Source organism: Myxococcus sp. CA039A, assembly GCF_013336645.1.
Classification (GTDB): domain Bacteria; phylum Myxococcota; class Myxococcia; order Myxococcales; family Myxococcaceae; genus Myxococcus; species Myxococcus llanfairpwllgwyngyllgogerychwyrndrobwllllantysiliogogogochensis.
This window is the reverse complement of the sequence record NZ_JABUMQ010000009.1, coordinates 1-57,671: the sequence shown is the minus strand read 5'-3', so window position 1 is coordinate 57,671 and position 57,671 is coordinate 1. Positions and strand designations below refer to the sequence as shown.

Sequence of the window (57,671 nt, the reverse complement as noted above, 5' to 3'; positions counted from 1 at the left end):
CCGGATGCGGTACTCCGTGCGCGGCAGCCGCTGCAGGTCCGCGAGTGACAGCATCCCAGGCCGCTCGACGAGCCCACCCACCTTGAGCGCCCAACCTTGAGGCACGAGCGGCATGGACTCGGAGACGAAGTACTGGGGGAAGTCACCGGGCGGCGTGGCCTCTTCGGGCGGCAGCTCCGGCGCGAGCCTGTCCTCGTCGAAGAGGGCTGCCTGGAGCCGCTGATTGACGCGCTCCATGGCCCCGAGGAAACCCTCGCGAGGACGCGCGCTGTCACAGGCGGACGTCGTGAGCGCCGCCGCCCCGAGCAGGACGGAGCGACGCGTGAGGAGCAGAGGACGTCGCGACGGAACGAGGAGCCTAGGCATCCGGCTTCCTCCCGCCCGTCACCATCTCCCCGAACGAGCGCGGATGCAGCAACACCATGACCACGTGCCCCACCGTGAAGAGCACGAACGAAGCGAGCACGAGCAGATGGATGGCGCGCGCGGAGTCATAGCCGCCGAGCAGCGTGGCCAGCGCACCGAGCTGCACGGGCTTGTAGAGCGCGAGCCCCGAGAGCACGGCGAGGATGCCCAGTATCAGCGCGCCGGTGTACGCCAGCCGTTGCAGGCCGTTGTACAGCCCCTGGTCGGGAGGCTGTTTGCGCAGACGCAGATAGAACGCGAGCGTGCTCACGGCGTTGCGCGTGTCGCGACGCGGAAAGAAGAGTCGCCGCCGCCACTCGCCGCTGAGGGCCAGATAGAGCAGGTACACGAAGCCGTTGAGCGCGAGGAACCCGCCGAAGGCGAAGTGCCAGCCTCGTGCACCCGCGAGCCAGTCACCGATTCGGGCCCACTCGGGAGGTGGCGTGCCCTGGACGGGATACCAGCCATAGGGCCGCCCCTGCGTGCCGAGCATGGGATAGGCCGCGAGAATCTGCAGCCCGCTGCCCGCCATGATGACGAGCAGTGGCACGTTGACCCAGTGGGCCACGCGGATGGGCCAGGGCTGTGGGCGACGTGATTCAGGGGCTCGCACGACGCGGCAGGAGAACACCGTGCGTCAACGCCGCGCCGACGCTCCTGACGCACTGCCCGCTTCCGAACCGCGCTGCTCACCCGATGTCGTCCGCTCGACGCGGCGCTGCCTTGCGGGGCGGCGCGAGCAGGCGGGCCTCCGGGTTGGCTCGGCCGGTTGCTTGGGCGCATGGCCGCTTGCCGGTATCGTGAGACACCGGACATCGCCGAGAGGACGTCACCATGAACCGAGCGAACGCGATGCGACTGGCCCTGCTTGCCAGCGCGCTGGTGCTGGCCACGGGGTGTCATCAGGAGGAGCCGCTGGGCGTGCAGGTGGAGCCCGCGGGCTCGCTGCGGGTGGTCACCGTGCTGCCGCGCTCACTGCCGCTCGACAGCGTGTCTCGCGTGGAGGTGTCCGCGACGCCGGCTCGGGGTGCTGTCGTGACCGCGGCCCTGAGCAGCTCCGAGGCACCGCTGTGGCAGGGACTGCTGCGGAGCCTGCCATCGGGTGCGGGAACCTCGGTGGGGGCGCGGGTGCTCGATGCGACGGGCGCTGTGCTGGGACAGGTGGACGTCCCGGGCGTGGAGTTGTTGAAACACCACGACGCGCTCGTCGTGCTGGTGCCTCGCGCGACGGACTCGGAGGCGCCCCTCACGGCGCCCGTCATCGATGCGGTGGTGGGCTCGCGGGCATCGGTGTCTCCAGGAGCCGTGCTGAAGCTCCGTGCGCTGGCGCATGCCGTCGATGCGTCGGAGGTGCTGACGTATGCGTGGAGCGCGACCTCCGGCACCTTCGATGATGCGACGGCTGTCGACGCGGAGTGGACGGCGCCGCTGCGGCGTGGCGCGGTGAACCTCACGCTCGCGGTGACGAGCGCGCGAGGCGCGGTGAGCACGCTGCGCTTCTCGGTGGACGTGGAGCTGGCGGGCGGCGGGGACCTGGTGCACACGGCCTCGCTCAATCACGCGCCTGTCCTGACGGAGCTGGGGGCCCAGCCCGTGTCCCAGGCGCGCGTGGGGCTTCCGGTGACGCTCCAGGCGGTGGGCGTGGATGACGACGGAGATGCCCTGACCTTCGCCTGGACCGCGACGTGTGAAGGGACTTTTGAGAACGCGGCGGCGGCAGCGACTCGCTTCACGCCGAGCGCCGCGCCTCAGGCCGCGTGTGACAACTGTCGGCTGACGTTGCGAGCGAGTGATGGCTTCGGGGCGCATCGTGAGCGCTCGTTGGACTTGTGTGTGACGAACCCGCTGCCGCCGAGCATCATCGACGCCTCGCAGTCGGAGACGGACGTGTCGGCGGGGAGGCCGGTGCGACTGACGGCGATGGCAGCGGATCCCCAGGGGGAGCCGCTGACCTTCGCGTGGACGACGAACACGGGCCTGCTGGGGAACGCGGTGCGCGAGAGGGACTCGGGTTCGGTGGACTGGGTGGTGCTGTCCTGCATTCCCGTGGACACGCCTCCGACCATCACGCTGACCGTCACGAACCTTTCGGGCCTGAGCGCGACGCGGGAGTTCGCGGTGGAGTGGGGGGACTTGCTGTGCGGCGAGTTCCCGCCGTGCGCCGCGACGCTGGAGGACTCGAGGGTGACGCTGGCGGCGGACTGCACCACGGAGCAGTCGGTGTGGATTCCCGATGGATACACGTTCGACGGAGCGGGGCATGTGCTCACGGCGGTGGACCCACGGGGACGGCGCTTCCGAGGTGCGGTGCTGAGCAGCCTGGGGACGACGGCGCACGTGCGAGCCGTGACGGTGGCGGCGCGGGGCCTGTCGGAGCTGGCGTGTGACGGTGGCGCCGCGCGGCTGCGGGGCATCCTGTTCGAAGGGGCGAGTGGCTCCATCGTCGACAGCGAGGTGCTCGACGTGAACCAGAAGGAGGGCGAGGGCGGCTGCCAGGAGGGCGTGGCCATCGAGGTGCGGAACGCGCGTGACGCCGAGACGGTGACGAGGGTGGAGGTGCTGCGCAACCGGGTGGCGCGCTACCAGAAGGCGGGCATCTCCGGCACGGGGCGAGTGGAGCTGAACGTGGAGGACAACCAGGTGGAGGGCGGGGGACCGGTGCCCTTCATCGCGAGAAATGGAATCCAGTTCAGCGATGGTGCGACGGGGCGGGCGACGGGGAACCGGGTGACGGGGAATGCGTACTCGGGAGGAGAGACGACGGGCTCGGGCATCCTCGTCGCGGGCGGGGCCTACTACGACATGGCGCTGTGTGAGGACGTCGTCATCTTCGAGAACACGCTGGTGGACAACGACGTCGGCATCAACCTGTCCCAGGCGGAGGAGGACGGTGGACCCTTGTCTGTGTCGACGCGGCTCCGGGTGACGCGGAACACGGTGACGCATGATGGGCCGGTGGTGACGAACGGCTATCCCTATCAGGCGGGCATCTCCGACCTGGGAGGTGCCAACCTCATCAGCCAGAACCACGTCAGCGGGCCGGGGTACGCGCGCGAGACCGAGCCCGATGTGACGTTCGACGTGGACGTGGTGGCAGGGACGGCGTCTCGCCTGGATTTCCTCACACCTGACCGGGAGACAGGAGTGGGGCAGTGCTCGGAGGAGTTGGTGGTTCAGAGTCAGGACACGCTGGGGAACCTGTCCGCGCTGACGGCGCCGTCACTGGTGCTGGAGGTGGCGGGCACGGCGGCGCCGGGAGCGGTGCTCTACTCCGACGCGACTTGCACCCAGGCACTGGCCACTTCGGGAACGGGCTGGGCACTGGCGCTGGAAGGGCCGCAGCAGGAGGCGACGTTCTACTTCCGAGCGACACAGGCAGGAGCGCTGACGCTCACGGCCACGGGCGCCGGCGCGAGCGGGACGCAGGCCCACACCGTCCGGTGAAGCCATGTCGTGAACGCGGCATCTGCGCGCGGCTCACTCCGTGCGACGCCGCCCCGTGGCCGTCACCTGCCGCATGCCCCACCGCATGGGGATGGTGCCGTCGGTGCGACGCAAGGGCTCCACGGCCTGGACAAAGGCCTGCTTGAGCGAGGCGCGCGCCGCCGTGGAGAGCCGGTCCGCGTCATAGGTCGTGCTGAGCGACTCCCACGCGTGCTCTGGCGTCGCATCTCCCTGGACCTCGAGCCGGCGGATGTCCACGTGCGTGAAGCCGCCGAACAGCCCCGTCAGTCCTTCCACGGAGCGCACTCGCGCATCCCCCAGCGGAACGGGGACCCGCGCCTCCGCGGCCAGCAGGGGCTTGAGCAACCCCAGATACACCTCGAACGCCTCGCCTCGCACCAGGTCGCCACCCACGACGACGGACACCCGCCCCGTTGGCTTCAGCACCCGCTGTATCTCCGAGAGCACCGTCTCCACGTCGTCCATCAACATCAGCGCCAGATGGCTCAGCACCACGTCGACGCTCGCCTCCGCGAGCGGCAGTGACTGCGCTCGCCCCAGATGCAGCGTCGCCGCGCCGTTCAGCCGCGCCCGCGCCACCGCGAGCTCGTGCTCACTCATGTCGAGCCCCACCAGCGCGAGCCCGGGCTGGTTCCTCCGCGCGAGCAGCTCCAGCAGATACCCATCACCACACGCCAGGTCGAGCACCACCCGGGGCCCGTCCTCCTTCGGCACCGCCGCCTCCAGGAGCGCATAGGTGGATGGGAACACCTCACCGTCGCGCAGCACCGGAGCACCTCCGAACTCACGCGAAGTCACCCCGGCGAGGCGACGATGGAAGTCCAGCAGGTAGGACTCGGCGGGGGAGGGCGAGGACATGCCGAAATAAACCCACGTTCGCCGCATCCCCGCCACCTTCCGCAACTTCCGGAGCTGACGCGTGTTGCTACTCCCATGCCCCTGCGCGCCCTGTTTCTCTCTCTCGTCTGTGTCGTCCTCGCCTGTGCTCCTCCTGCTCCAGAAGAAGGGGCCACCGAGACGCCCACCTCTCAACCTGAAGCCACCGTGGCGTCCCCCCGGGACGTCCCGCACGGTCTGATCGCCCCCCTCGTCTTCCCCACGGATGACGCGAGCTGGCCCACGGTGAGTCCAGCCAGCGCGGGCTGGGACGTGGCGAAGCTCAACGCCGCGCTCGACTTCGCGGGCTCCCGCGACACCCGGGCCATCGTCATCCTCCAGGACGGGAAGCTGCTCGCCGAGCGCTACTGGCTGGCGAACTCGAACTTCATGCGCGACATCGCCTCCGCGCAGAAGAGCGTCGTCTCCGTGCTCGTCGGCATCGCGGTGGACAAGCAAGTGCTCTCGCTCGACGAGCGCGTCACTCCCATTCTCGGCGCCAGCTGGTCCAACACGGGCGCGCTGGCCGAGGCCCGCATCACCGTGCGCCACCTGCTGACGATGACCAGCGGCCTGAACACGTCACTCGGACTTCAGGCGGCCCCCGGAACGACGTGGCTGTACAACAACGACGCCTATCACCGGCTGCGCATGATTCTGGAGCGGCGCACGGGCCTGGGCATCGACGCGCTCTCCCACGCCTGGTTGTTCAACACGCTGGGCGCGACGCGCAGCCAGTGGGAGCAGCGCTCCGATACCGACAGCAAGGGCCTGCCCCTGTGGGGCCTGACGATGAGCGCGCGAGACCTGGCGCGCTTCGGCCTGCTGCTGCTCGCGGACGGCGCGTGGGCGGGAACCCGGGTCGTCTCCTCGGCGTACCTCAACACCGCGACCAATTCCTCGCAGACGCTCAACCCCGCCTATGGCCACCTGTTCTGGCTCAATGGCAAGGCCTTCACCCTGATACCGCCGCTGAGCGCGCGCATCGACGGCCCGCTCATTCCCAGCGCACCGCAGGACGTCTTCGCCGGACTGGGCAAGGACGACCAGAAGGTCTACGTCAGCCGCTCACTGGGCCTCGTGGTGACGCGGCTGGGTGCTCAGGCGGGGACTCGCTCGGCGGAGACGCTGTCCGACTTCGACGAGGAGCTGTGGGCTCGAATCATGGCCGCGCGGCTCTGACCCGCGAGGCGAGGTGGGCCGCGAGCCGGTCGAAGTTCTGCTCGTTCGCGGCCTCCACGAACCCGCGCACCTTCTCGACCTCGTCCTTCGACTCGAACCGCATGCGCCACGTGAGCCGCGTCCGCGCCCCTTCGTCCGCGAAGTCCATCCGCATCTCGAAGTGATGCGTCTGCTGGTGGTGCTGGATGACGATGCGCTCGGCCGGCACCACCTCGATGAACTCCTTGTCCATCGCGTAGCGCGCTCCCTCCGCGCTCTGCATCGTGAAGCGCCACTTGCCGCCGGGGCGCAGCTCGAATTGCTCGAACGTGTTCGTCGAGCCTTGCGGCCCCCACCACAGCGTCAGCTGCTCCGGGTCGCTGAACGCCGCATAGACCTGCTCACGGGGCGCATCGATGAGCCGGGACGAGATGATGTCGCGCGAGGACTCCAGGATGAGCGCCAGCCGGTCGAAGTGCGCCGCCGTGCCCTCCTCGCGAGAGCGGGTGCCGTCTTCCCCGTCGAGGAACGCGGCCTGCTCGGTGAAGACCATCCGCGTCCCACCGGTCTTCGTGGCGTGGAGCTCCACCGTGGCCAGGGACACGGAGAGGTGCTTGTCGCCCACGCTCATGTCGTAGGCGTAGACCATCCGCTCGTTCGGGATGATGTCGTGATAGCGCGCGGTGAAGACGGTGGAGTGCTTGCCGCCGAACTGCCCATGCAGCAGCTCCTGGCCGCCCACGCGGAAATCCAGCTCGCGCTTCACGAGCGTCCAGCGGTCCGGCGGACCGATGAACCACTGCGCCTTCGTCTCCACGTCCGACCATGCGGCGAAGACGCGAGCGGGTGAAGCCTTGTAGGTGCGCTCGATGGTGAACGAGCCATGCACGACGGGAGGGGTCTTCATGTCTTGGTCTTCTTTCGAGGGGTGGGGTTCGGGCGCTCGGGCCCATCGAGCAGCTCGCCGAGTCGGTCGAAGCGGCGCTCCCAGAGTCCGCGCCGGTTCGACAGCCAGTCCTCGGCCACGCGCAGTCCACCAGGCTCGAGCTGACACGAGCGGACGCGTCCGATTTTCTCGGTGCGCACCAGCCCGCTCTCCTCGAGCACCTGGAGGTGCTGCACGACGGCGGCGAGCGTGATGTCGAGCGGCTTCGCCAGGTCGCTGACCGACATGGTTCCCCGACTCAGCCGCTCGACGATGGCGCGCCGATTGGAATCGCCCAGGGCATGGAAGATACGGTCGACGGCGCCATGGTTAAGCATGGACTTGAGTATTGGTGAGGGTCGCTGGATGGTCAAGCAGATACTTAAGTATGGATTGAGCCCGAATCGACGCTGGGTTGCGGTGGCCTCGGCTATTCTGTCCGGGTGAGCCACCTGCTGACGGAGTTGCTGGGACGCACGGAGGAGGCGCTCGCTCGGCGGGAGGACGATGCGGCCCTCACGCTCCTGTTGGAGGCGTGGAAGGAGTGCCGAGCCGAGCCCGTCATCGCGCTCATCCAGCGGCTCTCGGACCACCTCGCCACGGGGCTCCCTTTCTTCGAGGTGCCCGTCCGTTGGGTCCTCGAGGAGGTCCGCCGGCATCCCACGGACCTTCCCCGGGCGCTGGGATGGCTGCGGGAACGCGCGGCGAGTCTTTCGCGCTGTGCGTTCTCCACGGACCTCGACCGGCTGCGACGATGGTGGCCCGCGGACCCGCGCATCATTCCGCTCCTGCTCACCCTCGTCCGTCTTCCGGGTGCGGAGACTCCAGGCGAGCTGAAGATGCTTTGCAGCCTCTTCATGTACGTGGGGGCGCCCTATGACGTGGAGCCCCTGCGCGAGCTGAAGGCCCGACTCCCTTCAACGCAAGGGGAGGAGGTCGAGCGGTTCGACCTCGTCATCCGGCTGGGGGCTCGTTGGGTTCCTCCCGTGCTCGATGCGGAGACCCTGGCGCGGTGTGACGCGCTGAAAGGGGTCATCGAGGCCCGGGTGGAGAGTGCGCGCCTCGACGCGGCGACTCGGGAGGCGCTGTTCGCCCGCGTCTATGAGGCGCCGGAGGATGACTCCGCCCGGCAGGTGTTGGCCGACCAGTTGCTCGAGCAGGGCGACCCACTGGGGGAGTTCATCATGCTCCAGTATGCGAAGGCGCCGGATGAGGAGCGCATCGCTCGACTGCTCGTGGCGAACCGGGAGCGGTGGCAGGCGCCGTTGGGACCTTACGTCGAGCGAGGCTACACCCGCTTCGAGCGGGGCTTTCCCGTCGCGGTCCGCCCGATAAAGGGGGACCACTTCCCCAAGTCCTTTCCCAAGCCGGAGCCCGGCTGGAACACGGTGGAGGAACTCCACTGGAATCCGGAGCACCACAGCGACGGCAATGACGTCGCACAGTGGGGGCGCATGCTCCGGCACCCCGCGTTGCGCCGTGTAACGAGGCTGCTGAATGTTCCAGGCGAGCTGGTGAGCTTGCTGTCCGCGAACAGCTCCGTGAGGCGGCTGGAGTTGAAGAGCTCATTTGAGAGCGGCCTGGCCAATGCGCTGACGGCCCTGCCCCACCTGACGTGGCTGACCATCCCCTATGCCTCGACGGACCTCTTCATCCGGTGTGCCCACTCCCGTCTGGCTTCCCAGTTGGAGTACTTCAAGGCCTCTGGGGAAGATGGATTCTGGAGGCTCGAGGTGACCCGAGGCGCGGAGGTTCCCATCCGGGCCACCGTCACGGGACCGCGCACGCGGGAGTTCGCGCCCGTCCTCCTTGCCGCCGCGAGGTTCAGCTCCCAGGGGCTCCGGATTGAATTGCGAGACGGAGCCGAGGGGGCGCCGCTGCGTGAGGCGCTTGCCGCCTACGCACGGGTCATCCGGGAGTGAGCGGAGGACTCCCGCGCATGCTCAGCGCCTGAAGTTCGCGACGATGAGCAGCAGGGGCTGCTCACGGCGTGAGTCCACGGTGAAGCCCTCGTGCCGCCTCCACGAAAGGCACGACTCCCAGTAAGCGCGACCCCTTGGAACAATCCGCGCCGTCATCGTCGCGCCGTACATCAGGCGGGATGCGAGAAGTCTTCCCCGGCTTCGTGCGAAACGCGCGGTGCTTCCAGGTGTCAGTGCGCCCGGCCTTGTCCCCACCCGCGCGGCCTCAACCTGCACGATGCCTGGAGACCTGTCGTGCAGGTTGCAATCCTGCCCCACGGGGCATGTCCGCAACCCCTCGGAACACCTAGGGTCCTCGGGGGACGGGGTTGGTACGGGCGGTGCTCAATGGGGGCACACCTATGTGGCCTCTCACCACGCCTCCATTGCTGCTCTCCCTGCTGCTCCAGCAGGCCGACGCCTCCTCGCCACCTCTTCAAGGACCCACGGATACCCAGGCCGAAGCGGAGGCCCCGGGCTTGCTCTCCCGCCTGAAGCCCGAGGGAGGCGTCGACGTGTACTTCGGTCACAACTTCAACCGGCCCGCGAACGCGGCGAACTTCATCCCAGGCACCGGCACGTCCGCGAAGCGCGACAGCGAAGTGGCCATCAACCTGGCCTCCATCGGCGTGAGCCTGGCCCCGGAGCCAGTGGGCTTCAAGGTGCTCCTCGGCTTCGGCACGGGCGCGGAGGTGGTCCACGCGGCCGAGCCCGAGGGCGTCGCCTCCGGGCCGGACTTGTGGCGCTACGTGCAGCAGGCCTCGCTGTCCTTCGCCACCGGCCCGCTGACGTTGGAGGCCGGGCTCTATCCGAGCCACATCGGGCTGGAGTCCTTCCAGTCACAGCTCAACTGGACGTACACGCGCTCGTGGATGGGCGAGCTGTCGCCCTACTACCAGACGGGCCTCAAGGGCACGTACGCGCTGGATGACGCGTGGAGCGTGCAGCTCCAGCTCCTCAATGGCTGGCAGACCATTGGCGACAACAACCGGGGCCTCGCGCTGGGCACCCAGGTGGCCTACGCGGGCAAGCGCCTGTCCGCGTCCTTCAACACCTTCATTGGAAACGAAGGCACCGAGGGCAGCGACGGCCTGCGGCTCTTCGCGGACGCGGTGGCGACGTACGCGGTGACGGAGTCGTTCAAGCTCGCGGCCACCGCGGATGTGGGCACCCAGCGGCTTCCAGGCGCGGACCGCGCGGTCTGGTACGCGGCGGGACTCAATGCCCGCGTCCAGCTCTCCGAGCCCGTGGCGTTGGCCGCGCGCGTGGAAGCGTATCGCGACGCCGACGGGCTCATGACGGGCGTGGAGCAGACGCTGACGGGGGGCACGCTCACCCTGGAGGTGAAGCCCGCCGAGCAGCTCACGCTCAAGCTGGAGGCGCGGCATGACCGGTCAACGGCGGACGTCTTCGCCAGCCGCGCCACCACCGACGAAGGCACCCCCATTCCCAAGGACTCCGAGACGCTCGTCGTCCTCGGAGCCACCGCCTACTTCTGAACCTGGAGTCCGTCCATGGACGTCGTCCTCATCCTCGCCACCCTTGGTTTCTTCGCGCTCGCGTGGGGCTACTCCCACGGCTGCGAGCGCCTGTGAGGTCCTCCCGATGACTTTCGAATACGCCGCTGGCGCCGTGCTCGCCGTGCTGCTCACCGCCTACCTCGTCTACGCCCTGCTCCGTCCCGAGCGCTTCTAGGGACTCCGCCATGACCCTCATTGGTTGGTTGCAGATTGTGTTGTTCTTCGCCCTCCTGCTCGCGCTGACGAAGCCGCTGGGCACCTATCTCTTCCGCGTCTTCGAAGGGGAGACGCAGCCGTTGCCGCGCGTGCTCGGCCCCGTGGAGCGCGTCCTCTTGCGCCTGACGGGCGCCAGCGCGCGTCGCGAGCAGACGTGGGTGGAGTACTGCGGCGCGCTCCTGGCCTTCAGCGTGGTCGGCATGCTCATCCTCTACGGGCTCCAGCGCGCGCAGCACGTGCTGCCGCTCAACCCCCAGGGACTGGGCGCGGTGGGACCGGAGCTGTCGTTCAACACGGCGGCCAGCTTCGTCGCCAACACCAACTGGCAGTCGTACGCCGGTGAGTCCACCATGAGCTACCTCACGCAGATGGTGGGGCTGGCGTGGCAGAACTTCGTCTCCGCGGCGGCGGGGCTCGGCGTGGCGCTGGCGCTGGCGCGTGGCTTCACGCGCCGCCCGGGGCCCGAGGGCGCGAAGACGCTGGGCAACTTCTGGGTGGATGTGGTGCGCGGCACGCTCTACGTGCTGCTGCCGCTGTGCTTCATCGTGGCCCTGTTCTTCGTCTCGCAGGGCATGCTGCAGAACTTCGCGCCGTACCACGAGCTGACCACGCTGGAGGGCGCGAAGCAGACGCTCGCCATGGGTCCGGTGGCCTCGCAGGAGGTCATCAAGATGCTGGGCACCAACGGCGGTGGCTTCTTCAACGCCAACAGCGCGCATCCGTTCGAGAACCCGACGCCGCTCACCAACCTGGTGCAGATGCTGCTCATCTTCGCCATCCCCTCGGCCCTCACGTACACGTACGGGAAGATGACGGGAGACACGAAGCAGGGCTGGGCCCTCTTCGCGGCCATGTCCGTCCTCTTCCTCGCGGGTGTCACCGCCGCGTACGCCGCCGAGTCCCAGCCCAACGCCGCCGTGGCCTCCGCGCAGGTGGCGCAGGTGGGCAACCTGGAGGGCAAGGAAGTGCGCTACGGCATCACCGCGTCCGCCCTCTTCGCCACCGTCACCACGGATGCGTCGTGCGGCGCCGTCAACTCCATGCACGACAGCTTCAACCCGCTGGGCGGGCTGGTGCCGCTGGTCAACATGCAGCTGGGCGAGGTCATCTTCGGCGGAGTGGGGGCGGGCCTCTACGGCATCCTCATCATGGTGGTGCTGTCCGTCTTCATCGCCGGCCTGATGGTGGGCCGCACGCCCGAGTACCTGGGCAAGAAGATTGAAGCGAAGGAGATGAAGCTCGCGATGCTCTACGTGCTCATCTTCCCGGTGTTCATCCTGGGGATGTCCGCGGTGGCCGCAGTGCTTCCGCAGGGCGTGTCCTCGCTGAACAACGCGGGGCCGCACGGCCTGACAGAAATCCTCTACGCGTTCACCAGCGGCACGGCGAACAACGGCAGCGCGTTCGCGGGCCTCAACGCGAACACGCCCTTCTGGAACATCTCGCTGGGGATGGCCATGCTCGGCGGGCGCTTCCTGATGATTGTCCCCGCGCTGGCCATCGCCGGCTCCATGGTGGGCAAGAAGGTGGTGCCAGCGGGTCCGGGCACCTTCCCGACGAATGGCGCCCTGTTCACCGGCCTGCTGGTGAGCATCGTGGTCATTGTCGGTGCGCTCACCTTCTTCCCCGCGCTCTCCCTGAGCCCCATCGTCGAGCACTTCCTCGCCGGGGCCGGAAAGGTCTACTGAGCCATGAGCTCCGCATCCTCGAAACCGGCGTCGCTGTTCGACGTGTCTCTCCTCAAACCCGCGCTGCTGGACAGCCTGAAGAAGCTCCACCCGCGCGACGTGGCGCGCAACCCCGTCATGTTCGTGGTGTGGGCGGGCAGCCTGCTCACCACGGTGCTGGTGGTGAAGGACCTCGTTTCGTCACGCACCGACGGCGCGCCCTTGTGGTTCACCGTCTGGGTGGCGGTGTGGCTGTGGTTCACCGTGTTGTTCGCGAACTTCGCGGAGGCCGTGGCGGAAGGGCGCGGCAAGGCCCAGGCCGGCGCGCTGCGAAAGATGCGCAAGGACACCACCGCGCGGCGACTGGTGGATGGGCGCGAGGAGCGTGTGCCCGCGCCGAACCTGCGCAAGGGCGACCTCGTCGTCTGCGAGGCGGGTGACCTCATCCCAGGTGACGGCGAGGTGGTGGAGGGCATCGCCAGCGTGGACGAGTCCGCGATTACCGGCGAGTCCGCGCCGGTGATTCGCGAGTCCGGTGGAGACCGCTCGGCGGTGACGGGTGGCACCAAGGTGTTGTCGGACCGGATTGTCGTGCGCATCGCCGTCAACCCGGGTGAGTCCTTCCTGGACCGGATGATTGGACTGGTGGAGGGCGCGGCCCGGCAGAAGACGCCGAACGAGATAGCGCTGCACATCCTGCTGGTGGGCCTGACGGTGGTGTTCCTGCTGGCGTGTGTGTCGCTGGTGCCGCTGGCGCTCTACTCCGGTGTGCCGCTGTCGGGCACCGCCGTCGTCGCGCTGCTGGTGTGCCTCATCCCCACGACGATTGGCGGCCTGTTGAGCGCCATCGGCATCGCGGGCATGGACCGGCTCTTGCGCAAGAACGTGCTGGCCATGAGCGGACGCGCCGTCGAGGCGGCGGGAGACGTGGACACACTGCTGCTCGACAAGACGGGCACGATTACGCTGGGCAACCGCATGGCCACGGAACTGCTGCCCATGCCGGGTGTCCGCATGGAGGACCTGGCGGAGGCGGCGCAGCTGGCGAGCCTGGCGGACGAGACGCCCGAGGGGCGCTCCATCGTCACGCTGGTGAAGGACACGTACAAGATGCGTCCGCGCGAGCTGCTGGCGCACCACGCGACGTTCGTCCCGTTCACCGCGCAGACGCGCATGAGCGGGTGTGACCTGGTGGACCCGCACCCGCGCAGCATCCGCAAGGGCGCGGTGGATGCCATCGTCAAGCACGTGCAGGCCCAGGGCGGCGCGGTGCCGGCGGAGCTGACGGCGGCGGCGGGCCGCATCGGTGACGCGGGCGGTACGCCGCTGGCGGTGGCGGATGGCTCGCGGCTGCTCGGCATCATCCACCTGAAGGACGTGGTGAAGGGCGGCATCAAGGAGCGCTTCGACCGCTTCCGGGCCATGGGCATCCGCACGGTGATGATTACCGGCGACAACCCGCGCACCGCCGCGGCGATTGCTCGTGAGGCGGGCGTGGATGACTTCCTCGCGGAGGCGACGCCCGAGGCGAAGCTGGCGCTCATCCGCACCGAGCAGGGCAAGGGCAAGCTGGTGGCGATGACGGGTGATGGCACCAACGACGCGCCCGCGCTCGCCCAGGCCGACGTCGGCGTGGCGATGAACACCGGCACGCAGGCGGCGAAGGAGGCGGGGAACATGGTGGACCTCGACTCGAACCCCACCAAGCTGTTGGAGGTGGTGGAGGTGGGCAAGCAGCTCCTGATGACGCGCGGGACGCTGACGACGTTCTCCATCGCCAACGACGTGGCGAAGTACTTCGCCATCCTCCCGGCGCTGTTCATGGGGGTGTTTCCCCAGATTGCTCCGCTCAACGTGATGGGCTTGTCGTCGCCGTACAGCGCGATTCTGGCGGCGGTCATCTTCAACGCGCTCATCATCATCGCGCTGATTCCCCTGGCGCTGCGCGGTGTGCGTTACCGCCCGCTGGGCGCGGCGGCCCTGCTGCGGCGCAGCCTGCTCGTCTACGGAGTCGGCGGCGTCATCGTTCCCTTTGTCGGCATCAAGGCCCTGGACGTGTTGCTCACGGCCGTGGGCCTGTCCTGAAAGTGAAAGGGCTCCTCATCATGGTCTCCACTCTTGTCACCGCCCTGCGCGCCTGTGTCGTCACCCTGGTGCTCACGGGTGTGCTGTATCCGCTCGCCGTCACCGGCGTGGCGCAGCTGTTGTTCCCCTCCCAGGCCCAGGGCTCGCTCGTGAAGGACGAGCAGGGCCGCGTGGTGGGCAGCGCGTTGATTGGTCAGGGCTTCACCCGAGGTGGCTACTTCCAGCCGCGTCCGTCGGCGGCGGGGGCTGGCTACGACGCGGCGGCGTCCTCGGGCAGCAACCTGGGGCCGACGTCCCAGAAGCTCAGGGACCGGGTGACGGCGGAGGTCGAGCGCCTGCGCCAGGAGAACCCGGACACGCCAGGGCTGGTGCCCGGTGAGCTGGTCACCACATCGGCGTCCGGCCTGGACCCGCACCTGTCGCCGGAGGCGGTGCGCTGGCAGGCGCCGCGCGTGGCGAAGGCGCGAGGCGTGGCGCCGGAGCGCGTGCTCGCGGTGGTGAACTCGCACGTCGAGGGACGGACGCTCGGCGTGCTGGGCGAGCCGCGCGTCAACGTGCTGCTGCTGAACCTGGCGCTGGACCGGCAGTTCGGTCGGCTCGCCTCGGAGCCTTCACAGCCGATGGGCGCGGTGACTCCCGAGTGACGGAGTCCATTCTCCCCATGCATTCGTGCGGAGGCGCGGGCATTGTCGCTCGCGCCTCCGCTGTGGAGGTCCGAGGGTGACGATGACGCGACGTTCGCGTGCGGAGGACTTCCTGGAGCTGGTGGAGCGGGGCCGGCGCGGTCGGCTCAAGCTCTACATCGGCTTCGCGGCTGGCGTGGGGAAGACGTACCGCATGCTGGAGGAGGCGCACGCGCTCAAGCGCCGGGGCGTGGACGTGGTGCTCGGCTTCGTGGAGACCCACGGTCGCAAGGAGACGGAGGCCCTGGTGGAGGGGCTGGAGGTGGTGCCACGCAAGGAGCACACCTACCGCGACGTCACGGTGGAGGAGATGGACCTGGACGCGGTGCTGGCGCGCAGGCCCCAGGTCGCGGTGGTGGATGAGCTGGCCCACACCAACCTGCCGGTGTGTCGACACCGCAAGCGCTACCAGGACGTGCAGGAGCTGCTCGACGCGGGCATCAACGTCATCGGCGCCTTCAACGTGCAGCACCTGGAGAGCCTCAATGACCTGGTGGAGCGCACCACCGGCGTCATCGTGCGCGAGACGCTCCCCGACAGCTTCCTCAAGGGCGCCGACCAGGTGGTGAACCTGGACCTGGCGGTGGAGGACCTCCACGAGCGGCTGAAGGCGGGGAAGATCTACGCGGAGGACAAGGTGCCACGTGCCCTGGAGAGCTTCTTCAAGGGAGAGAACCTGTCCACGCTGCGCGAGCTGGCGCTGCGAGAGGTGGCGGAGAGCCTGGACCGCGCCACCGCCGGGCTGCCGTCGCGCGCGGGAGACGAGGGACAGCAGAAGGGCGCGTCCTGGGGCCGGGTGCTGGTGGCGCTGTCGAGCTACCCTCCGCGCGCGGCCACCCTGCTGCGGCGAGGCTCGCGCATGGCGGGGCGGCTGAACACGGACTGGTTCGTGGTGTACGTGGAGACGCCGCGCGAGGCCCCGCACCTCATCGACGCGGAGGCGCAGCGGCACCTGCTGGCCAACATCGAGAAGGCGAAGGAGCTGGGCGCGGAGGTGGTGCGGCTGCGCTCGAAGGACCCGGTGGAGGCGATTCTCGACTTCGCGCGCTCGCACGGTGTGGGCCACATCATGGTGGGCCGCTCGCATCAGCCCTGGTGGAGGCGGGCCTTGGGGCGCGCGGCGGACGTGCGGCTGCTGCGCGAAGGCGAGGGCTTCGACATCCATGTCGTGGCCTTCGACCCCGCGCCCGAGGAGAAGCGTTCATGACGCTGAGGCTGAGGTTGCTGCTGGCCCAGGCTCCCCTGGCCCTGGCCCTGGCCCTGGTGGGCGTGGTCGCCGTCGTCACGTTGGCCCGGCTGGGGCGCTCCGGACAGCGCATCCTCCAGGACAACTACCGCAGCGTCCTCGCGACCCAGCGGATGACCGAGCAGTTGGAGCGGATGGACAGCGCCGCCCTGTTCATCGTCGCTGGGGAGCTGGAGCGGGGTGAGGCCCAGCAGTCCGCGCAGCGTCAGGTGCTGGAGTCGGAGCTGCGCCTTCAAGAAAGCAACATCACCGAGCCTGGCGAGGGCGAGGCCACGCGCAGGCTGCGCGCGGGTTGGATGCGCTATCAGACGGCGTATGACGCATTCCTCCTGTTGTCCTCGGAGGCGGAGCGGAAGGTGGTGTACTTCCGAAGCATCGAGCCCGCCTTCCGTGAGGTGAAGGAGGCGGCGGCGTCCATCCTGGCGCTCAACCAGGACGCGATGGTGCACAAGAGCGAGGAGCTGCGGCGGCAGAGCGACCAGGTGAACACGCTGATGGTGCTGGCGGTGCTGGCGGCCTTCGGTGTGGGTTTGTTCGCCTCCACGTCCCTCACGCAGCGCGCGCTGCGGCCCGTGTCGGTGCTGTCGCAGGCGGTGCGGCGATTGGGCCGAGGTGACTACGCGGTGCGCGCGGTGGTGGAGGGGACGGACGAAATCGCGCAGCTCGGGCAGGACTTCAACTCGATGGCGGAGGCGCTCCAGCAGTATCGCCAGAGCAGCCTGGGCGAACTGCTCCAGGCGCAGTCCGCCTCGCAGGCGGCCATCGACAGCCTGCCGGACCCGGTGGTGGTGTTCGGCTCGGATGGGGTGTTGCTCAACGTCAACCGCTCGGCGGAGGACGTGCTGAAGCTGTTGCTGGAAGGCGGCGGGGACGTGCTGGGCCGCGTGGTGCCGGAGGCGCGCGAGGTGCTGGAGCGGGTGCGCGGCCATGTGCTGGGCGGCAAGGGCGCGTATCAGCCTCGCGGCTACGAGGAGGCGGTGAGGGTGGAGCTGGCGGATGGAGACCGGTGGCTCCTGCCGCGTGGCAGTCCGGTGTACGGGGAGACGGGCGAGGTGGTGGGCGCCACGGTGATTCTCCAAGACGTGACGCGGCTGCGTCGCTTCGACGAGCTGAAGAACGACCTGGTGGCCACGGTGGCGCATGAGTTCCGTACGCCGCTGACGTCGCTGCGCATGGCGGTGCACCTGGTGGCGGAGGGCATGGTGGGCGCGGTGACGGAGAAGCAGGCGGACCTGCTGTTCGCGGCGCGCGAGGACTGCGAGCGTTTGCAGGGCATCGTCGATGACCTGCTGGACTTGTCTCGCATCCAGGCGGGGCAGCTCCGGCTGGAGGTGCGGCGGGTGCCGGCGGAGGAGCTGGTGGAGGCGGCGCTGGACTCACAGCGCTCGGCGGCGGCGGAGCGCGGGGTGCGCCTGTCGAGGCAGGTCGGGCTGGAGGTGGAGTCAGTGGACGTGGACCCGGACCGGCTGGGCCTGGTGTTGGGGAACCTGGTGGGCAACGGGGTGAAACACACGCCGGCGGGGGGCGAGGTGGAGGTGCGAGTGGCTCGCGAGGGAACGCACGTGCGCTTCGAGGTGCGGGATACGGGCGAGGGCATCGCGCCGGAGCAGCAGGGCCGCATCTTCGAGAAGTTCTACCGCGCACCCGGGGCACCGGTGGGTGGCGCGGGGTTGGGGTTGTCCATCGCGAAGGAAATCGTCCAGGCGCACGGCGGAGAGCTGGGCGTGGTGAGCGCTCCGGGGCGGGGGAGCACGTTCTGGTTCACGCTGCCGCAGCAGGCGGCGGCGGTGGAGCCGACGTGACACTCCCGCCCGTGCTCCTTGTCGGAGGCACGGGCGGGAGCTCGTTCACCAGGAGGACTTCGTCACACGGAGGCTTCGCCCCAGTCCTTCATCTCCTCGCGGCGAATCTTGGAGGCCTCGCGGACGAGGTCCTTGCAGGACATTCCGATTTCCTTCTCGGTGACGTTCTTGGTGACCTGCGGGAGGATGTTCTGCTCCTCGTCGGCGATGTGGCGCTTCACCACTCGCTCGAGTGAGTCGACCCGGGCCTTCACGGCGTTCATGTCGTCGCGCATCCGGACGATTTCGCCCAGGAGCTTCGTCATCTCCTGATGGTCTTCTTCCGCGTGCTCGATTTTCTCGTCGCCCACCACGCGGGTGGCCTTCGGATAGACCCAGCGCTCCTCGATGGTGGTGTGCAGCATCAGCGCCTCCGCGAGCTGGATGCAGAGCTCCTTCCGGCTCGTGTCGTCCGGGGCGCGGCGGAATGCCTGGAACAAGGCGTCGACTTCGCGGTGCTGTTGAATCAAGAGGTCGATGACGTCCACGGGTGCGCTCCTTGTGTCGTTGGGGTCGCCGCACAACGGTCCGCATGCATGCGGGTCGTGGCAATCACAGGCATGGGCGCGCAAGCTCCCTCGCCATGTCCCACGTGGGGGAGTGGGCAGGGGAGCGCTCCCTCCGGGCACAAGGCGTCGAGTGCTTGAAACCGTGCGGGGCTACACCGGGGACAGCGGAAATCGCCGGAGGATGCGTGGCTCCTGTCCCACTTCGAGCAGGAACAGGGAGTCCTCGCTGGCGATGAGCAGTCGCTCGCCGGTGATATCGAAGGCGCCCGCCGAGCCCTGGAACGCGAGCCTGCGAACGGGTGCGCCATCCACCACGAGCAACCCCAAGTCCAGGAAGCGCCACCGGCCATCCGCTCCCAACGTGAATGCGGAGTCCGTTCGGCCGCCGTGCTCCTTGGCGAAGTGCTCCAGGTCCTCGGTGAAGTCCTCCTCCGTGGGCGCCGGTGTCACCGTGCCATCTACTTGCAGCTTCGGGACGGGGGTGTCGAGCCGCCAGCCTCCTCGGTCCGCCCACCGCAGGCCCGTGTCCACCGAGTACACCCCGCCGCGCCCGGAGCGGTCCTCCGCCCAGAGCAGCCTTCCATCCGGTGACGTGGCCTGCCGCTGGAGGTACTTGCGCACCTCGACCAGCTCCACCGTCGAGTCCACCCGTGCATTCACGAGATAGACGCTCCCCGCGCGCTCCACCGCCGCGGCGAGCGACATGCCCGGCGCATCCGTCACCCACGTCCCGTCGCGCAAATCCAACACATGCAGCTCACCATCGAAGGTGAACAGCGCATGCGCACCCTCCGGCGACACCGTGACGAGCCGCACCGGTGAAGGAAGCTCGTGCGTCGCTCGCACCTGTCCATCGTCGAGCCCAAGGATGACCGCGACCGAAGGGAAGCACACGAGCGCGGCATCCTGACCGAGGAACGCGCAGCCCGTCGGCCTCTGCGTCTCCGCTTCACCCTCGAACGGCGGCGGCGGGAACAGCTCCACGTCCATCCGGTCATCCCGCAGCCAGTACCGGGCCTCGCGAGAGAACGTCATCCCCGGCCGGACCGAGCGCTCCTCAGGTGGCGCTCCAGGCTCCGCGCCGAGCTGCACACACAGGGCATCGAACGCGGTCTGGAGCGCGAGGTGCTCGAAGTCCGAGTACACATCCTCGCGGCCAGCCTCGCGCATCGCACGCAGCCGTCCATTGGACGCCAACAGCTCCTGATAGCGCACACTGTCGAGGCCCGGCATCCGCGCACCACCGGGCATCCGGTTCAACGGACGCTGTGCGGGCGGCGTCACGGGGACCTCGTCCAGAATCAGCTCGCGCGGCGTGAAGCCCGCGGCCGCCAGCTCCGCCGGCCAGTCGGCGCCTACGCCCTTCTCCGAGAGCAGTCGGCGGAGTTGCTCCGGTCCGCTGTCCGCCATGCGCGGGTCACCTCCCGGCATCAGTGGAACCACTTCGCCCTCCTCGACACAGGCCTGGAAGAAGGCGACCTGCCACACATGCTCTTCCGTCCAGCCCAGACATCGAGCCACCAGTCTCCCCAACGCGCGGTGGACAAGTCCCCCCGAGGCCGCGACATGTCCCCACCGCTCCGCTCTCACCGAGGAGGCAATGCACTCGACGTGGCAGAGGGGACACCGCGCACCCGCATGCTCCGGGCCTACGAGTTTCCCGCATGCGCACCGGAAGTCCCGCACCGGGCCGAACACGACTTCCGACAGCGCGCCTTGTGGACTCGGTGTGCCCTCGTTGTCCTCGGTCAGGAGGACACCGGTGATTTCGCCCGACGAGCGGCCTCGCAGCGCGCGCGCGGCCTCCAGGATGGCGAGCTCCGGCGAAGTGCGTGGCGGGCGGAAGAACGCGGTGGGCTCTGGGACCTGGGTCGGCATGGCAGACCTCACGGGTGGGATGTGCCCGCGCCAGTCACGCCCCCCTGGGCGCTGGCGGTTGGCACCCCGCTCCACGGTTGCGCTAGCTTATGTCGCTGCGGCGCGAGCGGGGTGTTGAAAGCTGTCATCGAAGCGGGGGACGCACGATGGCCCAGGCGAAAGCGAAGGCGCTCCAGACGCCAGCTCCATCCCGTCCGCCCCCCGCACCTGCGCGCTCCACGCAGAATACGCACGACTTCCAACCGGCCTCCGCGCGGTCAGAACTCTTTCTCGGTGCGCTCGCGGGCGGAGGCGCCACGGAGCAGGACGCTGACGCGCTGTCCCTGTCGGGTGGAGGCGCCACCTTCGACTTCGCCTCAATCCCTCTCTTCCCACCGTCACGGCCGCCCACCGCGACGGGATGGGGCATCCAGCGCAAGGCGGCGGTGGGCCCGGAAGACGACCCCTTCGAGCGCGAAGCCGACGCCATCGCCATGGAGGTCCTGGGCCTGCGCGGCGCATCGCCCGGTGGCTCGGAGGCCCTTCCCTCCGCGCCCTCGAACGCGCCTGTCCCGCCTGCCGCCAGCGTCGCGGCTGCTCCGGGCATCGCGCTTGCCGCCACTCCGCAGGCGGCACTCGAAGGTCCCTCGAATGAACCGGACGAGCGTGCGAGCGGGGCCCTCGAGTGGGAGCACGGGCTGGCTCCTCCGAGCACGCCCCCTGCGGACAGCGCGCTCCCTCCGCCTCCTGCTCCACCCCCGGCGGGTGCCGCGCCGTCCGGTGGCGACGAGGCGGGCCTCACCCTGGGCGGCAGTCCCATGCCCCAGCGGGTGCGGCGCTTCTTCGAGGAGCGCTTCGGGCATGACCTGTCCTCGGTGCGCATCCACGCCGATGGCGAGTCGGTCCGACGCAACGAGGCGCTCCAGTCCTACGCCTTCACCTATGGAAGCCATGTCTGGTTGGGCGCGGGCCAGCGCGCGGAGCCGTCCTTCATCCTCGCCCACGAGCTGGCGCACGTGCTCCAGCAGACGCAGCCGCGCGCACTCGGCGGCGAGGGCGCGGGCGGCGCACCCCAGCGCATCCAGCGTGTCCCGTATTGGGAGCCCGCCCACGAGACGGGCACCACCGCGCACCGACGGCTCATCCCCGCCATGGCGAATGCCTCCGGTGTGTTCGGCGAGGCGCCCGTGCCCGAGCGTGGCACCGGCGCGGGTGGCCTGGGGACGCGCGGTGAGGCGGACTTCTACCGGGCCTCCGGGCCCGGCGGGAACAACACCGTGGCCGTGCGCTTCAACGCCCACGACGACCCCAGGTGGTTGGGCGCGCCCGGCGACCTGGTGGCTCCCGGCGGGTATGACCACGCGGTGGGCAGTGCGCCGCAGGGCCCTCGGACGCGCGGCGGGGCCATCACCCGCGTCGACCAGGCGCCGACGCAAATCACCCTCGGCGAGATGAAGCCCGCCTTCGGCGCGGACCCCGAGCCCCAGCTCACCCGCTACGAGGAGGCCTTCCGCGCGGCGGCGGGCCACACCAACGACTACGCCAACCGGCAGCCTGCGGGAGCGAACTGGAACCCGAGCATCAGCCGCTTCGCCCAAGCGGACCTCACCATTCCCCCTGAGTACCAGCCCGGCAACACCAGTCAGGTGTCCCAGGACCTCATCATCAAGGAGTTCGACCTGGAGAAGCGCTCCGTCCGGCGCTACCTCCGGGAGCAGGGCTACGTCTCCGTCCCAGGACGTCTGCGCGTGAAGTTCGAGGGCAATCCGGGCTCGTGGGTCTACGCCTGGGTGCCGGACAGCATCCCCACCAATCCCCGGCTCCCCCGGAGCATCCAGGCGCTGGGGCCGCAGATCATCACCCACCTGAGAGATCCGCTGTTCCAGTTCCCCATCCGGCGCAGGACGCCTGGGCGACAACCCAAGCTGCGTCCCGTCCGGCTCGCACGTGTGCTCGGGGCTCCGCCCAAGGCGCTCAAGAAGAAGTTCGGAAAGGACGTTGGCCGAGCCATCCGGCGCCGAGGCCCGCCGCAGCTCGACCCGTTCCGCGCGCAGTATCCGCAGTGGACGCAGGCGCTCACGCGCTACTCGCAGCAGTACCGGCAGGTGTCTCGCGCGGACAAGCAGAACGCCGACGCCGCGACGGACCTGGTGAGTGCCCACCAGCGGCTGTTGCGCGATGGCTGGACGACGACCCCGCTGTCCGCGGTCGAGCTGGAGTCGCGCAACACGAACAGCGCCGTGAAGATGTGGACGGGGGCGAGTGCGCGCACGTTCGGCTTCTTCCGCTACCACTTCGGCTGGCTCTTCGAGAAGGTCGCCAACGCCTACGAGTGGCTGAGAGACCGCATCCAGGGCGCGCTCAGTGCGCGCTCCACCCGCGCGACGGGCGACGGCCTCACTCGCGCTGTCATCAACGCCGCGTTCCAGCTCTTGAAGGTGGCGGGACGCATCCTGGTGGACCGCACGTTCGACCAGCTCATCCAGTCGCTCGTCGGAGGCGTGGAGGACAAGATTCAGGAGTGGACGGGCGTCGACACCGAGGAGGCGATGGACGCGCTCGCGGGTCGGATGAACGAAATCAAGGACCAGGTCCAGCGGGTCGCGATGGAGAACCTGGAGCAGTTGCTCGGAGAGTCGGTCATCAACGGTGTCATCACCGTGCTGGACCAGCTCAACGAGTTCCAGACCATGGTGGCCGACATCGGCCGGCTGGTGAGCTACGCGCGGTGGGGGCTTCGGCTCCTCGAGTGTCTGTCTCCGCCCGGCTGGGGCTGTCTATGGATTCTCGCGCAGGCGGTGGGCGAGGCGCTGCTCGCGGAGGTGGTGGCGTCCTGCTGGTTCCAGACGAAGGCCGCGCCGTATGTCACCGCGATACCGTGGCTCGGGAGGCTTCCCACGGAGCTGGCGAGCAGCGTCGTCACGTTCACCAACGCCCAGTTGCCCGGCTGGCTGAGCGGCATCCTCCGCCCCATCACCGTCTCCACGCAAGTCGCCGCCAGCGAGGTGGCCTGTCAGCCCGGAAGCGGTGGTGGAGGTGGCGGCGGTGGTGGTGGCAGTGGGCGCTCGATGCCGGACCCGGCGTTGGCGGATGCGATGATTGGGCTGGCGGAGCGCGTGGGTGAGGAGCGTCTCCGGGCCTTCGCTCGCATGTCGCGACGCATGGGCATCCCCGCGGGCCGGCCGCTCACGGCGGAGGACATGCGCACGATAGGCGACCGCATCATCGCCAGTGGTGCGACGGCCGCGGACATGGAGCGCTTCGCGGCGCAGAGCAATCCCACCGCGACGGGAGGGCTGCTGGATCTGGCCACGTACCTGTTGGAGGTGCGGCGCACGGACCCGTCAGCGCCGGTGGACACCACGCAGCAGTGGGGCGTCACGGCATCGGACCGGGAGCGTCAGCGCCGTGAGCAGGCGGCACGTGGCACGGGCACGCAACCCGGTGACGCAACGGCACCCAATCCTCCGGGCCCTGGTGGCGGAACGACGGCGCCGCGGCCCGAGGCACCTCGTGGAGGCACGGGACCGGAAACGGTTGCGGTGCCACAGCCGGGTGCTGGCGGCGCGCCCGACACGGGAGAGGATGACCTTGTCATCGATGCGCGGACGGGACCCGCCGTGGTGGATGCGGCGACGCGGCCGTATCCGGGACGTGGCTCGGGCAGACAGGTCGAGGATGCCCGGGTGCAGGTGCGCAACGGGAGTCCCGACCATCAGTTGAACACGGAGGTGCTGCTCTGGATTTCGGGCTTCCGTCCGCCGACCGAGGAGCAGATCGCGCTCTACAACGTCCGAGCCCGCGTCGTGGTCCGGGAGCAGCAGACGGACCGGTGGCTGCTGACCTATGAGCTCATCGAGGGCGTCTCGTTGTCTCCGGAGATTCCCAGCGGTGTATTGCCCGCGGGCTTCCGAATCAGCGCGCATCCTCGTGTGGCGACGCCGCGTTGAGTGAGGGCGCGGGCAGCCCATGTGGTTTCACGCGGGACACGTCTCTCCGCTGTGCGCCGGACAGGTCGAAGCCAACCTGGAGTGCTCTTCTCCCAATGAGTGGAGCCGTGGTGGTGTGGTGACTTCGCTGGGGGACGTCACCATGCATCTGCGCTTCGTCGCGACACTGTTGCCATTGTTGCTGCTGATGGGCTGTGCCACCGGGAGAGTGGTGCGACTGGAGACAGGTCAGGGTGAGGTTCTCTCCATCACTCCACGCGCCGATGAAGCGGGGCCCGTGGAGTTGGAGGAGGACGAATTCAAGGCGGCCCTCGCCCAGCAGGCTCGAATCCAGAGACCATCGGCGCAGCCGGGTGAAGCAGCTCGGCGGCTGTTCGAGATGGACGTGCGAGAGGGCGCGTTTCTCTTCGATGTGCGCACCCATCGTGTCACGCCGCTCGGGCGAGGGCAGCAACTGGAGGTGAAGCCGTCGGAGGCGGATGTCGAGCTGACGCGCGCCTACCTCCTCTGGTGCGAGCGAACAGGGCGTGAGGGAGATTGCCTGCGCTTGTTGACGGAGGGCCCCACGGTCAACGGGGAGGGGCGCTACGCGCTGGCGATGGGACTCGCGCAGGGCGCGGTGAATGAAGAGATGTTGGAAGCCTTCAAGGAGATGACGGACCCGCAGGCGATGTTGGCGGCGGCGGTGTGGACGGGGACGCTGTACCTGATTTTGTGGACGGTGCCCGAGCCGGTGAGCAAGGGCCTCGCGGCGGTGATGACGGCGACGCTGGTGGTGTACCTGGGCGTGGACACTTTCTGGGGGCTGGTGACGGGCTTCCGCGAACTGATGGAGTCAGCGGACCGAGCGCGCACCTTTGGAGAGCTTCGCGACGCAGGGGAGCGGTACGGCAAGGTGATGGGGAGGAATGCGGCGAGGGCCTTCGCGCTGCTGGCCACTGTGGCCGTTGGAAGTACGGCGGCGGGATTCGCGTGGCAGGTGCCAATGCTTCCCGGTTCGGCGCAGGCCTCCATGCATGCCGGCTCGCGGGCGGGGCTCGTGCTCTCCGCCGTGGGCGAGGTGCAGGCGGTGACTGTGACGAGCGAAGCCGTCACCATGGCGGTGGGGCCGGGTGCGGTCGCCACGACAGCCCAGGGGTTAGGCGGTACAGCTGCCGCGCCGGTGGACGCCAAGGGGCATGACCACCACATCGCCACGGACAAGTGGTGGGAGTCCACGAATCAAGGGGGGCCCTGGTCGCCGCAGTTCCAGAGCCTCTTCGATAAAGCGGGCATGTCGCTGAACGACCCGGCGAACATCGTCCGCATCAAGGGGCACAAAGGGCCGCACCCGCAGGAGTACCACGAGGAAGTCTTGAACCGGCTGTTCACCGCGACGCGAAGCTGCCGAAGCATCCAGCAGTGCCGTCAGGCTTTGACGGCGGAACTCCAGCGACTGGCGCGGGAGATTTCCAAGGAAGGCTCCGAGCTGAACAGGTTGGTGACTCGTGCCAGGTGACGCCACAATGGTCGGCATGCCAGAGCGGTACTTCGAACTCACCGAAGACATGAGCATGCCGGGGCGTTGGGCTCTCGGAACACCCACGGACGCTGGCGGCAGGGAGCTGGATGACCCCTGGGCCTTCACGGATGGCCGCGCCTTGCCCGACCCGGGGCGCTTGAGGGTTCCCGTGGTGACACCGGGAAAAGCGCTCGGCTTCACTCGCGCGGGTCTCTGCATCCCCGTGGTTCATGCCGGGGTGGCCGCGGTCTTCTCAGCGTTTGCCCCGGGTGACGTGCAGCTCATTCCGGTGGAGGTGCGGGAACAGGCCGAGCCGTTCTACATCCTCGTGGCGACCCGGCTTGTCCGATGCATTGATGACCAGGCCTCGCGTTTCATCGAGCGCTGGACGACAGAGGACGAGCAACCCGAAAAGGTAGGCGAGTACCGCAACGTTCGGGGACTGCGCATCGACCCGACCCAGGTGGGGTCGACGAGGGTGTTCCGCCCGTGGGGCTGGAACGTGGCGCTGATTGTCTCCCTGGGCATCCGCGAGGCCCTGGAGCAAGGGGACACCACCGGCATGAAGTTCACGGAAGTCTAGGGACGGCCTCGCCGGCTCAGCCCTCGCCCTTGCCTCCGGATTCGTACTTCTTGCGCTTGCGCCACAGCGTGGATGCGTCGATGCCGAGTACCTTCGCCGCCTCGTCCAACGTCGGCGCGGAGGTCATCACGCGCAGGGTGTGCTCGCGCTCCACTTCCTCCAACGTGTGCGGCCCGCCCAGCGTCACCACCGAACCCGCCGCCGCGGCGATTCGCTCCGGAAACGCCTGCGGCTCCAGCACACCCGCCGGCCATACGATGAGCGCTCGCTCCACCGCGTTGCGCAGCTCGCGCACGTTGCCCGGCCACGGATACGCCAGCAGCATCTTCTCCGTCGCGGGCGACAACTCCGGCGTCGTCGGCCGCTGCGCCGCCTTCGCGAAGAACGCCACGAACCGCCTCGCCAGCGGCAACAGGTCCTCCGGCCGCTCCCGCAGCGATGGCAGCTTCACCTCGATGACGTTGAGCCGGTAGAGCAGGTCCTCGCGGAACCGTCCCTCCGCTACGTCCTTCTCCAAGTCGCGATTCGTCGCCGCCACCACGCGAACGTCCGCCTTGCGCGTGCGGCCCTCGCCCAGTCGCTCGAACTGCTTCTCCTGGAGGAACCGCAACAACTGCGCCTGGAGCGCGGGGCTCATCTCCGCGATTTCATCCAGGAACAGCGTGCCCCCTTCCGCCTGCTCCACCCGCCCCGGCTGGTCTTTCACAGCCCCCGTGAATGCCCCGCGCACGTGGCCGAACAACTCACTCGCCAGGAGCTGTTCCGACAGCGTCGGACAATTCACCGTGACGAAGGGCCGCCGCCGCCGGGCACTCATCGAATGCAGCGCCCTCGCGAGCACGCCCTTGCCCGTGCCGCTCTCTCCCCGCAGCAGCACCGCCGCGTCGGACGTCGCCGCGCGGGAGACCAGTCCAATCGCCGCATGCATCACCGGCGACGTCGTCTCCAGCGTCGCTTCCGGCACCGCCTGCGCCAGCTGCCCCTCCAGGCTCTCCAACTGCGACGACAGCGCCCGGTGCTCGCGCGAGCGGTCCAGCACATGCCGAATCTGCGCCGGCGTGAAGGGCTTGGGCAGGTAGTCGCGCGCGCCCCTCCGCACCGCCTCCACCGCCGTGTCGAACGTCGCGTACGCGGTGATGAGCACCACGTCCAGGTTGGGTGACTCGGCGAGCAATCGGGGCAGCAAATCCAATCCGCTCGAGGTGCCCAGCCGCAGGTCGACGAAGGCCAGGTCGGCCGGCCCCTGGGCGAGCGCGGCCAGCGCCGCCTCCGGAGTGGCCGCCTCCCGCACCTCGCAGCCGAACCCCTCCAGACACACCCTCAAGGTGTGCCGGATGTTGCGCTCGTCATCCACCACCAGCACCCGCATCGGGCGCTCCCCGGAAACGGGGGCCTGCTCCAGCCGTGCATCCATGCGTGGAGTCTAATTGCATCACCCGAGCCCGGCCGTGCGACCTGCACGACGTGAGTCCTCACGGGGACTTCCACGGCGCCCGACTCGCTCCCGCCGTGCGGTTCGCAACCCGCGCCCCGCCCTTTCGTGCAGGCTGCAACACACCCCCTGCAACCAATGCTGGCGTTGGTCCCCGGATTGCGGTGGAACAGGGGCCTATGGGTTTGAATGGGAACAACGAGGGTGGCGACGACAACATCTTCACCCGAGACAGGCCCCCCACCCGCAACGAGAAGCGCGTCCGCCAGGGAGTGACACTGGGCATCGTGCTGTTGGTGCTTGCCGGCGTGTGGGCCTATCTCCAGGGCGGAGAGAACCGCGCCATCAACGCCATGTCCCCCGCCCAGCGCGAGGCCCTCTTCGAGGAGACGCGCGACAGCTTCGACCTCATGTGCCTGGGCGACGCCGGCCCCCGCCTCCTCCGGCGCTGCCAGAAGCAGGCGGAGTTCATCCAGCGCTTCCCGGAGTGTGACGAGGCCTGCCGCCAGGAGCTCGCCCCCGTGCTGCGCAACGCCGTGCGCTGAGCATCCTGTCGCTCGCGGACTCGACGGTGGAGGCCTTGCGCGATGCACGGCCTCCCACGCGCACGCTTGCCGAATGCAACGGCCACGGGACTTCGAGGGACACGGCCCCTCGGAGGACCGACGACGACGCGCGGCACGGGGCTTGCCCCTCGAGTCGCCGTCATGCGTCCCAATCCGCACCTGTCCGTCGTGTCGTCCTCCCCTGACTCCGCTGTCGAGCGCGAGCCCGCCACCCTGGCGCGTCCGTGGTGGAAGGACCTGCTGTGGGTGCTCGCGCTGGGAGGGGCCCTGGCGACCATGGTCGGCTGGTTGGCCTCGGAGCGCCGCGCGGTGCTGTCCCTGGAGCCCGACGCGCGCGCCGCCGTGTTCGACGATGCGTGGGCGGGCTTCCAGCGCCTCTGCTCGACACCCGTGCAGACGGGGCTGGTGCCGCGCTGCCGTGAGCAGGCCCGCTTCCTGTTGCTCTTCCCCGAGTGCCAGGGCGCCTGTCAGGAGCAGGCCCGACTCCACGGCCGCGCGCTGCGCTAGTTGAAGTTCACCGTCGTGCGCGCCAGCACCAGCCAGGAGGTGCGTCGGTCCGGCTCCTCGAGCGGCGCCGTGTCGTAGCGCTGGACGTATCCCGCGACGCCGACCCCCAGGAAGGACGTGGTCCACCAGCGCACGGCAAGGGCGCCGCTCGTCCCGCCACCGGATTGCACGTCGGAGGCACCACGGCCCAGCCACAGTCGCTCGACGCGCGCGGCCACTTCCAGCGCGCCCAGGGGGAGATGCCCCTCGCGCAGCGCCTGGAGTGCCTGGGTGGAGTCCTCGTTCGCTCGGGGCCAGGAAGGTCCGTCGTCGCGAGGCTTGCCCCAGGCCACCCAGGACACCTCCAGCGAGGCGCCCTGGCTCTTGAGTTCGGGCAGGGCTTCGCGCGGCGTCTCCGGGTTTCCATCCGTGTCGCGCGAGCGCCGCTCCCATGCGGCGGCGGCCTCCGCGGCCACTCGCACCGGCCCCACGTCCAGGCGCGCGTGCGCCTCCGTCACGGTGCGCGTCCCACTCACGGGAGGCGGCCGGTAGTAGACGAAGCCCTGCGGGCCGATGCCGCCGATGCCCGCGCGGTCATAGGCGCTCTCCACATGCGCCCCCGCGCCCACGCGCACGCCCCAGAAGGACTCCGGCACGCCCGCCGAGCGGCCCCACCGGCCATCGACCCGGGCATCCAGCGCGGGCAGTTGGTTGTCATTGCCCAGGGGGCTGCGCGAGCCGTTGCCCACGCGCACCCAGGTCTCCACGGGCAGGTTCATCGGTGACCACCGGGCCTCGAGTCCCAGGTCTCTTCGGGGCCAGAAGGACTGCGCCAGGCCCGACAGCTCGGGGATGGCGCGGGCCTGCAGGTTCTCGTCGTGCGCGCTGGGGAACAGCGGCGTCTTCGTGTAGCCGAGCGACAGGCGCACGTCGCGCAGCACCGTCACCGCGACGAAGGCGTCGATGAGGGCGGGCTTCTCCTGGGCCCACTCCGCCACGCCGCGCGCCACCAGCCAGGGGAGGGGACGGGCCTCGGCGCCCAGCCGCAGGCGCGCGAGGGTGAAGCCGTCGAAGCCCTCCACGTCCGAGGCGTGCTGGCGGTAGTCCAGCTCCCCCACGAGCGTCGGTCGCAGCCACGCCTCGTCCGCGAGCGCCGGCGTGGAGGCCAGTGCCCAGAGCAACCACCACGGAGTGTGTCGCATCAGTCGACCGGGATGATTTGGAGGAAGTGCGTGGTGCCGTTGGTCTCGTCGTCGTCGTGGTCCGCGGCGAAGAGCCGGCGGTTGACGGCGTCGTACGCGAGCCCGCGCACCTGCTGGAAGCCCGTGGCCAGCGCGGACGTCGAGCCGTCCGTGGTGGAGATGCGCAGTACCGTGCCCTGGCGCGTGCCGGTGAGCAGCGAGCCCCCAGGCCCCAGGGCCAACAGGTCCGGCTCGGCGATGGTGGCGAGCGTCGTGAGCGACGACGGGTTGGACAGCGGGGAGCGGTACACCTTCCCGGCGATCTGGTCGGCGATGTAGAGCGTGTCCTCCACGGCCAGCACACCCACGGGCTTCTGGAGCGCGCCCACCAGCTCCGTCTCGGTGCCCTCCAGCGTGACGTGCGCCACCGAGCCCACGTTCACGTTGTTGTTGCGCACGAAGTAGCTGTCGAGCAGCCGTCCGTCCTTCGTCACCGTGAGGCCGATGCGGCGGCGGTTGGCGGGGAGTCCCGGCACGGTGCCCGGGGTGCCATCCGGACGCACGAACAACACCGCGCCCGCGTTGCCGAAGCCGAAGCGCACGGTGACGAGGGTGCCGTCCTGGAGCCGGACGACCTCGCCCAGGTTGGGGCTGTTGGCGGGCGCGTCCGGAAGCGTGGCCGCCACCGAGACGCCTTCTCCATCGCGGTACTTGAGGAGCCGGTGGTTCTGGTCGTCGGCGATGTAGAGCGTCTGCGTGGTGGCGTCCCAGAACAGGCCGTTGGGGTCGCCTTCGAGAGGAATCGCGCGAGGGCCGCGCTCCACCTGGGTGCCCGAGTCCGGGGAGCCCGGGTCGGAGTCGTCACAGGCGCAGAGCAGCGCGCAGAAGAGGAGTGCGGAGGAGAGGGGCTTCATGGGGCGCGCATGCTGCCACACCGGGTGGGCGGGCAGGCGAGCGTGCTCGGCTTGGGACACGCGGGAGCGTCGCAACGTGCCGTGCCGCGCGGGGCTCCAGGTTGCGGTCTGCACTGTGACGGCGGGGACCCTTGGAAAAAGGCTCCGGATTCCGAGCGTCTGGCGCGAGGGTGGTCGGCACGGCGGATGCGATGGGGAGGGGCGTGCGCGGGTCATGAAGGCCCGGCACGGAGGACCCATGCGGCTGCCCCGATTCGTGAAGTCACTGTCGTTGTTCCACTCGCGGGCCACGCGGGAGGTCGGTCCGTCGCCTGGTGAGGCGCCGCTCAAGGCGGTGCGTGTGCTCGGCGTGGAGCGACTGGTGGAGGCGCGAGTGCGTGCGGAACATGCATTGGATGGTGCTCGGCGGTGCTCGTGCTGCCGAGGCCTGCTGGAGCACGTGTATGACCGGCTGGGCTCCACGCTGTTCCTGGATGACGACCCCGAGCTGCTCGCACGGGCGTTCGACGATGACGAGCGGGATGCCTTCACGGCGCGGGTGCTGGCCGCGTGCATCGTCCTGTCCGGGCGCGAGCGCGTGGCGGTGGCGGTTTGAGGGTCCTCGAGTCGGGCGAGTTCGTGGCGGAGCCTCGGTGCTCCGCCGTGCGGGTGGTGATTGGCCGCCCTGGGAGGAAGGCATGTTGAGGTGGACCGAGTTCCTGGACGTGGAGGCCATCCGCCCGTCGCTCGTGGCGAGAGACAGGGGGGCGGTGTTGCACGAGCTGGCGGGGCTGATGTCGGCCCGGGCCGGGGTGTCGCAGCGAGAGCTCGCGGTGCACCTGCTGGCGCGAGAGCAGCTGGGGTCGACGGTCATGGAGGGAGGCGTGGCGGTGCCGCACTGTCGCCATGCCGGCGTGGAGCGCATCGTCACCTGTCTGGGCATCCACCGGGGTGGGCTGGCGTTCGGCGCGCCCGAGGATGGGCTGGTGCGCATCTACGTGGGCATGGTGTCGCCGCCGGACACGGCGGGGCTGCATCTCAATGTGCTCTCGCGCATCGCGACGCTGCTGCATGACCCCGAATTGCGCGCGGAGTTGATGGCCGCGCCGTCGGCTGGAGTGATGCGCGCGCTGCTCGTTCGCGCGGAGGAGGCGTGCCTGCCGCTTCGCAACGAGATGTCTCTCTCTCGCTGAGTGCCGTGCGCGGATGGGCCGCCCTGGAGGGCGAGGCGGATGTCGGGCACGGAGCATCTGGCGGAGCCGGTCCAAGGGCGACGAGGCGTGGACCGGGCCGCTCCGGAGGGCGTGTCCCGGGGCGCTCGACGTTCTCGCTCGATGACGCGACGGTCCGTGGGCTCGCCTTCGACGAGGTTGAGAAGGCGAGAGGGGCGGGGTCGAAACGACTGAGCCCGAAAAACCGGAGAGAAATGTGTAGTGGGCTCGAAGAAAGACAGCGGAGGGATGCGGAATCGCGGCGGTGGACACATCTCTGCGCCGACTCGGGAGGCAGCCGGGCGCCCGAGGAGGTGAGGCATGCTGAGGTGGACTGATTTCCTGGACGTAGAAGCTGTCCGCCTGTCGTTGGAAGCGCGCGAGCGGGTGGGGGTGGTGCACGAGCTGGCGGGGCTGATGTCGACTCGGGCGCGGGTGTCGCCGAAGGAGCTGGCGGCGCATCTGCTGGCGCGTGAGCAGCTGGGTTCGACGGCGATGGTGGGGGGCGTGGCGGTGCCGCACTGTCGGCTCGCTGGCGTGTCGCGCATCGTCACCTGCGTGGGAGTCCATTCCCAGGGCGTGGACTTCGGCGAGGCCGACGGAGGGCGCGTGCACGTCTTCGTGGGCATGGTGTCGCCGCCGGATACGGCGGGCCTGCATCTCAATGTGCTCGCGCGCATCGGTGCGCTGTTGCGCAACGCGCGGCTGCGCGAGGCACTCCTGACGGCGCCGTCACCCTCGGCCCTGCGTGCGCTGCTCGTCTGCGTCGAGGACGCGCACGTGAATCACCGGTCCGAAGTCGCATTGGCCCGGTGAGGGCAGGGCGGCTCGCGAGCCTGCTCGCGCCGTCTCAGTGGACGTCGAGAATCTGGCCCTGGCTGTCGACGGCATAGACCGCGCCGCCATCCAGGATGGGGACATCCAGGCCGCAGCGGCTCAGGACAGGTGAAAACCGGACGAAGTAGAGGTCGTCGCGAGCCTGGAGGATGAAGGTCTCGTAGGTACTTCGACGGGACAGACACTCATCCAGTCTCGGGTCGGTGCGGTGACCCTTGAGCTTGCCTCCTGGTGGAAGGAAGTCGCTCATCGCCACTTCCATCGCGGACACCATGGGCCCCGTCAGATGGACACCCGTCTCGAAGGAGTCCGGGAAGTCGATGTCGCGGGCCTGCTCCGGCGGAGCCCACCGCGCCTTCTCATGCTTGTGGTAGCCGAAGAAGGAACAGCCGCTCAGGACTCCGAGAGAAGCGACCGCGAGGAGGGTTCGTCGCATGGATGCTCTCCGCTTCATGGCAGCCAGTCCTGGCCTTCGAACATCTTGTCACCAGCTCACAGGCCTTCTGGGCCAGCTCCTCCTTGGTTTCGAATGGCCCGGCAGCGGGTCCCTGGACGACGAGGATGCCGTCCGCGCGACGAGAAACCCGAACCCATGGGTTCGGGCTCGCGCACCCTGGGATGGCGACACCGATTCCCAGCAAGAGGGCCCAGCCAGCTCGCCGCCGCATCATGCCTCCGGTGTCGAAGGTCCCTGTCGAGGGAGAAGTGTTGAGGCCGTTGACAGATAGCAGAGTGGACCGACGCGGACTCCATCCCGCGCCCGGTGCTCCTGGTAGCGTGGCCGGCCGTGACGACGACTTCGAGCTCGACCCCCCGCTGGTTGCTGTATGGCGCCTCTGGCTACACCGGCCGCCTCATCGCCGAGGAGGCCGTGCGTCGGGGCCACCGGCCCGTGCTGTCCGGCCGCTCCCGCGAGAAGCTGGCCCCGCTGGCCGACGCGCTCGGCCTGGAGGTCCGTCCCGCCGCGCTGGACGACGCACGCCAGCTCGCCGCCGCGATGGAGGGCCTGCCCCTGGTGCTCCACGCCGCCGGCCCCTTCGTCCACACCAGCGAGCCCATGCGCCAGGCCTGCCTCGCCTCGCGCACCCACTACCTGGACATCACCGGCGAGATTCCCGTCTTCGAGGGCTCCTTCCGCCATGACGCCGAAGCCAGGGAGCGCGGCGTCTCGCTGATGTCCGGCGTCGGCTTCGACGTCGTCCCCACCGACTGCCTCGCCCGCTACGTCGCCGAACAGGTCCCCGGCGCCACCGAGCTCGACATCGCCATCTCCGCCGGCTCCCAGGCCAGCGCCGGCACCACCAAGTCCGCCCTCCTCCAACTCCCCGAGGGCGGCAAGGTCCGCCGCGACGGCGTCCTCCAACCCTTCCCCATGGGCCAGGGCGCCCGCCGCCAGCGCTTCATCGACCGCGAGCGCACCGTGATGCCCATCCCCTGGGGCGACCTCTCCACCGCGTACCGCACCACCGGCATCCCCAACATCACCACGTACATGGCCTTCCCCTCGTCCTCCGCTCGCGCCCTGCGGTGGACCTATCCCGTGCTCAGCCAGGTCCTGAAGGTCGGCCTCGTGCGCGACGGATTGATGAAGCTCGTCGAGTCCCGCGTGAAGGGCCCCGACGCCGACATGCGCCTGTCCAGCCGCTCCCAGGTCTGGGCCCAGGCCCGCGCCCCGGATGGCCGCTCCGCCCAGGCCTGGCTGGAAGTGCCAGAGGGCTACGCCTTCACCGCCCGCGCCTCCATCCACGCCGTGGAAGAGCTGCTCGCCCAGCCCTCTCCCGGTGCCCTCACCCCCGCCGGTGCCTTCGGCGCCGACTTCGTCCTCCGCGTCGATGGCTGCCGCCGCCTCGACTCCCTGGGATGATCCTTCCAGTGCAGGGGTCTATTTCCACCCAGACTGGTGGAAACCCCTCGGGTGACACTGTGGGATGACCTTCGGGGGGAGGCTTAGCAGCAAGTGTTCAGTTGGCTATCCTGCGCTTCGGCGGATCACCGGTCCGTCCGAGCTTCAGGGGGTCCTCGGGGCCCCTCGGAAGGATGGCGACATGAGCTGGCGCAGCAGGCTCCCCAGGGAGCCGCGCTTCAACTGCCGGAGCCTGGCCGGGTGGGACGGCGGCATGACGCCGGAGGGCTCCGTGGTCGCGGAGAGGGAGGGGGCTCGGTGCGTTTGAAGCTGAAGCAGAAAGTGATGCTGTCTCCGGCTGTCGCCGCGGTGTTCCTGGCGGTCATCTTCATGGTGGTGCTGGCGGGTGGGGCCTCGTGGCTGGTGGGGGCGCTGTCGCTGGTGTGTCTGGCGCTGATGGTGGCGCTGTCCTTCTGGCTGCACCGGGAAGTGGCGGTGCCCATGGCGCGGCTGTCGGCGGTGGCGCAGAAAATCGCCCAAGAGGGGGATTTGACGCAGCCCATCGACACGGCCGGGCAGGACGAAGTGGGAGACCTGGGCCGCAGCCTCCAGGTGATGGTCAACCGGCTGCGCGAGGTGCCCGCCACGCTGCGGTCCGTGGTGATGGAGCTGTCCTCGGCGGCCGCGCAACTGACGCAGGCGAGCCAGGACCAGGTGAACTTCCTCACCAACCAGTCCCGCAGCCTCACCGAGGCGAGCACCACCATCGCCGAAATCGCGCAGACCTCCAGCATGGCGGCCAGCCGCGCTGAGATGGTGCTGAAGGTGGCGGCGCAGGCGGACGCGTTCAGTTCGTCCGGCCAGCAATCGATTGAGCAGAGCGCGGAGGGCATGCAGCAGATTCGTCAGCGGGTGGGCACGCTGGTGGGCAGCATCGCGCACCTGAGCGACCAGGCCGTGCACGCCGGGGAAATCATCAGCAGCGTGAAGGACCTGGCGGACCAGTCCAACGTGCTGGCGCTCAACGCGGCGATTGAAGCCGCGCGCGCGGGCGAGGAGGGCCGGGGCTTCGCGGTGGTGGCGCGGGAGATGCGCGCGCTCAGCGGCCAGTCCCTCCAGAGCACGCAGCGCATCGGCAAGATTCTGCTCGAAATCAATCAGGCCATCCGCCAGACGACCTCCATCGCGGAGGGCGACAGCGAGAAGATGGAGGAGAACATCGAGCAGGTGCTGGCCTCGGCCGACTCGCTGAAGGAAATCACCACGGTGGTGCAGGAGAGCAGTCAGGCGGCGCGCCAGATTGTCGCCTCCGTCACCCAGCAGAACGCGGGCATCGCGCAGATGACCGAGGTGATGACGCAACTGTCCTCGATGATGGCGGACGTTGTGACTTCCACCATGACGGCCGAGGAAGCCGTGACGCAGATCAACGCCACGCTCGGCCGGCTCCAGGAGTTGTCCACGTCGTTCCGCGTGTGAGCGCAAGAGCGGCCCGACGTCCGGGCCGCCCGTGCTCGTCGATGCACCGGGCGACGGCTACTCGCCCTGCATCAACCCGGTGATGCGGCCGTCGTCGTGGACGGTGATGCGCTTCGCCGCCGGCTCGCGAGGCAGGCCCGGCATGGTGAGGATGTCGCCCGTGAGCGCCACCATGAAGCCCGCGCCCGCGGACAGGCGCACCTCGCGCACCGTGAGCGTGAAGCCGCGCGGCCGGCCCTGCTTCGTCGCGTCATCCGACAGCGACAGGTGCGTCTTCGCCATGCACACCGGCAGCTCCGAGCCTCCCAGCTCGCGCACCATCTCCAAATCCTTGCGCGCCGACGCCGTGAAGGCCACGTCCTCCGCGCCGTACACCGTGCGGGCAATGGCGCGGACCTTCTCCTCGGGGGACTGCTTCAACTCGTAGAGGAAGCGCGGAGCGGGCGGCGCCGCGTCCGTCGCGTCCAGCATCGCGAGCACCCGGTCCGCCAGCTCCAGCGCGCCCTCGCCGCCGCGCGTGAAGCCCTCGCACACGGCCATCTCCACGCCGCGCTCCTTGCCGAAGGCGCGCAGTTCGTCGAGCTCCGACTCCGTGTCCTGCGGGAAGCGGTTGACGCACAGCACGGCCGGCAGGCCGAAGGCGCGCACCGATTCCAGGTGCTTCTCCAGATGCGCGAAGCCGCGCGCCAGGGCGGCGCTGTCCGGCTCGGCCACGCGCGCGAGCGGTGCGCCTCCGTGGTACTTCAGCGCGCGCAGCGTCACCACCAGTACGACGCCCCGAGGCCACAGGCCGGTGTTGCGGCACTTGATGTCGAGGAACTTCTCCGCGCCCAAATCGAAGCCGAAGCCCGCCTCCGTCACGACCTCGTCCGCGTAGGCCAGGCCCATCCGCGTACCCACCACGGAGCTGCAGCCGTGGGCGATGTTGCCGAAGGGGCCGGCGTGCACCAGCGCGGGGCCGCCCTCGCGCGTCTGCACCAGGTTGGGCATCAGCGCGTCCTTCAGCACCGCCACCATGGCCGCCGCCGCGTCCACATCGCGCGCGCGCACGGGCTTGCCGTCCGGCGAGTGGCCCACCACGACGCGGCCCAGCCGCTCCTCCAAATCCTTGAGGTTCTCCGACAGCGCGAGGATGGCCATCACCTCGCTCGCGGCGGTGATGTCGAACGCGGCCTCTCGCGGGACGCCGTGAGCCTTGCCGCCCAGGCCGATGATGACGTTGCGCAGGAACCGGTCGTTCATGTCCATCGCGCGCCGCCACCGCACCCGCGTGGCGTCGATGGCCACCGGCTGGCCGTAATACACGGCGTTGTCGACCAGCGCGGCGAGCAGGTTGTTGGCGCTGGTAATCGCGTGCAGGTCACCGGTGAAGTGCAGGTTGATGTCCGCCGCGGGCTCCAGGCTGGACTGTCCGCCGCCGGTGCCTCCGCCCTTCACGCCGAAGACGGGACCGAGGGACGGCTCTCGCAGCGCGGCGACGGCCTTGCGTCCGCGACGGCGCAGGCCCATGGCCAGGGCCACGGACATGGTGGTCTTCCCCTCGCCAGGAGGCGTGGGGTTGATGGCGGAGACGAGCACGAGCCGTCCCTGCCGGTCGCCCTGCTTGCCGAGCGCGTCGAGTGACACCTTGGCGCGATTCGTTCCCCAGGGATGCACGTCGTCGGGAGCCAGGCCCAGCTCGGCGCCCACTTCTGCGATGGGTCTCAGCTTCATGCCGAGGACTCTCGATGCGGCGGCGTCACGGGTCAACGGGGGAAGTGTACGGGACGCGCGCCTGTGGTCAGTGTCCTCGCGTCGCGCGTTGTCGGACGACACGCAGCCGCCACAGGACAATGGGGAGGCCCACGCCCGTGGCCACCGCCACCCAGGGCCAGGCGCCCGCGCTGGCCAGCCCCTGTCCCAGCCGCGCGCGCAGTCCGAGGGGAAGCTGGGCCCACAGCAAGAAGGTGGCCGTGGCGAGCACGAAGACCGCGAAGCCCTTGCGCAGCGAGCCCGGCGCCACGTGTCCCGCGAGCTTTCCTCCAAGCAGGCTCCCCGCCAGTGCCACCGCGAGGACCTCGCCCGTGAGCTTCCACGGCAACACCACATGACCCAGATGTCCCACGAGGCCCGCGGCGCACTGGAGCGCGATGACCACCAGCGAGGTGGCGGTGGCCATCGGCGTGGACAGGCCCACCAGCGCGAGCGCGGGGACGATGAGGAACCCTCCGCCCGCGCCCACGAGGCCGGACAGGATTCCCACGCACAGGCCTTGAAGGAGTATCCGTCCCACGTGGGTTGTCGCGCGCGGAGTGACTTCGGTGGACACCCGCGTGGCCTCCGTGCGCAGCAGCATGGCGATGGCCGCGGCCACCATGACCCCCGCGAAGAACAACATCAGCGTGCTCGCGGAGAAGAGGGGATTGAGCTTCCCTCCCAGGAACGCGCCCGCCATCCCGCCCGCGCCGAACACGAAGGCCGTGCGCCACCGCACCCGACCTGCCCGTGCATGAAAGAGCGCTCCGCTCGCGCTGGTGACCCCCACCACCACCAGCGACATGGCGATGGCCGTGCGGGGCTCCACACCCAGCACGTACACCAGCAAGGGCACCGTGAGGATGGAACCGCCGCCACCCAACAACCCCAACAACACGCCCACGAGCAACGCGCCCGCGAGGCCCACGTACAACATCATCGCGATGCGCCCCCAGACCGCGCGACGGCGAGCAGGTCCCGGACCTCGCGCAGCGTCCGCTCGAAGCTCGCGGTGTCCACCAGCCCCGAGGGAGTCGTGGCCTGGAGCGCGTCCAGCACGGCGCCAAGCTCCGCGCGCGAAGGCTCTCGGGGCAGCGCCTCCACGTCGGAGACACCGGGGAGCCGGGCTCGCAAGGTGTCGCGGACCTCCGCCAGGGTTGGCGTCGCACTGGAGGGCAGCCGCACCACGGGCAGCGCCTCCGTGTTCCACGCGAGCATTCCCCCGCGCAGGTTCATCACCCGCGTGAAGCCCAGCTCCACCAACTGCGTGGCGGCCCGCGCCGACCGCGCCCCCGAGCGACAGATGAGCAGCACCTCCGTGTCCCTGGGCCACAAGGCCGCCGCCTCGCGCACCGTGGCCAGCGGTGCCGCACGCACGCCATCGAGGTGTCCCAGAATCCCATCCAGCTCGGACGGCTCGCGCACGTCGACCAGGTGCAGCCCCGAGGGGCGCTCCGCCGCGAGCTGTCGTACGTCCACGTCGCGGTATCCGGCGGGCTGGGGATGGGCGCTGTCGAAGAGGTGACTCAAGACGGTGACTCCTTCTCTCGTCCTCCCGATGAGGGAAGGACGCGGGCAATAGGGCGCCGTCCCGTTGCTCGGGGTCGGACACCAGGGTTCTGGGATGACGGCGCGGAGGCCCGTGCCCGAGGGCACGTCACGTCATGCGGAGGACGGTGACAGGGGCTCGGGGTCCAGACCGCAGGCGCGGTTGGCGGGGACGGCCACGTCCAGCTTGCGCGGGGGTGGAATCCGCCGCTCGTTCATGAAGGTGATGAAGTCCTCGCGAGACTTGCCCGCCAGTCGCGGGTTGTGTCGCTTCTCCTCGCCCACGGAGGACGCGGTGAAGCCCGCGTAGTCGTGGCCGGGATACAGCTCCGTCGCATCGGGCAGCGTGAAGAGCTCGCGGGTGATGGAGTCGTAGAGCTGCCCCGAGTCGCCGTTCTGGAAGTCGGTGCGGCCCGTGCCGCGAACGAGCAGTGCGTCGCCCGTGAAGAGCCGCCCGTCACACAGGAAGCTGAGGCTGTCATCCGTGTGCCCGGGGGTCTCCAGCACGCGCAGCTCCAACCCGCCCACGCGCACCTGGTCCCCATGCACCAGTTGTCGGTCCACACAGGGCGCTCCTCGGGGGGAGGCCATCACCTGGGCACCCGTGCGCGCACGCAGGAGTCCCGCCGAGGTGATGTGGTCCGCGTGGACGTGGGTCTCCATCACCACCGTCAGCTTCAGCCCGAGCTCCGTCAGCAGCCGCAGGTCACGCTCCACCTGCTCCAGCACCGGGTCGATGAGCACGGCCTCTCGCGTCGCCGGGTCCGCCAGCAGGTACGTATAGGTCGAGGACTCCGCGTCGAAGAGCTGTCGGAAGAGCATCGCCCGTTTCCCTGAAGAGATGACCGCCATGCGCCCCCGACGATATTGCGAGTGCCGTGCCAGTGCCCCTTCTCCGAGCAGGGCCCGGGTCCATTTCGGAGGGAGCGCCGTCCCCGGGGAAACAACTGAAACACCCTGGTGAAACAGTTGTCGCCCCAGTGGAACAGGTTCAGTGCCCGGCTTCGCCCAGGGCGCGCAGGCGGCGCCACAGTGTCACGCGACTGACGCCGAGCAGGCGTGCGGCCTCGGAGCGGTTGCCGCCTGCTCGGGCCAGGGCCGCTCGCACCTTCTGTTCGTCGAGCAGGACACCTGTCGTCGGCGAGAGGGCGACAGCGGGGGATGAAGCAGTCCTCCCTTCGGAGAACTCCGGGGGCAGGTCCACCTCGCGCAGCACCGCGCCCTCGCCGATGACGTAGGCGTACTCCATGACGTTGCGCAGCTCGCGCACGTTGCCGGGCCAGGTGTGGGCTTCCAGCAGTCGGCGCGCGCCCGGGGCGATTCGCTCCACGCGCCGCGTCCCGCGCTGGTGCAGCTCGCCCAGGAAGCGCAGGGCGAGCGGGAGGATGTCCCCGCGGCGTTCCCGGAGCGTGGGCAGGAAGATGGGCACCACGCGCAGGCGGTACATCAGGTCCGCGCGGAAGCGGCCCGCCTCCACCTCACGTCGCAGGGCCCGGTGCGTGGCGGCGATGATGCGCACGTCCACCGGCACCGGCGCCCGACCTCCCACGGGGATGACGGTGCGCGTCTCCAGCACGCGCAACATCTTCGCCTGGAGGTCCAGCGGCAGCTCCGCCACTTCGTCCAGGAACAGTGAGCCCCCATGGGCCAGCCGGAAGTGTCCCGGACTGTCGCGCACCGCGCCGGTGAAGGCCCCGCGCACGTGGCCGAACAGCTCGCTCTCCAACAGGTTCGGCGGCAGCGCCGCGCAGTTGATGGCGCGGAAGGGCCCCTTGCCACGCGCGGACAGCGCATGCAGCGCGTGGGCGATGTTCTCCTTGCCCGTGCCCGACTCGCCGCGCACCAGCACGCTCGACTCCGCGCGCGCCACCTTCTCGACGATGCGGAAGACCCGTCGCAGCTCGGCGTCCTGGGTCCACAGGCCGTGGAACACCTCGACGCCCTCGGCGCTTCGCGCGGTGGGCTCCCGGGTGACGGTGAGCGCCCAGCCCTCTTTCTCCAGGGCCACCGCGCGCACGCGCACCGCCTGTGTCTCCGCCCCCGCGCGCAGCCGCGCCGTCGTCTCCCGCCCCGTGGTGAGCACGGCCTCCAGTCGCTCGACGCCGCCCTGCGGGACGAGCACCTCCGCGAGCGGAGTCCCCTCGCGCACTGGGGCGCCGAGCTGCGCCTCCAGCGCGGAGGTCAGGCCCACCACGCGCCGACTCGCGTCCACGAGCAGCACGGCGCCCGCGAGCGCATCGAGCGCATCGAGCGCGGACAGGGCGAGCTGGGACGAGCGCGGGGGGCGGGACGTGGGCATCTGACGCTGCATAGCCCGGTGCGCGGCGGCTCGCACCTGGCCCGGCTCAGGCCCGGCCGCGCATCATCAACTTCCAGTACAACTGGGGCAGGCCGTACTTCTTCATCAGCCACATGTCCCGCCGCTCCTGGAGCGTGTCGATGAGGGGGAAGCTGGGCGTGGGCTTGCCGTCGTAGTCGAACTCGGCCAGCAGCAGCTTGCCGTAGCCCGTGGTGAGGGGACAGGACGCGTAGCCGTCATACCGCGCGGTGGGGATGCGGCCGGCCATGACGGCCCGGAGGTTCTCGACGAGCACGGGCGCCTGCTTGCGGATGGCCGCGCCCGTGCGGCTGGTGGGCAGGTCGGAGGCGTCTCCGAGCGCGAAGACGTTGGGGAAGCCCGGGTGCTGGAGCGTGTGCTTGTCCGCGCGCACCCAGCCGACACACGCGCCGTCGCGCGATGACAGCGGGCTGTTCTTGATGAAGTCCGGCGCGCTCTGGGGCGGGGTGACGTGGAGCAGGTCGTAGCGAAGGGTGACGCGGTTCTTCTGCCCGTCCCGAGTCGTCTCGAAGGTGGCCTCGCGGCGGGCGCCGTCCACCGCGACCAGATTGTGTTCGAAGTGGGTGTGGATGCCGTAGCGCTTCACCACGTCTTCCAGCACGCGGGCATAGGGCTGCACGCCGAAGATGGTTTTGGCGCCCGAGCCGAACACCACCTCCGAGCGCTCCATCACCCCCGTGCGGCGGAAGTGGTCGGCGGCCAGGTACATGATTTTCTGCGGCGCGCCCGCGCACTTCACGGGCGTTGCCGGGTGGGTGAAGAGGGCGGTGCCTCCCTGGAAGCGCTGGAGCATGCGCCACGTCTTGGGGGCGAGCTTCACGTCGTAGTTGCTGCTGACGTGTTCGGTCTCCAGCGCGTCGCGAAGGCCGGCCACCTTGTCCCAGTCGAGCTGGATGCCGGGCGCGACGACGAGGAAGTCGTAGCCCACGCGCAGCCCGCCCCGGGTGCGCACTTCGCGGCGGACGGGGTCGACCTCCTCGGCGGCGTCCTTCAGCCACTTCACGCCCCGGGGGATGAAGTCGGCCTCATCGCGCACGGTGTCCTCGATGCGCGCTTCACCCGCGCCCACCAGCGTCCAGAGCGGCTGGTAGTAGTGCCGCTCGGAGGGCTCCAGAATCGCGACGCCCTTCTGACCCAGCCGAGCCAGGCGCGCCGCCACGCAGATGCCGGCCGTGCCTCCGCCGATGATGAGGATTCGGTGGCGCTCGCTTACCGGAGCCACGTGGGGCATGGGCGTGGTCGCCGGGTCCGTGCAGCCGCAGTCCTCGCTCGGGTTCATCGCGCGCTCGCTTCCTGTCTGACGTGGGACGTCGACAGGGGGCATTAGCAGGGCGCGTGCCACCATCGTCCCCGAGGGCGACACGGGTGTCGCTCGGGGACGAGAGCTGTTTCACATCGTTTCAGGGCGTTTCATGAAACAGGGGCCTGGGGATGTGCCTCAGAGCAGTCCGAGGAGGGTGATGGTCATCGGCCCGGAGATGCTCGTGAGTCCCTCGGGAGAGTCACAGGCGGCGAGGTCGGTCGCGAGCAGGGTGACGGTGCGCACGAAGGTCGCTCCCACGAACTTGCCGGAGAGGACCGTTCCGGTCTGCGTGACGACGATGGCGTTGCCATTGACGGCCGTGGTGGTCTGCGTCTGCCGCACCGTCGAACTCTCCCCGGTGTTCCAGGTGAGCAGCGTGGTTCCAGAGCTGATGTCGAGCAGGTCCGTGCAGGAGTAGCCCTTCATGAGGAATGAGACAAACGACGTCGCGGACGTCACGCTGGAGCCCAGCAGGGAGTAGCAATTGCTCGCCTGCCCAGTGGACGTGAAGACGACATCCTGAGGCTGGGTCCGCAGCGGCGGCGAATACGTGACGTGGGTGGCTCCAACGGGACAGGTGACGAGCGTCAGCAACCGCTGCTCCGCCTGACCCACCTCTTCCGGTACCGCGGGCGACGACTCCGGTCCGCCACATGCTAGGAGCCCGAGTCCCACCGCCGCGAGTACCCACATCGACTTCATCGAAAACATGGCGCTACCTCCTGGGTGATGGTGGGAAGCGATGCTGCGGCAATGCGCTGCCCTTGGGACGCGTTCGTTGGATGCACTGGCATGAGTCGTTCGTATCGTTCGCGCGGCTTAGAGCAGCCCGAGAATCGTCAGCGTCACCGGGCCGGAGATGCTCGCGAGTCCCGTGTCGGAATCACACGCGGCGAGGTCCGACGCGAGCAGGGTGGTGGTGCGCACGAGGGTGGCTCCCTCGAACTTTCCGGAGAGGACCGTCCCAATCTGGAGGATGACCAGGGTGGCCCCTTGGACGTTCGTCGACACCTGCGTCTGCCGGAACGTCGAGGTCTCCCCTGTGTTCCAGGTGACCTGCGAGGTCACCGGCAGGATGCCCACCAGGGTGTCGCAGGAATAGTCCTGCCTGACGAACAGGGAGGAGGACACCCCGGACGTCACTCCGCCGAAGAGCGAGATGCAGTTGCTCCACTGATTCGCGGTCGAGATGGTGACATCCTGTGGTGTGCGCTTCAGGGGCGGTGAGTACTGCGTCTGACTCGTCCCGATGGGGCAGGAGACGAGCGTCAACAACCGCTGCTCCGACTGCCCCACCTCTGGCGGTACTGCGGGCGCCGACTCCGGCCCGCCACACCCCGCGAGCCCCACCGCCACGAGAACGACCCACGACTTCGACGAGAAACCCGACATGAGACCTCCCTTGCTGACAGGGAGCGTCTCCAGGCCCGACACTTGAGACAACGGCCCGGCTTCAGGCCGGGCTCATTGCAAACACTGTCATCGGACCAACGTACAACCAGACAGGCAATCCCGGACGCGAGCCAGGGAAGCTCCCTGGCCCGCACCGCGACGGGGCTACTTGCCGAAGATGCCGCGCAGGCGCTTCTTCGCCTCATCCTCGGCGCGCTTCTTCGCCTCGGCCTCCAGCCGCGACTTCTCCTCGGCGGCCTTGGCCTCCAGTTCCTTGCGCTTGGCCTCGGCGTCGGCGCGCAGCTTCTCCTCACCGCCTTCGATGACCTGCTGCACCTGCTCGCCGCGCTTGCCGCCAATGAGGTTGCCCGCGAGCGACGAGGCCGCCAGCTTCGCGAGCGTCGTCACCGCCGGCTTCACGTCCACGCCCGTCACTTCGGGCTTCCACGCCGGGCCCGTCAGCTTCAGGCCCACGGGGATATCCGAAGGCGGCGTCACCTTGCCCAGGGTCAGCGTCTTCACTGTCGACGGCGTCAGCGCCACCGAGCCGATGAGGTCCAGCGTGCCGTCAAGCTTGATGCCACCGTCGAAGCTCATCGCGGCTTCCGGCCGCGTCCAGGTGATGGGCTTGGACAACTGCGCGACGCCGTTCTTGATTTGAACGCCGAAGGGCAGGTTCTCACTCAGCGACGTCACCTCGCCGCTCTTGAGCGCCTTGGAGGCGAAGGGCAGGGCCTTGGCGAGCGGCTCGGAGACGGACGCCACCAGGTCCTTGCCCAGCAGCGTGCCGCCCAGGATGTTGCCGCTGATGCCGCCCAGCAGCGTCTCCTTGAGCTTCTCCGGCGTGTAGCCGATGCCCTTCACGTCCACGTTCCCGTTGAACGTCCCCGTCATCACCTTCTGCGGCGTGGCCTGGGCCAGCGCCTGCGCCACCTGCACGCCGTCCACCTTCACCTTCGCCTCGAAGGGCCGCTGCGCGGCGGCGGGGCCCAGACGAATCGTCGTCCCGTCCGCCGCCACCTTGCCGCCGAAGACGCCCGAGGAGAACTTCTCCACGGAGATGAGGTCGTCCGTCATCTTGATGACGCCCGTCACGTTGCTCAGGTCCATCTCGCTGTAGCGCAGCGCTCCCACCGCGAAGCGGATGTCACCCCGGTAGCCGTTGAAGCGCGCCGGGTCCTCGGGAGGAAGCTCCGCTGACTCCGGCGCCGGCACCGTGCCGCCGTTGCGCGCCGCCAGCTCCTTCTCGTCGAACAACAGCGCGTCCGCGTCCAGCTTGTTCGCCTTCACATCCGCGGAGAACGTCGTCGTCTGCTTCTTGCCCTGACCCGCGAGCGCGAAGGACGCGCTGCCCGTCACCGTGTCCTCCAGGACGTGCGCGGTCATCTTCGGCACCTCCACCTTCATGCCGGCGCCGCCCTTGCCGGGCGCGTAGGTGCCGGCGACGGCGAAGTCCATCCGCTGGCCGGGCGACTTGTCCACCAGCAGGCCGGGCCGCAGGTCCACGCCAGACAGGTCCGCGTTCGCGTCGAACTTCAGCGCACCGCCGCTGGCCGCCGCACCCGCCACGCGCGCGGTGAGCTTCATGGCGCCGCCCGCGTTCTTCGTGAGCTGCGCCGGCACGCGCAGGCGCACTGGCGTCAGGTCCACGTCCACGTTGATGGCCTGCGCGTCCTGCGTGCCACTGCCGCGCACCTCCAGGCCGATGGGGCCGGCAATCATGCCGTTCAACTGCTTCTTCAGCGGCGGGTAGTACTCGGCGAGCACGGCGGGGTCCAGGTTGCGGCCCACCAGCTCGAAGCCCTGCACCGACGGCTTCTCCGACAGCAGGCCCTTCACCTGGCCCTTGCCGGTGATGTTCGCGGGGCCCAGGTCCAGCTTCAGCTTGTCGAGCGACAGGTCGCCGGTGGCGAGGTCACCCGCGACGTCCGTGTCGAGCACCACGTCCAGCGCCTTGCCACCCTCGGAGCCCGCGAAGCGCAGGCCCAGCGCGGAGATGACACCCACGAGCCGCGTGGGGCCCTTGCCCCCGGGCACCGCGCCGCCCAGCTCCGCCTTCCAGTCCGCGTCCACCGTGCCGGCCTGGAGGCCCACGTCGGGAGGCAGGAAGGGACCCAGCGGAGACAGGTCGATTTTCTGCGCCTTGAGCGTCACGCGCTCCGGCGTGGGAATCAGCGTGGGAGGCAGCGGCGCGGCGTGCAGCGACAGTTGGAGGTTCTGCTTGTCCGCGAGCACCGCGGCGGCCAGGTCCACCACCAGCGGCTTGCCGGCGCGCAGGTCCTTCACCTCGATGTCCAGGTCCTTCACCGCCAGCTCCCGCGCGGCCTGTCCCCCTGCACGGTCCACGAAGCGGATGGTGCCGTCGGTGAGCGCGGCGCGCTCGACATGGACACCGGAGAGGTCCGTGGGCTGCGACTCGTCCTCGGACGGCTTCTCTTCCTCCTTCGGGCTCTGCTCCTCCAGCCGCTGCAGCAGGCGCTGCACGTTGGTGGTGCCGTCGGCCAGCCGCACCACGTTGACGGTGAGGCCGGACAGCTCGGCGTTCTTCACCTGGATGTCCTTGCCTCGCGAGGACAACAGGGGGCCGGCCGCGACGCTGATGTCCAGCGAGGCCATCTGCGCGAGCGGCAGCTCCTCACCCTCGGCGGCGCCGATGGAGACGTTCTCCACCTCCACGCCCACGGTGGGGAAGAGCTGGGTGGAGATGTCCCCGATTTCAATCGGGCGACCCAGCTTCTGCGAATACGTGGCGGCCTGCTCGCGCGCTGTCTTCAGCAGGATGGCGTCGAGCCGCCAGAGGACCCCGAGCACGACGACGACGAGGAGCGCGAAGACTCCTCCGAGCACGTAGGGCCAGCGGCGCTTCTTCTTCACGACGTCAGACATTGCTTGGTACCTCCTCCAGCGAGCGGGCCCCGGGGCTCGGCCCGGCGCGGGGCCAGGACCGCGGTGAGACGCTTAGCCCAGCCAGGACCTTGCCGCACGCGTCAGGCGCAAGAACCCCCCTGCATGCGGCGGAAGACCTCATCGCATCCCGGGACGGGCGAGGGGCGTGGAAATGCACGCGACCCGCGCGGTGGGGTCGTCCGGCCGTCCCAGGGGCGAGAAACGGAGGCGCCAGCCGGCCCTCTGGCGCCTCCATCCACCCAACACGCTCCATGTGCGCACGGAGCAGGCGAGAGGGAAGGGGCTTTCACCTCCGTGGTCGCTATCAACCCCCGGAAAACGCGCGGCTCAGGGGCCGCTCGGAGAGGGAGCGGCGGAGGTATTCCCGGGTGGGCTCGTGGGTTTCACGGAGGGATTCACCGCGGGCTCCCACTTCACGGGGCCCAGGGGCACGGTCTTCTCGGGCTTGGGGTCGGCCCACGCGGGGGAGGCATGCGTGTAGCGCAGCGCTCCGCCCCGCGTGTCGATGGCCAGGGGCGCTTCGGTGACGGGACCCAGCACCTGGCCGGTGCCCAGGTCCATCAGCCATCCCATGTAGAGCACTCGCTCTCCCGCCCTCTCCTGGAAGTCTCCACTGGCCTCGCCGACCAGACGCTTCTCGCCGGTGTCCGCGTTCCACAGCCACAGTCGAGGCCTCCCACGCTCTCCGCCGTCTCCCGTGGGGTCCTCCCGCAGCAGCGCATGGGAACCCTGTGCATGAACCCAGGTGCTGGCGGGGATGGGAGGGGGCACGAGCGTGTGGCGCTCCATGTCCAGGATGAAGACGGCGTAGGTGCGCTCGGTGTCCTTGCTGGTGAGGACGAAGGTGGGCAGCAGTCGAGGACGCTCTTCGTTGGAGGACCTCCTCACCGGTGCGTACGGCGACACCTCGCGCTCCAGGGACAGGTGCAGCTCGGGGCCGTGCAGCTCCAGCGTCGTCCCCAACGGGTCCCTCGTCTTGCAGCCGACGACGAGCAGTCGACGGGGCTCGTCCACGGCGTACAGCCGGGCCCGGCAGCTCTCGGGCACCCACGTCTGCTGGTTGCCCCGCGCGTCCTCGAAGGCGATGGCGCCATGCGGCAGGGTGCGAAGCAGGCCGTCACCCAGCGGCTGGAGGATGTCCCTGCCCTCGACGAGCGTGCCGCCGTCCACGCGCAGGAAGCGGCGCACGGGACTGTCGCCCTTCCGCTCGCCCTGGGAGGCGGAGCTGACCGGTCCCCGGCATCGCGCCGGAGCGAGGGACGTCTGTTGATGAGGCCAGGTCAGCGTGCCGTCCTCGTCGGTGTCCTGCGCCACCACGTCGAAGACGGCCCAGAGTCCGTTCTCATGCAGCCTCGCCTGTCCGAGCAACCCCGGGCCCGCGTCCAGCACGCGCTCCTCGCCACGCGCGACGTCCCGCAGCACCGCGACCTTCTTCCCAGCCTCGGTCTTCAGATAGAGCAGGCGCTGGCCGTCGCGCGAGAAGCTGGCGCGCACGGGCGGCTGGGACGCGTTCGTGCCCACGTCGTCGGCGGTCCAGGGCGCGAGCACCTGCTCCGTGCCCGTCACGGTGTCGAGGAGTCGGAGCGCGCCCTCGCGCACCAGGACGATGTGTCGTGCCAGGGAGTCCACGGCGAGCACGTCGTCGACGGCGAGGCCCGCTCCAGGCTCCCGGAAGAGATACAGCCGCGCCTCGTCACCGCCGAGCTGTCCATGGCTGCCCACCTTGACCGCGATGGTTCCATCCTTGTTGGTGTCCTCGCGCGCCTGACACGCGAGCAGCCACCGGCCATCGGGCGCCGCGGCCTGGAGGAGGAAGGGGTGCGGAGTTCCGTACTCCGCTGGAGGAGGTGGGGTGCTCGGGAGGTGCCCACGCGAGGCACACGCACTGGACAGCCACACCAGGGACCACAGGACACAGGCGCGCGGAGTCATGTCGTCCCAGCCTGCGTCACGTCGTCATGGGTGAGCAAGCAGGCGTTGTGCGCGCGTCATGAGCGTCCGACTCAGGACGGACCCACGGGGGCCTTCGCGCAACGGTGAGTCAGCGCACGTCAAGGGTGTCCTCCGGGGCGACCCGACGGGTTGAGCGCACGACGGCGTCTTGCGAGCGCGCTTGTTTCCGCCTACCCCTTGCCCACACGAGTGCCGAGACTTCGGCCCGTCATCCTTGAAGAGAGCCCTCATGCGCATTCGTGTCGCAGTCATTTTGCTGGCCAGTCTCTCCGCGTGCGCGTCGCGCTCGAAGGACGGGTCGGAGTCCTCCTCCTCCTTGCCAACGCCCTCTCGCGCCGCCACCGCTTCCTACTCGCACTTCATCCGCGAGTATCTGGACTGGTTCTCCGCGGCCAACCCCGTGCGCGCGACGCGGCTGGGCTTCCACGCGCACGACGCGCACCTGCAGGACGTCTCCAAGGAAGCGCTGCAACGCAAGGCGGAGGCGCTGCGCGGCTGGCTCACCCGGCTGGAGCAGGTGAACTGCTCCGCGCTCTCCGGTGACGACGCCGTCGACGGCGTGGTGCTGCAGAACGCCATTCGCGCGGAGCTGCTGGAGCTGGAGGAGGAGCGCATCTGGGAGAAGAACCCCGGCGCCTACGTGGGCCTCGTCTCCGGGGGGCTGTCGAGTTTGTCCTCGCGAGACTTCGCGCCGCTGAACGAGCGGATGCGGGACATGCGCTCGCGCATGGCGCGCATCCCTCAAGTCCTGGAGGCGGCGAAGGCGAACCTCACGGGTGTGCCCCGGCTGTGGGCGGAGCAGGCCATCCGCGATGCGCGCGGCACGCAGGTGTACCTGCGCTTGGACCTGCCGCGCGCCCTGGAGGCCCAGGGCCTGGACAAGGTGCCTCCGGCGGAGCGCGAGGCCTTCCACGCCGCGCGCGCGGACGCCCTGCGGCAGATGGAGGGCTTCACCGAGTGGCTGGAGGAGGAGCTGCTGCCCCAGGCCAACGGCGACTTCCGGCTGGGCCGCGAGTTGTTCGAGAAGAAGCTGGCGCTGGAGGAGCACATCTCGCTGAGCGCGGACCAGCTTCGCGACATCAACGAGCGGGCCATCCGTGAGTACAAGGCGTGGGTGGCGCGCGAGACGGCGAAGGTGGACCCATCGAAGACGCCGGAGCAGGTGATGGCGGTCCTGGTGAAGGACCACCCCACCTCCGAGGAGCTGATTCCCCTGGCGCGCACCCAGCTGGTGGAGTTGCAGCGCTTCGTGCGCGAGAAGGACATCCTCACGCTGCCCTCGGACGCGCTGCCGTCCGTGCGCGAGACGCCGCCGTACGAGCGGCTGGGCTTCGCGTCCATGGACACGCCGGGCCCCTTCGAGAGCAAGGCCAAGGAGGCGTACTACAACATCACCAACGTGGAGGCGGAGTGGTCCACCGAGGAGAAGTCGCAGCACCTGACGTACTTCAACCGCGCGGGCCTGTTGGGCATCACCGTGCATGAGGCCATGCCGGGCCACTTCGTGCAGCTGCTCTACGGGTCCAAGATTCCCACGGACGTGCGCAAGGTCTTCACCCCCGCCTCCGTGGTGGAGGGCTGGGCCCACTACGCCGAGCAGATGATGGTGGACGAGGGCCTGGGGCAGGGTGACCCGTCGGTGCGCCTGGGCCAGTTGCGGCGCGCGCTCCAGCGGCACGCGCGGTGGTACGCGGCGCTGGCGCTGCACGTGTACAACGAGCCGGTGGACGTGGTGGCGAAGCGCTACGCGGAGATTGCGTACTTCGAGCCCTTCCCCGCGATGCGCGAGGTGGAGCGCGGCACGTCCAACCCCACGTACCTGTACTACGCGGCCGGCCGCATGCAGATCCTGAAGCTGCGCGAGGACTACCGGAAGCACCTGGAGGCGAGCGGGAAGAAGTTCGTCCTGAAGGACTTCCACGACCGCTTCCTGCAACTGGGCCTGCCCGTGTCGCTCGCGCGCAAGGTGCTCATCCCCAACGACGAGTCACCGTCGCTGGAGTGAGCACCCCGCGCGCGCGCCTGGCTACAGCTCGATGACGTCCGACGGAGTCGTCGGCGTCTCGCGGGACGTCAGCCCCTCGATGGTGAAGCCCCGGGGCGCGCGGATGGCGGCCCCGTGGTTCGGGTCGATGAACAGGCGCACGGGGAGCTCCAGCCCCTCGTAGCCCACCTCGAACACCTCCAGCCCCGCGTACTCGAGCGAGGGCGTGGGGCCGGTGTCACAACACGGGCCCAGACGCTTCCACGCCACGCGCTGACCCTGGGGGCCGCGCAGCAGCTCGAAGAAGGCCATGACGCCCGGGTTGCCCCAGCCCACGCGCACCGGGTCCTCCGCGCGGTAGCCGTAGGTGCCGCCCTCCTCCTGGAGGCCCACCACCGGAGGCGCCTCCTCGCGGGGGGCCCTCACCACGGCCGGATTCGACGAGGCACACGCCGACAGTGCCATCAGCAGTCCGAGACAGGCGATTCGAAGCGAAACCATTGCACCCTCCTCCTCCACGCCACCCGCGGCGAAACTGGGACCTGCCTTTCTCGCGTGCACGCACTCGCCTGCCCGAGTCGTTCGCCAGCCGACGCTCCCAAGCCCTCGCGGCGGGCCCCCGCCTGCCCGTGCCTCTAGGACCGCCGTGCGCGCGTCTTTTCAGAACCGCGCATTTGCGCGTCGCGACCCCCGGAAGCGCCGTCCCGAGTGCCCGGGCTTTTCGCCCCGCGACACCGGCTCCCGGCTGGAATTGACAGCCCGGGGTGGCACGCCGAGCGTGGGTGCGTGCGCCTGTCTCCACGCCCATGTCGCGCCAGGTGGCCTCGGCTCTCGGGGCCGGGCCGCCGTGTGCTCGTGTGGGGGCTGGCGGCGGGGCTCGTGGGCTTGTCCGCGTGCCAGACGCGCAAGAAGGAGACCTGTGCCTCCGTGCAGGCCCTGGTGCTGGAGGAGCTGCGCGTGACGGATGGCTTCCGAGACAGACAGCACAACTCCCACTCGCTGGCCTTGAACGCGAGCCAGCTCGAGGAGCTGTCCTCGCGGGTGAAGTCCCTGGAGGTTCGTGACGCCGAGCTGCGCGAGGCCGTGCGGCGCTACGGCGCGGACCTGGATGTCCTCGCGCGCGCCTATGCGCACCATGCCCGTGCGCGTGCGCGGCCGGCGCTGGAGCCCGCCGAGTCGGATGACGGGCACGTGGGGCCTGGCCTCTCGCTGGCCACGCATGAGGGCGTGGTGAACGAGGCGCGCTCCGCCGTCTCGCGCCTGTGCGCCCTGCCGTGAGGCCCCGTCACCTCACACGCCCCAGTAGTAGCTCCACTTGAGCATCACCGCGTCGTTGGCCGGACCCGCCAGCAACTGTCGCGGACGCAGCGTCGCGGAGGGCCGCTCACCTTCGGGCTCCGGCAGCCCCTGCTGCGAGCGTGAGTAGATGAGGAAGAGCGTGGAGCCCAGTTGGTACTCCCACCGCGCGACGACATTCACGTTCAGCGCGGTGTCGTAGAAGCTGCTGTCGTCGTCGTGCGCGACGGCGGTCAGCGAGTCGAGCCGGATGCGCGACCGCCGCGCGTCGGACGTCGCCGTGAAGAAGGGGCCGTAGGTGCCGTGCGCGGTGAAGAGCTGCGCGTAACCCTGCAAGGTGAGCCGGGGCGTCAGCACCCACTGCTGTCTCAGCGTGAGCGACAGGAAGCGCGAGTCCAGCGAGCCCAACAGGAAGCGGCCCTCGTCCAGCGTCTCCACGTAGCGCGGCCCATGGTCCGTCTTGTCGTTGCCCACGGAGAGCTCCGTCTGGAGCGAAGGGTGCGGCCTCGCGGACAAGGTGACCTCCCCGCCCCAGTCCCAGGCCGGAGCGCTCGGTCCTCCCTGGAAGCGGTGGCCGAGCGCGACGTACCCTTCCACCGACACCTTGCGGTTGGGGTTCGTCTCGCCGCTGAGGCTCACGAACATCCGGTCCGGTCGCTCCAGCGGGATGCCTGTGTTCGCCAGCTCCCGCACGTCGTAGCCGTTGAGGTCCAGGCCCGTCTCCACGCTCAGCGTGTCGAAGCTGGGCAGGGTGGCGCTCGCGTAGAGGTTGAACCAGGTGACCCGGTGCTCGCTCCGGTCATCCGCCGTCCACTTTCCACCGACGTGGGCATTGGCGAACAGCGCCTTGAACGGGCCCAGGCCATTGGGCCGCGCGTAGCGCAGCGAAGCTCGGGGGGCCACCTCGTTCTGCGAGCGCTGGAAGCCCGTGGCCACCAGCGACAGCTTCGGCGTGGCGACATCCACGCCGACCTCCGGACGCAGGCCCTCGCCACCGAAGCGTCCCGCGCGCAGGTAGCCGCCCACGCCCGAGTCCCCGGTTTGCAACCGGGTGCCATCCGCGAGCACCCGCTCCGGCGGGCCGCCATCCACGCGTGAGGCCACCATCATCCCGTACACGCCCCAGGTGCTGTCCGCCGTCTTCAGGTCGAAGTCGAGCGCGCCCGCGAGCCCGCCGCGTCCCCGACACGACGCCGGTTGCTGTGAGTCTTCCAGGGCCGCGTCCTCGGCGGTGCAGGTGCCCGACAGCGGGTTGGCCATGGCCACCGCGCCGCCCACGCGCGAGCCCGCGCCCACCTTCCCTCGTGCCACCGCCACCAGGTAGTGCGTCGTCGCGGAGGGCTCGTCCGGCAGCTCCAGCCCCGCGCCCAGGTGCAGCGGCCTGCGCCAGTCGAAGCGCAGGTTCCGGTCCGGGCTCGCCTCGTCGCGCGCCTGCCAGGGGCCGGTGACGAGCGCGTCCAGCACGCCCACCTGCACGCCGCCCACCGAGCCCGTCACCTTCGCCGCGCCGAGCAGCGGCGTATCCAGGCCGATGCGCCGCGAATAGAAGAGCGCCAGCGGCGCGCCGCCCACGTCCATGCCCACCGGTTGGAACAGCTCCATGCCCTGCGTGAAGAAGGGGCGCCGCTCCGGGAAGTACGCCTCGAAGGTGCTCAGGTTGAGCAGCAGCTCATCCGCCTCCACCTCGCCGAAGTCCGGATTGAACGTCGCCGCCAGCGCCAGTTGGCTGGTGAGCGCGGCGCGCACGTCCAGGCCCACGTCCATGGACGGGCTGAGCAGACGCGGCGCGGGCCGTGACGCGTCCGAGAACTGGGGCCGCGCCAGGCCCCGTGCCGCCAGGTACGGCATCAGCTCCCACCGCCCGCGCGGCTGGAGGTTCTCCAGGCCCGTCAGGTGTCCCAGCCGCGACACGTTGGCGTTGTGGTTGCGCGGGTTGTCCACCGACTCCAGCTCCTCGTTCTTGCGCGCGATGTCCCGCCGCACCGAGAAGCCCCACGTCTGCACCGGCGCCTCCGGGAAGCGCAGCAGCGAGAGGGGAATGGCGAACTCCGCCACCCAGCCGTCCTCCACGCCGTCCGAGGCGCCCGCCCAGATGCCGCTCCAGTCCTCCGTGTAGTAGCGGTCGTCGTAGTAGAGCCCGTCGCTCTGCACGCCGCCGGCGGTGACGGAGAAGCTGTACGCCGTGCGGTGGTCATGCGTCGGGTCGATGAGGACGTGAATCGTGTCCGAGTAAGGCGCGCTGTCCCGCCGCCCCAACCGCCGGTCGATGCGCGAAGGCTCCGAGTCGCGCGCCACCACGCCCACGTACAGCATGTCTCCGTCGTAGAGGATGCGCAGCTCCGTCTTCTCCGACGGCGTCCGGCCCGCCGCCGGATAGCGCTCCACGAAGCCGTCGAACACCGGCGCGCGCGCCCAGTCGTCCTCGTTCAGCTTCCCATCCACCTGAATCGAGCCCGTGGCCCGCGCCGCCTGGAGAAACTGCTCCTTCCCTGGCCCCTCCACCGCCGCGCTCGTCGCCAGACTCCACAGCGACACTCCGAGCGCGACGGCCCCTCTGATACCGGATGACATGACCCATTTCCCTCGTGTCCCGCGAAGCGGGGACACCGGGCTCCCTCGGTAAAGAACGTGAGTAGGCGGAGTTTCCTGAATGACCCTGGAGTGCTACTTGCCGCCCGCGTCGCCCTTGCCGCCGCGAGACATGGAACGCATGAACGTCTCGTCGATTCCATGGATGCGCAGGCGCACCAGCTCGTCCGGGGTGATGTTCTTGTAGCCCGCGTCGCGCAGCTTCTTCACGAAGTCGGACGTCACGCCGTGGATGCGGAAGGAGACCAGTTCTTCCTGCGTGATTTCCTTGAAGCCCAGCTCTCGCATCTCCTTCACGAAGGGCATGGTGACGCCGTGGATGCGCATGGCGACGAAGTCGTCCGAGTCCAGGTCCTTGAAGCCCAGCTCGCGCATCTCCTTCACGAAGGGCGTGGAGACGCCGTGGATGCGCATGGCGACCAGCTCGTCGGCGTCCAGGTCCTTGAAGCCCAGGCCGCGCATCTCCCGGGCGAACTCGGTGGTGATGCCGTGGATGCGGAAGGCGACGATTTTCTCGGCGTCCAGGCCGCCGTAGCCCATGGCGCGCACGTCGCGGATGTACTCCGCGGTGACGCCGTGGATGGACATGGCGAGCAGGTCCTCCCAGGACAGCTTGGGGAAGCCCGCCGAGGCCAGGTCCTTCACGCGCTGGGACGTGACGCCGTGGATGCGGCCCTGCACCAGCTGCTCCAGCGTCAGCTTCTCGTACCCCAGCTTCGCCAGCTCGCGGACGTACTCGGGTGACACGTTGAAGATGCCCACCGTGAGCAGCTGCTCCAGCGGGATGTCCTTGTAGCCGAGCGCCCCCAGCTCCTTCACCCGCTGGGTGGTGACGTTCGTCGCGGCGAGCTGGAACTGTTGAAGCTCGGTGAGCTTCGGGTAGCCGAGCGCGGCCATGGACTTCGCGTAGGTGTCGCTCGGCGCGAAGCGGTAGTGGCCCGCGCCGTCTCCGGCCTGGAAGGTGCCGGTGAAGGTGAAGACGCCGGCCTCGCGGGAGAGCGTGAAGGTGGCCGGGCCGTCCGCCGTGGGCAGGCCCTGGAAGGCCGCGCGGGGCTCGGAGAATCCCATCTGCCCGTTGCCGCCGTCCTCGTCGTCGGGGTGGATGAGGCTGATGTGGAAGTTCTCGGCGGACTTCTCCCGGGAGGAGGACGTCCAGGTGCCTCGCAGCTCCTTCGCGGCGGAGGCGGTGGTGGCCACCAGCAACAGGGCACAGCAGGTCAACAGCGACGACACGCGACGCATCATGGTGAGGCTCCTTCGGTTCTGGACGGAGCCCTGCCGTCCGGCGCGAGCCCGCGAGGGCGCGTCCGTGGGGAAGGGCGTGAGAGGGGAGAGGTGTCACGGGGCCGGGGAGCGAGCGATGCTCCCCGGGCCACTCGGTGACAGGTGTTTCGGTGTGACGGTGTTACTTGGAGTCGCGCAGGCGCCGGATGAAGTCGGCGTCCACGCCGCCGGCGCGCAGGCGCACCAGCTCATCGGGAGAGAGGTTCTTCAGGCCCGCGGCGTTCAGCTCGCGCAGGAAGTCCGGGGTGATGCCCAGGGCGCGCAGCTCGGTGAGCTCCTTCGGGTCCTTGGTCTCCACGCCGGCCGAGCGCATCTGCTCCATCCACTCCGGCGTGACACCCACCGCGCGCAGCTCCTGGAGGTCATTCACGGAGAGCTTGGGCAGGCCCATCTTGCCCAGCGCGCCGATGTACGCCGGGTCCACGCCCACCGCGCGCAGCTCGGAGATGTCCTCCAGCGACATGCCGGAGTAGCCCGCGGCCTTCAGTCCGCGCACGTACTCCGGGTCCACGCCCACCGCGCGCGCCTCCACCACGTCGTCCGGGTTCGTCGTGTCGAAGCCCGCGTCCTTGAGCGCCGCCACGTACTCCGGAGTGATTCCCAGGGCGCGCAGCTCCACGAGCGCGTTGGCCTCCAGCTTGCGGCCGAAGCTCGCGGTCATCTGCTTCATGTACTCGGAGGTGACGCCCATGTGGCCCATCTCGACGAGGTTGGCGACGGTGGGCTCGTAGCCCATCGACTCCAGCTCCCGCACCCGCTCCGGCGTCACGCCCGCCGTCTTCAGCGCCACCAACTGGTCGACGGAGAGCGACTGACCGGCGCCCACCTTCGTGCGCTCGTCGAGGTCCGAGTCCTCGTTGTCCTGGCGCGTGGACACCTTCACGTTGGGCGCCGCGGCCAGCTTCATCGGGAGGGCCACCTTGACGTCTCCGGGCGGCCTCGGCGCCGTGGGGAGGCGGGGGAG

General features: G+C 69.5%; 46 protein-coding genes and 1 pseudogene (1 of these 47 running past the window's edge). 22 read left to right on the top strand and 25 right to left on the bottom strand.

From position 1 onward, the window contains the following. Together HR086_RS02700 and HR086_RS02695 are read right to left on the bottom strand one after the other, a co-directional pair. On the bottom strand, positions 1-366 hold the 5' portion of the coding sequence (locus HR086_RS02700; protein ID WP_174464770.1) for a molybdopterin-dependent oxidoreductase. Its footprint begins 354 nt before the window's first position; 366 of the gene's 720 nt are visible here — the first part of the coding sequence; the start codon lies at positions 364-366; its stop codon lies beyond the left edge, outside the window. Continuing rightward, positions 359-1,018 carry a cytochrome b/b6 domain-containing protein gene (locus tag HR086_RS02695; RefSeq protein ID WP_174464769.1) on the bottom strand — a complete coding sequence of 220 codons (660 nt, stop codon included), beginning with the start codon at positions 1,016-1,018 and terminating at the stop codon, positions 359-361. Before HR086_RS02695 ends, HR086_RS02700 begins: the two co-directional genes overlap by 8 nt. Positions 1,019-1,239: 221 nt before the next feature. Between HR086_RS02695 and HR086_RS02690 the strand changes: the two genes are divergently transcribed. Continuing rightward, positions 1,240-3,849 (top strand): right-handed parallel beta-helix repeat-containing protein, encoded by a 2,610-nt coding sequence (locus HR086_RS02690; protein ID WP_174464768.1) that lies wholly within the window; start codon positions 1,240-1,242, stop codon positions 3,847-3,849. A gap of 33 nt (positions 3,850-3,882) precedes the next feature. Here HR086_RS02690 and HR086_RS02685 read toward each other — a convergent pair whose 3' ends face one another. Beyond that, positions 3,883-4,728, bottom strand: a complete 846-nt coding sequence (locus HR086_RS02685; RefSeq protein WP_174464767.1) for a class I SAM-dependent methyltransferase — start codon at positions 4,726-4,728, stop codon at positions 3,883-3,885. A gap of 75 nt (positions 4,729-4,803) precedes the next feature. On the opposite strand from HR086_RS02685, the gene HR086_RS02680 reads away from it, so the two are divergent. Then, on the top strand, positions 4,804-5,928 hold the full coding sequence (locus tag HR086_RS02680) for a serine hydrolase (RefSeq protein WP_174464766.1): 1,125 nt from the start codon (positions 4,804-4,806) through the stop codon (positions 5,926-5,928). Here the strand turns inward: HR086_RS02680 and HR086_RS02675 are convergent. Both HR086_RS02675 and HR086_RS02670 read right to left on the bottom strand, forming a co-directional pair. Continuing rightward, entirely contained in the window at positions 5,909-6,814 is a 906-nt protein-coding gene (locus HR086_RS02675) for an SRPBCC family protein (RefSeq protein ID WP_174455954.1), read from the bottom strand. The two genes, HR086_RS02680 and HR086_RS02675, sit on opposite strands and share 20 nt — an antisense overlap. Beyond that, complete coding sequence (locus HR086_RS02670; RefSeq protein ID WP_141641724.1) at positions 6,811-7,170, bottom strand: helix-turn-helix transcriptional regulator; 360 nt, start codon at positions 7,168-7,170, stop codon at positions 6,811-6,813. Before HR086_RS02670 ends, HR086_RS02675 begins: the two co-directional genes overlap by 4 nt. A gap of 105 nt (positions 7,171-7,275) precedes the next feature. Between HR086_RS02670 and HR086_RS02665 the strand changes: the two genes are divergently transcribed. From HR086_RS02665 to HR086_RS02630, 8 genes are all read left to right on the top strand, one after another. Further along, entirely contained in the window at positions 7,276-8,754 is a 1,479-nt protein-coding gene (locus HR086_RS02665) for a hypothetical protein (protein WP_174464765.1), read from the top strand. Between the two features lie 401 nt (positions 8,755-9,155). After that, positions 9,156-10,292, top strand: a complete 1,137-nt coding sequence (locus HR086_RS02660; RefSeq protein WP_174464764.1) for a porin — start codon at positions 9,156-9,158, stop codon at positions 10,290-10,292. A gap of 106 nt (positions 10,293-10,398) precedes the next feature. Further along, positions 10,399-10,488: a K(+)-transporting ATPase subunit F gene (gene kdpF, locus HR086_RS02655; protein WP_141641721.1), complete on the top strand. Its 90-nt coding sequence runs from the start codon at positions 10,399-10,401 to the stop codon at positions 10,486-10,488. 10 nt (positions 10,489-10,498) lie between these two features. Beyond that, the gene (gene kdpA / locus HR086_RS02650; RefSeq protein WP_174464763.1) at positions 10,499-12,217 is read left to right on the top strand and encodes a potassium-transporting ATPase subunit KdpA; all 1,719 of its coding nucleotides are present in this window, start codon (positions 10,499-10,501) and stop codon (positions 12,215-12,217) included. 3 nt (positions 12,218-12,220) lie between these two features. Then, positions 12,221-14,281: a potassium-transporting ATPase subunit KdpB gene (gene kdpB / locus HR086_RS02645; protein ID WP_174464762.1), complete on the top strand. Its 2,061-nt coding sequence runs from the start codon at positions 12,221-12,223 to the stop codon at positions 14,279-14,281. Between the two features lie 20 nt (positions 14,282-14,301). After that, a complete protein-coding gene (gene kdpC, locus HR086_RS02640) occupies positions 14,302-14,925 on the top strand; it encodes a potassium-transporting ATPase subunit KdpC (RefSeq protein WP_174464761.1) in 624 nt (207 codons plus the stop codon). 82 nt (positions 14,926-15,007) lie between these two features. Continuing rightward, the gene (locus tag HR086_RS02635) at positions 15,008-16,171 is read left to right on the top strand and encodes a sensor protein KdpD (protein WP_141641717.1); all 1,164 of its coding nucleotides are present in this window, start codon (positions 15,008-15,010) and stop codon (positions 16,169-16,171) included. Next, positions 16,168-18,012, top strand: coding sequence for an ATP-binding protein (locus HR086_RS02630; protein WP_174464760.1), 1,845 nt, complete (start codon positions 16,168-16,170; stop codon positions 18,010-18,012). The genes HR086_RS02635 and HR086_RS02630 overlap by 4 nt, the downstream gene beginning before the upstream one ends. Before the next feature lie 62 nt (positions 18,013-18,074). On the opposite strand, the gene HR086_RS02625 is transcribed toward HR086_RS02630, so the two are convergent. Both HR086_RS02625 and HR086_RS02620 read right to left on the bottom strand, forming a co-directional pair. Next, the gene (locus tag HR086_RS02625) at positions 18,075-18,539 is read right to left on the bottom strand and encodes a hemerythrin domain-containing protein (protein ID WP_174460242.1); all 465 of its coding nucleotides are present in this window, start codon (positions 18,537-18,539) and stop codon (positions 18,075-18,077) included. Positions 18,540-18,710: 171 nt separating this feature from the next. Further along, the gene (locus tag HR086_RS02620; protein WP_174464759.1) at positions 18,711-20,438 is read right to left on the bottom strand and encodes a hypothetical protein; all 1,728 of its coding nucleotides are present in this window, start codon (positions 20,436-20,438) and stop codon (positions 18,711-18,713) included. Positions 20,439-20,584: 146 nt separating this feature from the next. On the opposite strand from HR086_RS02620, the gene HR086_RS02615 reads away from it, so the two are divergent. The 3 genes from HR086_RS02615 (at position 20,585) to HR086_RS02605 (ending at position 26,451) form a co-directional block, all read left to right on the top strand. Next, entirely contained in the window at positions 20,585-24,367 is a 3,783-nt protein-coding gene (locus HR086_RS02615) for a DUF4157 domain-containing protein (RefSeq protein ID WP_174464758.1), read from the top strand. A gap of 115 nt (positions 24,368-24,482) precedes the next feature. Next, the gene (locus HR086_RS02610; protein ID WP_373564251.1) at positions 24,483-25,865 is read left to right on the top strand and encodes an AHH domain-containing protein; all 1,383 of its coding nucleotides are present in this window, start codon (positions 24,483-24,485) and stop codon (positions 25,863-25,865) included. A gap of 7 nt (positions 25,866-25,872) precedes the next feature. Then, on the top strand, positions 25,873-26,451 hold the full coding sequence (locus tag HR086_RS02605; RefSeq protein WP_306663195.1) for an imm11 family protein: 579 nt from the start codon (positions 25,873-25,875) through the stop codon (positions 26,449-26,451). Between the two features lie 16 nt (positions 26,452-26,467). Here HR086_RS02605 and HR086_RS02600 read toward each other — a convergent pair whose 3' ends face one another. Continuing rightward, positions 26,468-27,820 carry a sigma-54 dependent transcriptional regulator gene (locus tag HR086_RS02600; RefSeq protein ID WP_141641731.1) on the bottom strand — a complete coding sequence of 451 codons (1,353 nt, stop codon included), beginning with the start codon at positions 27,818-27,820 and terminating at the stop codon, positions 26,468-26,470. A 242-nt stretch (positions 27,821-28,062) separates the two neighbouring features. On the opposite strand from HR086_RS02600, the gene HR086_RS02595 reads away from it, so the two are divergent. Both HR086_RS02595 and HR086_RS02590 read left to right on the top strand, forming a co-directional pair. After that, the gene (locus tag HR086_RS02595) at positions 28,063-28,428 is read left to right on the top strand and encodes a hypothetical protein (protein WP_174455943.1); all 366 of its coding nucleotides are present in this window, start codon (positions 28,063-28,065) and stop codon (positions 28,426-28,428) included. A gap of 162 nt (positions 28,429-28,590) precedes the next feature. Next, positions 28,591-28,956, top strand: a complete 366-nt coding sequence (locus HR086_RS02590; protein ID WP_174464757.1) for a hypothetical protein — start codon at positions 28,591-28,593, stop codon at positions 28,954-28,956. Here the strand turns inward: HR086_RS02590 and HR086_RS02585 are convergent. Continuing rightward, on the bottom strand, positions 28,953-30,137 hold the full coding sequence (locus tag HR086_RS02585; protein WP_174464756.1) for a hypothetical protein: 1,185 nt from the start codon (positions 30,135-30,137) through the stop codon (positions 28,953-28,955). The genes HR086_RS02590 and HR086_RS02585 overlap by 4 nt on opposite strands. Continuing rightward, entirely contained in the window at positions 30,137-31,030 is an 894-nt protein-coding gene (locus tag HR086_RS02580) for a YncE family protein (protein WP_174464755.1), read from the bottom strand. The genes HR086_RS02585 and HR086_RS02580 overlap by 1 nt, the downstream gene beginning before the upstream one ends. 238 nt (positions 31,031-31,268) lie before the next feature. Between HR086_RS02580 and HR086_RS02575 the strand changes: the two genes are divergently transcribed. The 3 genes from HR086_RS02575 to HR086_RS02565 all read left to right on the top strand — a co-directional run bounded on the left by HR086_RS02575 (position 31,269) and on the right by HR086_RS02565 (position 33,036). Beyond that, positions 31,269-31,625 (top strand): hypothetical protein, encoded by a 357-nt coding sequence (locus tag HR086_RS02575; RefSeq protein ID WP_174464754.1) that lies wholly within the window; start codon positions 31,269-31,271, stop codon positions 31,623-31,625. A gap of 82 nt (positions 31,626-31,707) precedes the next feature. Next, positions 31,708-32,202, top strand: a complete 495-nt coding sequence (locus tag HR086_RS02570) for a PTS sugar transporter subunit IIA (protein ID WP_174455938.1) — start codon at positions 31,708-31,710, stop codon at positions 32,200-32,202. Positions 32,203-32,541: 339 nt separating this feature from the next. After that, positions 32,542-33,036, top strand: a complete 495-nt coding sequence (locus tag HR086_RS02565) for a PTS sugar transporter subunit IIA (RefSeq protein WP_174464753.1) — start codon at positions 32,542-32,544, stop codon at positions 33,034-33,036. A 34-nt stretch (positions 33,037-33,070) separates the two neighbouring features. Here HR086_RS02565 and HR086_RS02560 read toward each other — a convergent pair whose 3' ends face one another. Continuing rightward, positions 33,071-33,493, bottom strand: coding sequence for a hypothetical protein (locus HR086_RS02560; protein ID WP_174464752.1), 423 nt, complete (start codon positions 33,491-33,493; stop codon positions 33,071-33,073). 351 nt (positions 33,494-33,844) lie between these two features. Here HR086_RS02560 and HR086_RS02555 point away from each other — a divergent pair, with 351 nt between their 5' ends. Then, the gene (locus HR086_RS02555; protein WP_174464751.1) at positions 33,845-34,921 is read left to right on the top strand and encodes a saccharopine dehydrogenase NADP-binding domain-containing protein; all 1,077 of its coding nucleotides are present in this window, start codon (positions 33,845-33,847) and stop codon (positions 34,919-34,921) included. A gap of 297 nt (positions 34,922-35,218) precedes the next feature. Further along, positions 35,219-36,379, top strand: a complete 1,161-nt coding sequence (locus tag HR086_RS02550; protein ID WP_373564250.1) for a methyl-accepting chemotaxis protein — start codon at positions 35,219-35,221, stop codon at positions 36,377-36,379. A gap of 57 nt (positions 36,380-36,436) precedes the next feature. On the opposite strand, the gene HR086_RS02545 is transcribed toward HR086_RS02550, so the two are convergent. From HR086_RS02545 to HR086_RS02500, 10 genes are all read right to left on the bottom strand, one after another. Continuing rightward, positions 36,437-38,092, bottom strand: coding sequence for a formate--tetrahydrofolate ligase (locus HR086_RS02545; protein ID WP_174464750.1), 1,656 nt, complete (start codon positions 38,090-38,092; stop codon positions 36,437-36,439). Between the two features lie 67 nt (positions 38,093-38,159). Continuing rightward, complete coding sequence (locus tag HR086_RS02540; protein WP_174464749.1) at positions 38,160-39,053, bottom strand: sulfite exporter TauE/SafE family protein; 894 nt, start codon at positions 39,051-39,053, stop codon at positions 38,160-38,162. Continuing rightward, complete coding sequence (locus HR086_RS02535) at positions 39,050-39,643, bottom strand: rhodanese-like domain-containing protein (protein ID WP_141641701.1); 594 nt, start codon at positions 39,641-39,643, stop codon at positions 39,050-39,052. Before HR086_RS02535 ends, HR086_RS02540 begins: the two co-directional genes overlap by 4 nt. A gap of 132 nt (positions 39,644-39,775) precedes the next feature. Next, the gene (locus HR086_RS02530) at positions 39,776-40,483 is read right to left on the bottom strand and encodes an MBL fold metallo-hydrolase (RefSeq protein WP_141641700.1); all 708 of its coding nucleotides are present in this window, start codon (positions 40,481-40,483) and stop codon (positions 39,776-39,778) included. 169 nt (positions 40,484-40,652) lie between these two features. Then, on the bottom strand, positions 40,653-41,960 hold the full coding sequence (locus HR086_RS02525; protein WP_174464748.1) for a sigma-54-dependent Fis family transcriptional regulator: 1,308 nt from the start codon (positions 41,958-41,960) through the stop codon (positions 40,653-40,655). Between the two features lie 46 nt (positions 41,961-42,006). Continuing rightward, entirely contained in the window at positions 42,007-43,278 is a 1,272-nt protein-coding gene (locus tag HR086_RS02520) for an FAD/NAD(P)-binding oxidoreductase (RefSeq protein ID WP_174455930.1), read from the bottom strand. A 159-nt stretch (positions 43,279-43,437) separates the two neighbouring features. Continuing rightward, positions 43,438-44,013: a hypothetical protein gene (locus tag HR086_RS02515; RefSeq protein ID WP_174464747.1), complete on the bottom strand. Its 576-nt coding sequence runs from the start codon at positions 44,011-44,013 to the stop codon at positions 43,438-43,440. 108 nt (positions 44,014-44,121) lie between these two features. Continuing rightward, positions 44,122-44,694: a hypothetical protein gene (locus tag HR086_RS02510; RefSeq protein ID WP_174464746.1), complete on the bottom strand. Its 573-nt coding sequence runs from the start codon at positions 44,692-44,694 to the stop codon at positions 44,122-44,124. A gap of 165 nt (positions 44,695-44,859) precedes the next feature. Beyond that, positions 44,860-47,580 (bottom strand): AsmA family protein, encoded by a 2,721-nt coding sequence (locus HR086_RS02505; RefSeq protein WP_174464745.1) that lies wholly within the window; start codon positions 47,578-47,580, stop codon positions 44,860-44,862. Between the two features lie 348 nt (positions 47,581-47,928). Continuing rightward, positions 47,929-49,533: a hypothetical protein gene (locus HR086_RS02500; RefSeq protein WP_174464744.1), complete on the bottom strand. Its 1,605-nt coding sequence runs from the start codon at positions 49,531-49,533 to the stop codon at positions 47,929-47,931. A gap of 337 nt (positions 49,534-49,870) precedes the next feature. On the opposite strand from HR086_RS02500, the gene HR086_RS02495 reads away from it, so the two are divergent. Continuing rightward, positions 49,871-51,559 (top strand): DUF885 domain-containing protein, encoded by a 1,689-nt coding sequence (locus tag HR086_RS02495; RefSeq protein WP_254613992.1) that lies wholly within the window; start codon positions 49,871-49,873, stop codon positions 51,557-51,559. A gap of 21 nt (positions 51,560-51,580) precedes the next feature. Here the strand turns inward: HR086_RS02495 and HR086_RS02490 are convergent, their stop codons facing one another. Beyond that, entirely contained in the window at positions 51,581-52,039 is a 459-nt protein-coding gene (locus HR086_RS02490; protein ID WP_254613991.1) for a fibril protein, read from the bottom strand. 348 nt (positions 52,040-52,387) lie between these two features. Between HR086_RS02490 and HR086_RS02485 the strand changes: the two genes are divergently transcribed. After that, positions 52,388-52,816 (top strand): hypothetical protein, encoded by a 429-nt coding sequence (locus HR086_RS02485; RefSeq protein WP_174464743.1) that lies wholly within the window; start codon positions 52,388-52,390, stop codon positions 52,814-52,816. A gap of 12 nt (positions 52,817-52,828) precedes the next feature. Here the strand turns inward: HR086_RS02485 and HR086_RS02480 are convergent, their stop codons facing one another. The 3 genes and pseudogenes from HR086_RS02480 to HR086_RS02470 form a co-directional block, all read right to left on the bottom strand. Continuing rightward, the gene (locus HR086_RS02480) at positions 52,829-55,405 is read right to left on the bottom strand and encodes a carbohydrate binding family 9 domain-containing protein (RefSeq protein ID WP_174464742.1); all 2,577 of its coding nucleotides are present in this window, start codon (positions 55,403-55,405) and stop codon (positions 52,829-52,831) included. A 93-nt stretch (positions 55,406-55,498) separates the two neighbouring features. Continuing rightward, positions 55,499-56,668, bottom strand: a complete 1,170-nt coding sequence (locus HR086_RS02475; protein WP_254626148.1) for a 4-hydroxy-3-methylbut-2-enyl diphosphate reductase — start codon at positions 56,666-56,668, stop codon at positions 55,499-55,501. 160 nt (positions 56,669-56,828) lie between these two features. Continuing rightward, positions 56,829-57,671, bottom strand: a pseudogene (locus tag HR086_RS02470) (peptidase M56); the annotation flags it as partial.

Bases quoted from the DNA above. Each gene is read 5' to 3' on its own strand.
- HR086_RS02690 (WP_174464768.1), top strand. From the start codon at position 1,240: ATGAACCGAGCGAACGCGATGCGACTGGCCCTGCTTGCCAGCGCGCTG.
- HR086_RS02685 (WP_174464767.1), bottom strand. From the start codon at position 4,728: ATGTCCTCGCCCTCCCCCGCCGAGTCCTACCTGCTGGACTTCCATCGT.
- HR086_RS02680 (WP_174464766.1), top strand. From the start codon at position 4,804: ATGCCCCTGCGCGCCCTGTTTCTCTCTCTCGTCTGTGTCGTCCTCGCC.
- HR086_RS02675 (WP_174455954.1), bottom strand. From the start codon at position 6,814: ATGAAGACCCCTCCCGTCGTGCATGGCTCGTTCACCATCGAGCGCACC.
- HR086_RS02670 (WP_141641724.1), bottom strand. From the start codon at position 7,170: ATGCTTAACCATGGCGCCGTCGACCGTATCTTCCATGCCCTGGGCGAT.
- HR086_RS02660 (WP_174464764.1), top strand. From the start codon at position 9,156: ATGTGGCCTCTCACCACGCCTCCATTGCTGCTCTCCCTGCTGCTCCAG.
- kdpF (WP_141641721.1), top strand. From the start codon at position 10,399: ATGACTTTCGAATACGCCGCTGGCGCCGTGCTCGCCGTGCTGCTCACC.
- kdpA (WP_174464763.1), top strand. From the start codon at position 10,499: ATGACCCTCATTGGTTGGTTGCAGATTGTGTTGTTCTTCGCCCTCCTG.
- kdpB (WP_174464762.1), top strand. From the start codon at position 12,221: ATGAGCTCCGCATCCTCGAAACCGGCGTCGCTGTTCGACGTGTCTCTC.
- kdpC (WP_174464761.1), top strand. From the start codon at position 14,302: ATGGTCTCCACTCTTGTCACCGCCCTGCGCGCCTGTGTCGTCACCCTG.
- HR086_RS02635 (WP_141641717.1), top strand. From the start codon at position 15,008: ATGACGCGACGTTCGCGTGCGGAGGACTTCCTGGAGCTGGTGGAGCGG.
- HR086_RS02630 (WP_174464760.1), top strand. From the start codon at position 16,168: ATGACGCTGAGGCTGAGGTTGCTGCTGGCCCAGGCTCCCCTGGCCCTG.
- HR086_RS02620 (WP_174464759.1), bottom strand. From the start codon at position 20,438: ATGCCGACCCAGGTCCCAGAGCCCACCGCGTTCTTCCGCCCGCCACGC.
- HR086_RS02615 (WP_174464758.1), top strand. From the start codon at position 20,585: ATGGCCCAGGCGAAAGCGAAGGCGCTCCAGACGCCAGCTCCATCCCGT.
- HR086_RS02605 (WP_306663195.1), top strand. From the start codon at position 25,873: ATGGTCGGCATGCCAGAGCGGTACTTCGAACTCACCGAAGACATGAGC.
- HR086_RS02600 (WP_141641731.1), bottom strand. From the start codon at position 27,820: ATGCGGGTGCTGGTGGTGGATGACGAGCGCAACATCCGGCACACCTTG.
- HR086_RS02595 (WP_174455943.1), top strand. From the start codon at position 28,063: ATGGGTTTGAATGGGAACAACGAGGGTGGCGACGACAACATCTTCACC.
- HR086_RS02590 (WP_174464757.1), top strand. From the start codon at position 28,591: ATGCGTCCCAATCCGCACCTGTCCGTCGTGTCGTCCTCCCCTGACTCC.
- HR086_RS02585 (WP_174464756.1), bottom strand. From the start codon at position 30,137: ATGCGACACACTCCGTGGTGGTTGCTCTGGGCACTGGCCTCCACGCCG.
- HR086_RS02580 (WP_174464755.1), bottom strand. From the start codon at position 31,030: ATGAAGCCCCTCTCCTCCGCACTCCTCTTCTGCGCGCTGCTCTGCGCC.
- HR086_RS02575 (WP_174464754.1), top strand. From the start codon at position 31,269: ATGCGGCTGCCCCGATTCGTGAAGTCACTGTCGTTGTTCCACTCGCGG.
- HR086_RS02570 (WP_174455938.1), top strand. From the start codon at position 31,708: ATGTTGAGGTGGACCGAGTTCCTGGACGTGGAGGCCATCCGCCCGTCG.
- HR086_RS02565 (WP_174464753.1), top strand. From the start codon at position 32,542: ATGCTGAGGTGGACTGATTTCCTGGACGTAGAAGCTGTCCGCCTGTCG.
- HR086_RS02560 (WP_174464752.1), bottom strand. From the start codon at position 33,493: ATGCGACGAACCCTCCTCGCGGTCGCTTCTCTCGGAGTCCTGAGCGGC.
- HR086_RS02545 (WP_174464750.1), bottom strand. From the start codon at position 38,092: ATGAAGCTGAGACCCATCGCAGAAGTGGGCGCCGAGCTGGGCCTGGCT.
- HR086_RS02540 (WP_174464749.1), bottom strand. From the start codon at position 39,053: ATGATGTTGTACGTGGGCCTCGCGGGCGCGTTGCTCGTGGGCGTGTTG.
- HR086_RS02530 (WP_141641700.1), bottom strand. From the start codon at position 40,483: ATGCTCTTCCGACAGCTCTTCGACGCGGAGTCCTCGACCTATACGTAC.
- HR086_RS02525 (WP_174464748.1), bottom strand. From the start codon at position 41,960: ATGCCCACGTCCCGCCCCCCGCGCTCGTCCCAGCTCGCCCTGTCCGCG.
- HR086_RS02520 (WP_174455930.1), bottom strand. From the start codon at position 43,278: ATGAACCCGAGCGAGGACTGCGGCTGCACGGACCCGGCGACCACGCCC.
- HR086_RS02515 (WP_174464747.1), bottom strand. From the start codon at position 44,013: ATGTTTTCGATGAAGTCGATGTGGGTACTCGCGGCGGTGGGACTCGGG.
- HR086_RS02510 (WP_174464746.1), bottom strand. From the start codon at position 44,694: ATGTCGGGTTTCTCGTCGAAGTCGTGGGTCGTTCTCGTGGCGGTGGGG.
- HR086_RS02505 (WP_174464745.1), bottom strand. From the start codon at position 47,580: ATGTCTGACGTCGTGAAGAAGAAGCGCCGCTGGCCCTACGTGCTCGGA.
- HR086_RS02500 (WP_174464744.1), bottom strand. From the start codon at position 49,533: ATGACTCCGCGCGCCTGTGTCCTGTGGTCCCTGGTGTGGCTGTCCAGT.
- HR086_RS02490 (WP_254613991.1), bottom strand. From the start codon at position 52,039: ATGGTTTCGCTTCGAATCGCCTGTCTCGGACTGCTGATGGCACTGTCG.
- HR086_RS02480 (WP_174464742.1), bottom strand. From the start codon at position 55,405: ATGTCATCCGGTATCAGAGGGGCCGTCGCGCTCGGAGTGTCGCTGTGG.
- HR086_RS02475 (WP_254626148.1), bottom strand. From the start codon at position 56,668: ATGATGCGTCGCGTGTCGTCGCTGTTGACCTGCTGTGCCCTGTTGCTG.